The organism is Collinsella aerofaciens (assembly GCF_028209885.1).
Lineage (GTDB): Bacteria > Actinomycetota > Coriobacteriia > Coriobacteriales > Coriobacteriaceae > Collinsella > Collinsella aerofaciens_BA.
In genome coordinates, this window is sequence record NZ_JAQLEM010000008.1 from 1 (window position 1) to 57,671 (window position 57,671).

Consider the following 57,671-nt stretch of genomic DNA (forward strand, 5'->3'; position numbering starts at 1 on the left):
GGTTTATCGCGAGTTCCGCACGAGCCGAAGGCCACTTAATGTGGCCTTCGTGCGAGCAGGACTGCCCGAGCAGGAAACCTTATGCCCCGCCCCTCCGGAGCCACACGGGAGCCACTGCTAAGTTATCCCCCGGCATTCAGAAAATCTAAGTGCCAAAAAATAAGATTTTTTGACTCTGTGTTGTATAACCCGCCATTCGTGGGTACCATTCAACGCGTACGCAAACAAAAAGGGTTAATTCGCGTGGTATAACCGCGCGGCCCAAAAAGGAGGAGACAAGCATGTCGTCTTTGAAGCCGCTTGCAGATCGTGTTCTGGTCAAGCCCGACGAGGCCGAGCAGAAGACCGCTTCTGGTCTGTATATCGCCAGCAACGCTCAGGAGAAGCCGCAGCGCGGCACCATCGTTGCCGTTGGCGCCGGCAAGGTCAACGACAAGGGTGAGCGCATCCCCATGGACGTCAAGGTCGGTGACGTTGTCATCTACGGTAAGTTCGGTGGCAACGAGGTCAAGGTCGACGGCGAGAAGTATCTGCTGATGCGCGCCGACGACATCTACGCCGTCGTCGAGGCCTAGTTTCGTCAGAATCTCTGATTCGTCTTTGAACGCGCCCGCCGCACAGGACTCGGAAGCGGCGACGCGAGTCACATTTCTTTTGGAGGATTACCTACCATGGCAAAGAACATTACGTTCAACACCGATGCCCGCGCTAAGCTTGCCAAGGGCGTCAACACTCTGGCCGACGCCGTTACCGTCACCATGGGCCCCAAGGGTCGCTACGTTGCGCTGCAGCGCACGTTCGGTGCCCCGACCATCACCAACGACGGCGTTTCCGTCGCCAAGGAGATCGAGCTCGAGGACAACATCGAGAACATGGGCGCTCAGCTGGTGAAGGAGGTCGCCACCAAGACCAACGACACCGTGGGTGACGGCACCACCACCGCAACCCTGCTCGCCCAGGCCATCGTCAACGACGGTCTGCGCAACGTCGCCGCTGGCGCCAACCCGCTGGCCATCCGTCGCGGCATCGACAAGGCCGTTAACGCCGCCGTCGCCGAGATGAAGAAGCAGGCCAAGCCGGTCGAGACCAAGGAGCAGATCGCTTCCGTCGGTACCATCTCCGCTGGTGACCCCGAGGTCGGCGAGAAGATCGCCGAGGCCATGGAGGTCGTGGGCAAGGACGGCGTCATCACCGTCGAGGATTCCCAGACGTTCGACATCACCATCGACACCGTCGAGGGCATGCAGTTCGACAAGGGCTATGTCTCCGCTTACTTCGTCACGGACAACGACCGCATGGAGGCCGTGATGAAGGATCCGTACATCCTCATCACCGACCAGAAGATCTCCAGCGTTCAGGACATCATGCCCGTTCTCGAGGCTGTCCAGCGCGCTGGCCGTGGCCTGCTCATCATCGCTGAGGACATCGACGGCGAGGCTCTGCCTACCCTGGTCCTCAACAAGATCCGTGGCGCCCTCAACGTCTGCGCCGTCAAGGCCCCGGGCTACGGCGATCGCCGCAAGCGCATCCTCGAGGACATCGCCGTCCTCACCGGTGGCCAGGCTGCCCTGGACGAGCTGGGCGTGAAGGTCGCTGACATCACCGCCGATATGCTCGGTACCGCTAAGTCCGTCACCATCTCCAAGGACAACACCGTCGTCGTCGGCGGCGCTGGCTCCAAGGAGGCCATCGACGCCCGTATCGCTCAGATCAAGGGCGAGATGGAGAACACCACCTCTGACTTCGACCGCGAGAAGCTCCAGGAGCGCCTGGCCAAGCTCTCCGGTGGCGTTGCCGTCATCAAGGTCGGCGCTGCTACCGAGTCCGAGCTCAAGGAGATCAAGCACCGCGTCGAGGATGCCCTGCAGGCTACCCGCGCTGCTGTCGAGGAGGGCATTGTCGCCGGTGGCGGCGTCGCCTTCATGGACGCTGCTCCTGCGCTCGACGCTGTCGAGATCGACGACCCCGAGGAGAAGATCGGCGTCGACATCGTCAAGAAGGCTCTGACCGCTCCGGTCGCTACCATCGCCAAGAACGCTGGCTTTGAGGGCGCCGTCGTGGTCGACAAGGTTGCCGAGCTGCCTGCCGGCCAGGGTCTCAACTCTGCCAACGGCGAGTGGGGCGACATGATCGAGATGGGCGTCCTCGACCCCGTCAAGGTCAGCCGCGTCACCCTTCAGAACGCTGCTTCTGTCGCCAGCCTGATCCTCATCACCGAGGCCACCGTCTCCGATGTGCCCAAGAACACTCAGCTTGAGGACGCTATCGCTGCTGCTACCGCTGGTCAGCAGGGCGGCGGTATGTACTAAGGCCGACAAGGTCTAGAACTCCCACCGGGAATCCGGGGGCGTGACGGGGCTTCTCTCCGGAACGTCCTCGGACATGCAAAGAGGCTCCGCATCGCGCTTCGCGCTGCGGAGCCTCTTTGCGTCCTGCGGAATGTTCCGGAGAGAAGCCCCGTCACGCCCCCGGATCCCCTGCGTTTACGGCCTTGAGGTCGGCGTGGGCGGAGATCGTGGCTGATGGGGATACGTGTCCCGGTCGCTGTTTCGCGGCTTTGCCGCGAAAGGCGCGTTACTTTGGGACGGGTGGGGAACGTGGTTGTTGCGGTAACTGGTCCCCGCCATAAATTACCCATGGCATACTTGCGCGAAAGCCTACTGGTGCTACACTTGCAATTGCTGTTTCAGGGCGGGGTGAAATTCCCCACTGGCGGTAAATCGGGCGGTGCCAAAGGGGCGCCGTGGTGCAGGCGAGACGCCTGCGGCCGAGCCGATGAGTCCGCGACCCGTGTGTGCGTTGGTTCGCATGCCGGCTGAACTGGTGAGATTCCAGTACCAACGGTTAGAGTCCGGATGAAAGAGGCAGGTGATCTTATGTCTGAACAGTCGCAGCATATCCATTTTGAGAACACGAATAGGTGGAGCACCAAACAGCTCGTTACCATGGCGTTGATGTGCGCCTTGGGCGCCCTGTTTATGTACGTGCAGCTGCCTATCCTTCCTTCGGCGCCGTTTTTGACGTATGACCCGTCGCTGGTACCGGCGATGGTGTGCGGGTTTGCGTATGGTCCTGGCGCCGGCACTGCTGTTGCCGCTATGGCTATCGTTATCCATGCGCTCACCACGGGTGACTGGGTCGGCGCGCTTATGAACCTGGTTGCCACGCTGGGCTACATTCTGCCTGCGGCTATCGTCTATCAGAAGATGCATACCTATAAGGGTGCCGTGATTGGCCTGGTGCTCGGCGTTATTGCCGCTACGGCGTTGTCTATGGTCGCAAACCTTACCATTGGCGTATGGTTCTGGTATGGCTCGGTCGATGTGATCGCCCCGCTCATGATTCCTGCCGTGCTGCCGTTCAACCTTATCAAGACCGTGCTTAACTCGGTGTTGACACTGGCGGTGTATAAAGCGGTCTCCAACCTCATCACGCCTAAAAAGGACCAGGTCAAAGGCCGCGCATGATTGAGTGTCGGGGCGTTTCCTTTAGCTATGACGGTGCCGTACCGGCGCTCGACGGCGTCGATCTGAATATCGAGGACGGCGAGTTTTTCTGCATCCTCGGTGGCAATGGGTCGGGCAAGTCGACGTTTGCCAAGCATCTGAATGCACTGTTGCAGCCCGATGCGGGCACGGTACGCATCAACGGCATGGATGCGTCCGACCCCGAGCTGGTCTACGACATTCGTTCGACCGCGGGCATGGTATTCCAGAATCCCGACGACCAGCTGGTGGCAACGCTTGTCGAAGATGACATTGCGTTTGGTCCCGAAAACCTAGGCGTGCCATCGGCGCAAATTGCGCAGCGCGTACGCGAGGCGCTGAAGGGCGTGGGCCTGGTGGGCTTTGAGCACCACGAGACCCATGCGCTTTCGGGCGGCCAAAAGCAGCGCGTGGCGCTTGCCGGCGTGCTTGCCATGGAACCGCGCGTGCTTATATTGGACGAGGCTTCCTCGATGCTTGATCCGCGTGGGCGCAAGGGCCTCATGAAGGCTTGCCGCGCGTTGCACGATCGCGGCATGACCATCGTGATGATTACGCACTTTATGGAAGAGGCCGCCGAGGCCGATCGTGTCGCGGTGTTTCGGGCGGGGCATGTTGCCATGCTGGGTACGCCCGAGGAGATTCTGACGCGGGCGAATGAACTCGCTCAGCTTAACCTGGATATGCCGGCGTCGTGCTGCTTAGGTAGGACACTTCGTGCGAAGGGCGTGCCCGTTTGCGCGCAGGTACGTGAGGCGGATATGGTCGCCGAGATTGCGCAGACTTATGCCGAGCGAAGTGGGGCAGGCACCGCGGGGCAGCCTTCCGCATCCCAGTTGGAAATCGCTGACGGCACTGTTCCGGTAGACAACGAGGGCAACGCGTCGGAGCCCGTCATCGAGCTATCCCATGTTTCGTACAGTTATTCGCTCAGTCCGCGCGAGCGCCGCCGCTGGCATAAGCGCTCGGCCACTGCGGGCAAATCGAGCAAACGGGCTCTCTGGGGAAACGACCCAAGCAGCCCGTGGGCGCTGCGCGATGTATCGCTGACGGTGCGTCGCGGCGAGTTCCTGGGCTTGGCAGGTCATACCGGTTCGGGTAAGTCGACGCTGGTCCAGCATCTCAACGGTTTGATTCGCCCCCAGGAGGGATCCGTTCGCGCGCTGGGGCTCGATCTGTCAAACAAGAAAGACGCCGCCGCGGTTAAGGCCAAGGTCGGCGTGGTGTTTCAATATCCTGAGCGTCAGCTGTTTGCCGAAACCGTGGCGCAGGACGTGGCGTTTGGTCCGCATAACCTTGGCTTGCCGCAAGATGAAGTCGACCGTCGTGTCGAGTCATCGCTCTCACGCGTGGGCCTCGACCTTTCCACGGTCGGCGACAAGAGTCCCTTTGAGCTTTCGGGCGGTCAGCAACGGCGTGTGGCATTCGCCGGCGTGCTCGCCATGGAGCCCGAAGTCCTGGTGCTCGATGAGCCCATGGCGGGGCTCGATCCGGCTGCGCGCAGGGATTTCCTTGAGCTTATCGATCGACTTCACCGCGATGGCCTGACCGTTGTCATGGTTTCGCACAGCATGGATGACCTGGCCAATTGCTGCGACCGTATTGTCGTGATGAACGAGGGCGCGGTGTTTGCCGAGGGCACGCCCGCTCAGGTGTTTGCGCATGCGGATGAGCTTAAATCAATCGGCTTGGGTGTTCCCGCTGCCCAACGTATGGCGCTGGCGCTTGCGAAGGCAGGCGTGCCGCTGCGCTTTGACGGCCTCTATACGGTTGAGTCGCTGGCAGATGAGTTGGTGGACCTGCTAATCGGTCGCTCGGGCGGTTCCTCTAACGTCGCGGACATTGCTAAATCCAAGACGGTCGCGCGAGAGGAGGGCTGCTGATGGAGGCGTTTTCGTTTGGCAGCTACTATCCCGGCGATAGTGCGATCCACCGCCTGGACCCGCGAACTAAGTTGCTCTTGGGCTTTGTGTTTCTGATCACGACGCTCACGGTCAGCAGCTTCCGCGGACTGGCCCCGGTCGCAATCTTCGTTGTGCTGACCTATGCCGTGTCTCGGGTGCCGGTTCGTCGCGTTCTGTCGTCGATGGCGCCGCTGCTGGCAATCGTCGTCGTGGTCGCGGTGCTCAACTTGTTTACCGATCAGAGTGGGCGCATCCTGTGGCAGCTTGGCTTTTTGCAGGTGAGCGAGGGCTCGCTGCGTTCTGCGGCGTTTATGGCGTGCCGTCTGACGTTGATGATGGCCGGCATGAGCGCCATTACACTCACCACGCCCACGCTCGACCTCACCGCGGGCTTTGAGCGTCTGCTCGCACCGTTTGCGCGCGTGGGGCTCCCTGCGCATGAGCTTGGCATGATCATGGGTATCGCGTTGCGCTTTATGCCGCAGTTCGCCACCGAGATGAAGCAGACGGCGGACGCGCAGGCAAGCCGCGGCGCGCGCGTGACGGGCGGTCCGCTCGGCGGTGTGCGCATGCTCGGCAGTGTGGCGATTCCGCTGTTCACCGGCGTGTTCCGTCATGCCGAGACGCTTTCGGCCGCCATGGATGCGCGCTGCTATCACGGCGAACAGGGACGCACGCGTCTGCATGCACTTACGTTTGGCCGCGGGGATGCACTGGCCGCGGTGGTGACGGCGCTGCTGCTCGCGTGTGTCATCGTCATCAACCTTCAACTTGTTTAGGCGCGATTCGAGCGCAAGAAAGGGGTCCCTATGACCGACAACGACCGCACGGCTCAGCTTGAGCGCGCCTGTTCGTATCTCAGGCGCATTCCGGCGTGGTATCTTGCCACGACCGATGCGAGCGACGGGCATCAGCCCCGCGTGAGGCCGTTTTCGTTTGCCATGGTTGATGATGGCAAGCTGTGGTTTTGCACGTCGCGCGACAAGGACGTATGGGCGGAGTTGAGCGCGAATCCCAAGTTTGAGGTATCGGGCTGGAAGCCGGGGGAGTGCTGGATCGTGTTGACCGGTGAGGCCGCACTTGAGGACGACGCAGTTGCGAGCGACAAGGTGCGTCAAGCGGGTTTTAAGCACATGGTGGGCATCGGTGAGGAGCACGAGAGCGCCAACGACGGCCGCCTTGCGTTCTTCTCGGTCCGCAACATCGCCGCGCGATTCTGCGATATCGACGGCAGCGAAGAGCGCCTCGAGCTCTAATTTCCCAAATTGACTACCCATTCCAAAAAGACTGGTCGGGCGACAGGAGGAAACGTGGACGGATTGAATACGGTTTTGGAGTATCTGACGTCGGTGCCGGCGTGGTATCTGGCGACGAGCGTGGACGGGCAGCCACATGTGCGTCCGTTCTCGTTTGCACAGATTCAGGACGGCAAGCTGTGGTTTGTGACAGCGCGCACTAAAGATGTGTGGCAGGAGCTGCTGCAAAACCAACGCTTTGAGGCCACGAGTTGGTGGCCGGGCCATGGCTGGCTCATCTTGCGCGGGCGTGCCGGCTTGGATGACCGGGCTTTAGACGAAATGCGCGAAGCCGGGTGGAAGCATCTAGAGCGCCTGGGCGAGCACTATGAGGGTCCTAACGACCCCACGCTCGTCTTCTTTAGCGTCGAGGATCCTGAGGCTTTTATCTGCAATCACGACGAATGGGTGCCGGTCGAGCTCTAGCCAGCTGGCTCATCCCAACAACTTAGTTTTCGCATGGACGGGCCCCGTGTTGCCCGGCGCCGTAAGGAGTGCCGGTCGATACGGGGCCCGCTCAATTTGTCAATTCCTTCAAGCGAATGTGTCGGGAATGTTTCAATGCATGAACATACAAGCCATTTACGTGTTCATGCATCTTTCGGTGCTAAAGTTTCAACCCACTTCATAACGACGGCTGCGGGATGCGCATTGGTGCATAACTGCAGACAAGGAGTCCGATATGTCTTTAAAGGTTGGAATCGTAGGTGCGGCTGGATATGCTGGCGCCGAGCTCATTCGCCTCGTGCTCGGTCATCCCGAGTTTGAACTTACTGCCATTACGTCAAACGCCGATGCTGGCCAGCCGTTGTCTGCGGTGTACCCGAGCTTTGCCGGCGTGAGCGATCTTGTCTTCACGACGCACGATGCCCCCGAGCTCAAGAACTGTGACGCGGTCTTTTTGGCCGTGCCGCACACGGCCGCCATGGCACAGGTGCCCGCCCTGCTTGCCGCGGGAGTCTCCTGCATTGACCTCTCGGCCGACTATCGCCTGAGCGATCCGGCCATCTTTGAGGCCTGGTATGCCGCCGAGCACGCGAGCCCCGAGCTACTCAAGAGCCGCGCCTTTGGTCTGCCCGAGCTGTTCTGCCAGGATTTGGAGACCGCTGCATCCGACCACGCCGATGGCAAGCCCGTACTGGTTGCCTGCGCCGGTTGCTATCCCACCGCAACGAGCCTTGCCGCCGCGCCTGCCGTGCGCGCCGGCTGGGTTGCCCAGAGCGGCCCCGTGATCGTTGACGCCATCAGCGGTGTAACGGGTGCCGGTAAGTCCTGCAACGCCCGTACGCATTTTTGCAGCGCGGACGAAAACCTGGAGGCCTATGGCGTGGGCAAGCATCGTCACACGCCCGAAATCGAGCAGATCTTGGGCCTAACCGATCGCGTCGTCTTTACCCCGCACCTGGCACCGCTCAAGCGCGGCCTGCTCTCTACGGTGACGATGCCGCTTACGCCGCAGGCTATCGATACCTTGACCCTTGAGGACGTTGTCGACCATTACAAGCAGTTCTACGCCGGTCGCACCTTCGTGCGCGTACTCGATGCCGGCCAGCAGCCCAAGACGGCTTCGGTCGTCGGCACCAACGCCGCCCAGATCGGCCTCGCGCTCAACAAACGCGCGGGCGTTCTGGTGGCTACGGGCGCCATCGACAATCTGTGCAAGGGTGCAGCAGGCCAGGCGGTCCAGTGCGCCAACATCGTCTTTGGTTTTGACGAGCGACGAGGCTTGCCCACAGTGGCGTGCCCGGTGTAGCACATTCGATTGTTGACGATTTGGTAGTCGGGCATCGAGTGGGGCGCCACTCTTAAGCTGGTCTAGTAGTTGCGACCGGTATGGCGTGCCAGCCGATGCCCGCTTTTTTATTTGATATAAGGAGTCGTAGGGACGATGAATATAGGGCAGCTCGATATCAAGATCCGCGCCGTCGAGGGTGGCGTTACGGCAGCGGCCGGCTTTAAGGCCGCGGGTATTCATGCCGGATTCCGCAAGAATCCCGAGCGCTTGGATTACGCGCTTGTCGTGCCCGATAAGCCCTGTCCCGGCGCCGGCGTGTTTACGACCAACCGCTTTTGCGCAGCGCCTGTGCAGGTGAGCCGCGCCAATCTGGGCGGCGCCGACAAGGGCTATGGCATCATCGCCGGTGTTTCTATCAACTCCGGCAACGCCAACGCCGCCACGGGCGAGACCGGTCTTGCCTGCGCGCGCGAGACCTGCAACATCGCCTCGCAGGTCATCGGCTGCGAGCCCCAGCAGATTTTGGTCGCCTCCACGGGCGTAATTGGTCAGATTCTGCCGATCGACACGTTTGAGACCGCCGTTCCTGCTGCCTACGAGGCGCTCTCCGCCCACGGTGGCGCCGATGCCGCCCGCGCTATCATGACGACCGACACGCACTCCAAGGAGTATGCTGTGTGTTACCGCAGCGAGGCCGCGGGGCACGCAGGTAATGCCTATACGGTGGGCGGTATGTGCAAGGGCTCGGGCATGATCATGCCCAACATGGCCACCATGATCGCAGTCATCACTACCGATGCCCCCGTCGAGCCGGCGGCGCTTCACGCCCTGTTACTCTCCACCGTCAAGCAGACCTTCAACAAGGTAACGGTCGACTCCGACACCTCGACTAACGACACCTGCATCATGCTTGCTTCCGGCGCTGCCGCAGATGCCGAGCCTATTGTCGAGGGCTCTGACGCCTTCGACGAGCTGGCCTTTGCCGTGCATGAAGTGTGCGAGAGCCTGGCGCGCAACATCGCCGCAGATGGCGAGGGCGCATCCAAGCTCGTGACGGTTAACGTAACCGGCGCCGTAAACGACGAGGAGGCCGATATCGCCGCCCGTGCCGTCGCCAACTCGCCGCTCGTCAAGACCTGCATCGCCGGCCACGACTGCAACTGGGGCCGCGTTGCCATGGCGCTCGGCAAGTGCGGCGTGCAGTTTAACCAAGAAGATGTGTCCATCGACATGATGGGTATGCCCGTCTGTCGCGATGGCCTGACGGTCCCCTTCGATGAGGACGAAGCCCTGCGACGTTTTGAGGCGCCCGAGATTGTGATCTCGGCAGACCTGGGCGCCGGGGACGCGGCGACCACCGTGTGGACTTGCGACCTCACGCACGAGTACATCTCCATTAACGGCGACTACCGTTCCTAGACTCCCGATGTGCCGCGCGCCCCGCTGCAATAGCGGGCAACGAGGTACGGCGCGATAGCTACACGAAAGACGAGGCAGACTATGAAGTTCGCACGCGATTGTCGCTCGAGCGAATCCAACGAAGTTACCGCGCAGTTGCTGTTCGAGGCGCTGCCGTGGATTAAGAACCTGACCGGTAAGACGGTCGTTATCAAGTACGGCGGTGCCGCCATGGTCGACGAGCAACTGCGTCGTGACGTGATGAGCGACATCGTCCTGCTCAAGATTATCGGCATGCGCCCTGTTATCGTGCACGGTGGCGGCAAGGCCATCAACGAGGCTCTCAGCCACTACGACATCCCCGTCGAGTTTAAGAACGGCCAGCGCGTGACTACGCCTGCCACGATGGATATCGTGCGCGAGGTGCTGGGCGGCAAAGTCAACCAGGAGCTGGTCGCGGCGCTCAACCACCACGGCAACCTGGCCGTGGGCGTGTCCGGCAGCGACGCCGGTACCCTTATCGCCGAGCCACTCGATCCAGAGCTCGGACGCGTAGGCAAGGTCACGCACGTCAACACCGACTATATCGAGCGTTTGCTCGACAGTGAGTACATTCCCGTTATCGCCACGGTCGCGGCGGGGGAGGACGGTGGCTTCTTCAACATCAACGCCGATACCGCCGCCGGTGCCGTTGCGGCGGCGCTTCATGCGCATAAGGCGATTTTTTTGACCGATGTCGACGGTCTGTACAAGGACTTTAGCGACAAGGATTCGCTTATCTCCAACCTGACGCTCGACGAGGTCAATGAGATGCTCTACGGCGGCGAGGTCGACAAGGGCATGATCCCCAAGCTGCGCGCCGCCGTCGATGCGCTTACCGCCGGTGTGTTCCGCGCACACATCATCAACGGCACCACGCCGCATTCGCTGCTCTTGGAGCTGCTGACCGATGCCGGCGTCGGTACTGTGATCCACTCCACCGAGACGGCCTACGAGTTCGATACGCATCCGCACCCGCTTTCGACGTTTGCGGCGCGCCTGACCGAGAACCTCGACGAGGTCGAGAAGCTCCAGACGGTCTAGCTGACCCACGGTCGTCGCGTCCCTGCACCCATAGCCCTGCGCCGTACGGCGCCCAACGAAAGGCATCCCATGTCACTTGCAACTCAACAATCGCTCGAATCCCATTACGTTATGCATACCTTTGGTCGCTCTCCGGTAGAGTTTGTCGAAGGCCACGGCATGAAGCTCACCGGCGACGATGGCCGTGAGTACCTCGACTTTCTTGCCGGCATCGGCGTGTGCAGCCTAGGTCATGGCGACCCGGCTGTGCTCTCGGCGCTCGAGGCGCAGACAAAAAAGCTCATGCATGTCTCCAATTACTTCTACATCGAGCAGCGTGGACAGGTCGCGGCGCTGCTGTCCAAGCTTGCCAACGACGACGTGGACAGTGCACGCGTGATTGCCGATGCCATTGCCGCCGGCGATGAGACCACGGCCGCTGCGCTCGGTGCCCCGGCTGCGGACGAGCAGGTGTGGGAGACGTTCTTTGCTAATTCTGGTGCTGAAGCCAACGAGGGCTCGATGAAGCTCGCGCGTCTGTACGCCAAGCGTGCTGGTAACGGCGGCAACACCATCGTATGCATGCGCGGCGGCTTCCACGGCCGTACGCTCGAGACCATTGCCGCCACCATGCAGGATTGGCTGCAGGATAGCTTCCGCCCGCTGCCGGGCGGCTTTGTGGCCTGCACACCCAACGATGTCGATGAGCTGCGTGCAATCTTTAAGCAGCTGGGAAGCGAGATTTGCGCCGTCATGCTCGAGCCGATTCAGGGCGAGAGCGGTGTGCACCCCATGACCGAGGAGTTTATGGCGGCAGCGCGCGACTTGGCACACGAGGTGGGTGCCGTTCTTATCGCCGACGAGGTCCAGTGTGGCATCTTCCGCTCCGGCAAGCCGTTTGCATTCCAGACCTATGGCGTGGAGCCCGACATTATGAGCCTTGCCAAGGGGATTGCCGATGGCGTGCCCATGGGTGCCGTGGTGGCAAAGAAGGAGATCGCCGACGTGTTTAAGCCGGGTGACCACGGCTCGACCTTTGGCGGTAGTTGCTTGGCTGTCGCGGCGTGCGCCGCGACGCTCTCCGCGCTTGTGCGCGGCGACTACGCTGAGCATGCCGCCAAGGTGGGTGCTTATATGGAGCAGGCTCTGGCCAAGCTTCCGCACGTTACCGAGGTACGCGGTCGCGGCTTAATGCTCGGCTGCGATCTGGATGACGCTGCGGGCGATGCGCATGATATTGTTGCCCGCGCGCTGGCCGCCGGCGCCGTGATTAACGCTACTGGTGCCCACACGCTGCGTTTCCTGCCGCCGCTTGTCTGCGAGGAAGCCGACGTGGACAGCCTGATCGAGATTTTGTCGGACGTTTTGGCCTAACACAGCGCAATAACTCAATTTGGACTGGGTTCCGGACTGCGGACGTGCCATATGCGGCACGATTCAGCGGTCTGGAGCCCGTTTTGTTATCGATTTACCATGGCTGGGATAGGCCGTGTGCAAAAAGTGGCAAATATGAGTACGGGCACTAACTTCGTAACATATAAATTAGGCGTTTTTAGATGAGTTGGGCCACATATGTCCAGTTTTGTAGTAACTAAATTGGCTTAACTGGACTATCAGTCGTCGTCCCAATGTCGGATTTGCCTTTTATGACTTCGAAAACGCTGCTACCAAAAAGGTAGCAGTACTCATATTTGGCATTTTTTGCACACGGGTATTCGCCAAGGGTCCATTTCGCCGCTCGCTTTCGCTTCGGGCCTACGGCCCTCGCGTGCTGCGCTGGAAAACGCTTACGCGTTTCCTCAGCTCCGCACCCTTGCGGGTTCGAATCCCTCTGCGATGGGCCCGAAAAAGGAAAGGCCTCCATCGCTGGAGGCCTAACAATTCAGTGGTGGGCGATGAGGGATGTCCGCGTGCGGCTGGCGCCGCCCGCGCCCCGCTTCGTCGCTTCGCTCCTCGCGTGCTGCGCTGGAAAACGCTTCGCGTTTCCTCAGCTCCGCACCCTTGCGGGTTCGAATCCCTCTGCACGGGGCCCAAAAAGGAAAGGCCCCCATCGCTGGGAGCCTTTTCAATCAAGTGGTGGGCGATGAGGGATTCGAACCCCCAGCCTTGTGCGTGTAAAGCACCTGCGCTAACCGTTGCGCCAATCGCCCGCAGGGATTGAGTATAGCGGAAACCCCGTGCTGTTCACCGCTAATTCATAACGAAACTTACGCGGCGACTTCGGCGCCCTTGTCCTCGTCGATAAAGAAGCGCTTGTACCAGATGAGGAACGTCAACGTGGTATAGATCTTGCGCTGGTTGAGCGCGCGACCCTCAAAGTGATCGTCAAGCAGTTTCATGAGCGCATCGGTGTCAAAGAAATCGGCAGCCCACGGTGCGGTGAAGTATTCCTTTACGTAGTCGTAGTACTTTTGCTCGCGCAGCCAGAACTTGACCGGTACGGGGAAGCCCACCTTCTTGCGCGTTGCCCACTCGTCGGGCAGCGTGCGGTTGGCAGCGTGACGCAGAACGAGCTTGCAGCCTTCTTCGTTAACACGGTAGTTGGCGGGAATGTGCTCGGCAAACTCCATGACCTTCTTGTCCAGGAACGGGACGCGAAGCTCCAGAGAATGCGCCATGCACATCTTGTCTGCCTTGAGCAGGATATCGCCCGGTAGCCACATGTTCATATCCAGATACTGTTTCTTGGAAAGCTCGCAGCAGTTGGGAACCTGCTTGTAGTACTCGGCGCACATTTCGGCGGCGTTCTTGCCGGTGTCATAAGCGGGCTTGAGCACCTCGTCGACCTCGGAGGGATCGAACACCTTTGCCTGACCCACATACCAGCGCTCGGGAACCTCGGCGCATTTCGTCAGGAAGTTGTGGCCCTTAAAGTAGGGGAGATGCTGAACGAGCGAGCCCAGGGCGCGACGTACGCCGAGCGGCACGCGCTTCTTAAAGGAGCGCATCTCGGGGGTGTCCTCGTACCACTCGTAGCCGGCAAACAGCTCGTCGGCACCCTCGCCCGAAAGGACGACGGTGACCTCCTCGGAAGCCATCTGCGCCAGATAGTACAGCGGCACGCTGGACAGGTTCGATTGCGGCTCGTCCATGTGGTACTGGATATCGGGCAGTGCATCGAAGAACTCGTCGGCGGTAATCATCTTGCGCACGTTCTTGATGCCCAGCTTGTCGGAAAGCTCGGCAGCGTAGTTGGTCTCGTTGAAGTTCTTGTAATCAAAGCCGACAGAATACGTGGTGTCGGGCATGAGACAGGCGGCAATGTAGCTGGAGTCCACGCCGCCAGAAAGGAACGAGCCCACCTTAACATCGGCGATTCGGTGTGCAGCGACGCTTTCGTGCACGACCTTGTCGCACTCGTCCACGTACTCCTCGAAGGTCTTGGAGTTGTCGTCGGTGAAGTCACAGCTCCAGTAACGCTTGATGTCCATGGTGTTGGTCGTCAGGTCATACGTAAAGCAATGCGCCGGGGCAAGCTTGAACACGCCCTTAAAGAAGGTCTCCTCCGTGGCGGGGAATTGCAGCGTCAGGTAGGGGCGTAGCGCGTCGTGGTTGACAGCCTTCTCAAACTTGGGATGGTCCAGGAAGCTCTTGATCTCGGAGCCAAGCAGCAGCGAGCCATCGGATGCCTGGTAGTAATAAAACGGCTTGATACCAAAGATGTCACGAGCGCCAAAGAGCTTGTTCTTGTTCTGGTCGTGGATCACGAACGCGTACATGCCGCGTAGGCGGTTGACCAGGTCCTCGCCCCACTCCTCGTAACCGTGTACCAGGACCTCGGTATCGGCGTTGCAGTGGAAGGCGTAGCCGGCTGCCTCCAGCTCGGCGCGAAGCTCCTGGAAGTTGTAGATCTCTCCGTTGAAGACAATCGTGACCTTGCCGTCGTCGCTCGACATGGGCTGAGCTCCAGCTTCGGAAAGATCAAGAATCGAAAGACGACGGAAGCCAAGGGCAACGTTGTTGACGATATGCTGGCCGCCCATATCGGGACCACGGTGGATGATGCGATTCATCATAGCCGTGAGAACCAGCTCACTCTGTTCATCTGTACCGGTAAAACCGACAAAACCGCACATGCAAGATCCTTTCTGCTGACGGCTCAGGTGTACTGCCGCAAGGATTGTGGCAGCTGATGTCAAATAATCTTTACTATCATGCCAATCTTTTGTTTCGTGATAGGGCATAAGCGCCGAGCGAACCGAAAAAACCACGCCCGATCTTCAGATGAAGCGGCGGGTCGTGGTTGTGAACGCTATGTATGAGCGGTTAGCGCTTGCTGCGCTCGGCGAGACGGTGCTCCACCTTGGTGACGATGTGGATGAGCGGAATCGTCACGACCAGATAGTAAAGTGCGGCGCAAATGTAGGGCGTAATGTTGCCCGTGGTGGCCGTGAGGTTTTTGGAGAACAGCATGAGCTCCATGACGCCAACGCTCGAAAGCAGTGACGTGTCCTTGTACAGCATAACGAACTCGCTGGTCATAGTCGGTATAACGTAACGTACGGCTTGCGGGATCACGATGCGCGACATAACTTGGGACCAAGTCATGCCAAGCGAGTAGGCAGCTTCCGCTTGACCATGCGGTACGCTCTCGATGCCGGCGCGGAAAATCTCGGCAAGATAGGCCGAGCAGTTGATGGCTAGGACGCCAACGCCGAGCGGCAGATTGGGCACGTTGAGACCGATCATAGGGAACCCAAAGAACGCAATGTAGATCTGCAGGAAGAGCGGGGTTCCGCGCAGGACGTTGATGTATGTTACGGCGATGCCGCGCAGCATACGACTATGACTGATTTTCATAAAGGCAAACAGCAAGCCGATGGGGATGGCGAGCGGAAAACCGATGGCGGTCACGGCAAGTGCTATGCCCCAGCCCTTAAAGAGCGAGGCGATTGAGGTGACGATAATCTGCGGCTTGCAGAACATGCCCAAAAACGGGTTGGAGTTCCATGCGGCAACCCAAGGCTGGGCATCGAGCCAGGCGACGATTTCTTGCACCATGGTGCTCTCCGAGACGCTGATGGTGTTGCTCTCGGGAAGATCTCGCTTGTCGCCGTCGACGACATAGCTGCCGGTGACGGCATAGGCACCCGCGTTGCTCGGGAATACGACGTCGGGGACGACAACGCGAATCTGCGAGCCGGCAGCGACGGGATCGGCGAACTTGATGACGAGTTTTGAGCCGTTCAACGAGCACGATGCCTTGACACCCGTCTGGTTCAGTCCGTCGAGCAGCGTGACCTTAACATCGGTGTTTTCAAACGATCCGCCCTCGGGCAGCTCAAGCTCAATTTGCGAGACGTCGCCCTCGTCGCTACCCGTTGTCGCTTCCCAGGTCAGGCGGGTTGCGATGCCGCCGAGCACGCCGCTGCCGCCGTCTTCGTTTGACTTGGCGGTCGCCGAGGTGACGGCGAGTGAAGCGCCCGTCGCGTCCTCTGAGCTCGAGGCATCCTCGTTATCGGACCCGCTCGTGGGTGCCATGCCAAACCACTTCTCGTACAGTTTGTCATAGGCGCCGGAGCTCTTGATCTTGGCAAGGGCATCGTTGATGGCCTGTGTCAGCTCGGGGTTGTCTTTAGAGACGGCAATGCCAAACTGCTCGCCCGTCGGAACCTCTTTGATGATCTCCATGCCGGTAAAGGAATTCGAAACCATCCACTGCTCAACGGGCAGATCGCATACGACCGCCTGGCACTGACCACTCATGACGGCGGTGAAGGCTGCCGTCCAGTCGTCAAAGTTGACGGTGGTTGCCTGCGGCAGGTTTTCGATTGCCCACTCTTCGGACGTGGTACCCGACTGCACGGCAATTTTGACGCCCGGTGCGTTGAGGCTATCGACCGTGTCGTATCCAGTGTTCTTTGCAACTGCGACGCCCTGGTTGGAGTCGATATAGGGGTCGGTGAAGTCGACCTCTTTCTTGCGCTCATCGGTAATCGTGATGTTACATGCGCCGACATCAGTCTTTACACCCTGTTTGACCATGGGGATAATGCCGTCGAACTTTTGCGCCGGCAAGTAGTTGAGCTCCAGACCGAGCTCGTCCGCGATCATGCCCATGAGTTCATAGGTAAAGCCCTGGTCTTCGCCGGAATCGTTGACGTATTCAAACGGGGGTGTGGCCAAGTCACTTGCGACGGTGAACTTGCCATTCTCGACGAGTGTGTAGGTGCTCGAGGCGTTCTGGGAGGACGAACAGCCGCTCGCGCCGATGGTGGTGGCAAGGGCCACAACGATCGTCGCGAAGGCGCAGACGATGCGCCGGGTCAACTGGACATGTGCCGAGCGGTGGCGACGTTCGAAGTGTCGTTTCATCTGGAATCCTTTGCTTGGGCATGATGGGTCGGCATTGTGGGTCAATGAGGCGCATCAAGACATTTGGATAAAGAATAGCACCCAGATTTCCTTGTTTTTACACGGGGTGGACACTGTTGTCATTTATTGGCCCACAGCACAGTCCATGCAATTTTTTAGAAGGCTGCAGTGCGCGCAAGGCCAGGTGGCATATTAGGATGGTTGATAATACAGAATGTTTCATCGTTTCTGCCGCGGGACGTCTTTTGCCCTTTAAGGCTGAATTTAGCGAGAGAGGTCTTTGTATGTCGAGTCCGACACAAGAGAAGCTAACTCTGATGCGCTATATAGAGTTGCTCGAGGAAGATGACCTTGTTGTTTCCAGACCGAGCGCTTCGTGCGACCAGCGCATTGAGTTTGCGACTGATGACTCGCGCCAGGTGCGTCCGGGCACGTTGTTCGTCTGCAAGGGCCGTGCGTTTAAGCGCGAGTACCTGCTTTCGGCAATCGCCGATGGCGCCGTGGCCTACGTTTCCGAGGTCGATTACGATGTTGATCTTCCCGCGGTGATTGTGAGTGATATTCGTCGCACGCTCGCCGTGGTGGCAGATGCCTTTTATGGGCACCCGTCGGGTAAGGTGAAGGTCTGCGCCTTTACAGGCACCAAGGGCAAGTCGACCTGCAGCTTTTATCTGCGCGGCATTCTCGCCAACGAGGCCAAGCTTACGGGCTGTCATCGGCCCGCTCTTAATACGGGCATTGAGTTCGACGACGGCATCGAGGCAGGCCCTTCCAAACTGACAACCCCCGAATCCTTCCTGCTGCAGTCTCGCATTGCGCATGCTGCGGAGGCGGGTGCCCCGTGGCTGGTTATGGAGGCATCGAGCCAGGGCCTCAAATACGAGCGCACGGGCAAGATCGCCTTTGAAGTCGGCGCCTTTACCAATATCGGCGAGGATCACATTTCGCCGATTGAGCATCCGACGCTCGAGGATTACTTTGCCAGCAAGCTCAAAATCTTCTCGCAGAGCCGTTTTGCCGTGGTCAATCTCGATATGGATAAGGTCGATCGTGTGCTCGAGGCGGCATCTCGTTGCGAACGTACGGTGACGTTCTCCCTGACCGACGAGCGTGCCGACGTGCTTGCGCTGGCGATTCGCAATGGTGACTGCGGCGTGGTGGCAACGGTGCGCACGCCCCGCTTTACGCGCGACATTGTGATTCCCACGCCGGTTAAGTTCAATGTGTCCAACGCGCTTGCCGCTATTGCCTGCGCCGAGGCCCTGGGCATTTCCGAAGAGGGTATCGTCCATGGCTTTGAGGGCGTCTTCGTTCCCGGCCGTATGGAGCTCTATCCGTCCGTATCGGGCAAAATCTTGGGCGTCGTCGATTTTGCACATAACGGCATGAGCCTCGAGACACTCCTGCGTGACCTGCGCGAGAACTATCCCGAGCGCGAGCTGGCGGTTGTATTTGGCGCTACGGGCGGTAAGGGTGTCGACCGACGCACCACGATGGGCATCGCCGCTGGCAAGTATGCCGACCGAATCGTGATTACCGAGGACGACCCCGGCCCCGAGAACGTCGAGGATATTTGCGCCGAGATCGCGCGCAACGTTCAAGCGCAGGGAAATGATAACTGGCAAATCGTGACTGATCGCGTTGCCGCTATCGAGACTGCCGTGCGCGAAACCGTCCGTCCCGCCGTGGTCATCGTGACCGGTAAGGGCGAGGAAGAGCGCATGCTGCGCAAGAACGGACCCGAGCCTTGCGAGCGCGACGGTTCGATTCTCAAGCGCACCCTTGCGGCGTACGACGCCTAAGACCAGAAGCCCCTTCTACGTAAATGGAGTGACCATGTCCCACAATACCCTGCCGACCGTCGCTGAGCTTTCGGGCGAGATGCGCGAGCGTCTTGCCAAGGTTAAGTACGTCTTTACCGACCTGGACGCCACCATGCTCGCGCCCGGCTCGTGCGTGCTGCGCGACAACGACGGCAACCCCTCGACCAAGCTCGTCGAGGCTGTCGTGGCACTTGCCCGCGCCGGCATCCAGGTGGTTCCCACCTCGGGCCGCAACCGTACCATGATCCACGAGGATGCGCGCGTGCTCGGCCTCAACTCCTACATCGGCGAGATGGGTGGCCTGGTCATGTACGACCTCAAGGCCAACGATTGGGAGTATCTGACCGGCGATATGCCCTACGACCCCGCCTGCGGCCTCACGCCGCATCAGGTGATCGAGCAGACCGGCGTGTGCGAGAAGATTCTCGCCCGCTGGCCGCATAAGATCGAGTACCACAACGACATGTCGACTGGCTACAAGTACCGCGAGGTCACCGTCGGCATGCGCGGCGATGTGCCCGACGACGAGGTCCAGGCCATTCTTGACGAGGCCGGCTGCGGCCTGGTCTGGGCCTGCAACGGTCACCTGACGCATCTGTCCAAGCCGACGACGCTCGAGCTCGAACGCGTCGAGGACGGCCGCGCGTTTAACATCAATCCCGCCGGCCTCAACAAGGGCGTTGCCATCGCACGTTTCTGCGAGCACCTGGGTATCGAGCGCGAGGAGACGCTGGCGCTCGGCGATTCCGAGTCCGACTTCTACATGGCTGACCACGTGGGCACGTTCTGCCTGGTCGAGAACGGTTTGACCAGCGCCGGCGCGCCCGAGTTCCTGGATGTTTGCGATAACGCCTACGTCACGCGCGGAAAGATTGTCGATGGCTGGGCGGCAACGGCAGAGCTGCTCGTCGCGGCCCGCTCGTAGTGCGGTCCTATCGTTCTGAGCCATATCTTTTCGAGAGAGAATCTGGTGAGGTAATGTCCTATATCGAGAATCTGGCTGGCGACACACGCCCCATTGGCGTATTCGACTCGGGTCTAGGCGGTCTGACGGTTGCGCGCGCGATTGCGACGGCGTTGCCGCACGAGTCCGTCTACTACTTCGGCGACACCAAGCGCTGCCCCTACGGCACCCGCACCGAGGACGAGGTGCGCTCGTTTGCACTGCAGGCGGGCCGTTGGCTGTCGAAGCACGACGTCAAGATCATGGTCATCGCCTGCAATACGGCGACCGCTGCGGCCTTGCGTTTGGCCCAGCAGGTGCTCGACGTCCCCGTCATCGGTGTGATTGCACCGGGCGCACGCGCGGCAATCAACAGCACCCGCACGCGCCGGGTGGGCGTGCTCGCCACCAACCTCACCATTCGCTCAGGCGCTTACACGCGTGCCATTCAGGACCTGGATGCCGGCGTCGACGTATACGGCTGCCCTGCCTCGAGCTTTGTCGAGGTCGTTGAGCACGAGCTCGCCTCGGGCGCACATCTGCAAGAGCAGTGGCTCGAGAACGAGGACATCTTTGATACGCCTGCCGTACGCGCGCTGGTCGGCGCCACGGTTGAACCGCTGCGCGACCACGGCATCGATACCGTGGTACTCGGCTGCACGCATTTTCCGCTGCTCGTGGGGCCTATTCGCCATGCGCTGGGTCCCGGAGTGCGCGTGGTGAGCTCCGCCGAGGAGACCACGCGCGAGCTGACCGATATTCTCACGCGCCGCGAGCAGCTGGCGGGCGACGCGGCCGAGCCGCAGCATCGTTTTGCAACGACGGCCGATAACATTGCCGAGTTTGCGGTGGCGGGCAGTTTTATCTTTGGCCAGCCGCTCAAGAGCATTGAGCATATCGATATCGACGAACTGAAATAGATAAAAGGTCACCGACCAAAGGCTCACTTTCACCTTTTGCCGAAAGGATTTTTCCATGGAGTATATGCAGGTCAATCGCGCCAACGGCCGCGCCGCCGATGAGCTGCGCCCCATCAAGCTTACCCGCGGCGTCATGAAGCACGCCCACGGTTCGTGCCTGGCCGAGTTTGGCGATACGCACGTGCTGTGCGCCGCCACCATCGAGGAGGGCGTGCCGGGCTGGCGCAAGGGCGCCAAGGCCGGTTGGGTAACGGCGGAGTACGCCATGCTGCCGGCATCGACCGGCAAGCGCTGCAAGCGCGAGCATGCCAACCGCAAGGGCCGCTCCATGGAGATCGAGCGCCTGATCGGCCGCAGCCTGCGTACCGTCGTCAACATGAAGGCACTCGGCGAGTACACCGTTACCGTCGACTGCGACGTGATTCAGGCAGACGGCGGCACGCGAACGGCGAGCATTACCGGCGCCTGGGTGGCGCTGCACGACGCCCTTGCCATGTGGGTCGAGGCGGGTAAGCTCGAGCGCATCCCGCTCACGGGCCAGGTCGCCGCGATTTCCATGGGCGTTGTCGACGGCAACACCCTGCTCGACCTGGATTATTCCGAGGACAGTCACGCCGAGGTCGACATGAACCTTGTCGCCACCGATACCGGTGAGATGATCGAGCTTCAGGGCACTGGCGAGCAGGCGCCCTTCGACCGCAAGCGCCTCAATTCCCTGCTCGATTTGGGCGACAAGGGCATTGCCGAGCTCATCGAGCTCCAGCGCCAAGTCCTCGCCTAACCTGCCAAAAAGGGACAGGTTTATTTTGGCAGGTTTTATCTGCGGAAACGCCGATAGATAAGGTTGATGCCACATGAAAGGGGAGATGCCGACGGACCGGTCCCTTTTACGTGACTTTGCTATACGGACAAGGAGACCACTCATGGCACTTGAGAAGATCGACATCGACACCCTCGACCCGGCGGCGACCATCGTCGTGGCAACGGGCAACGCCCATAAGCTCACCGAGATCGAGGCCATTTTGGGCAAGGTTATGCCCGAGGTTCGCTTTGTGGCGCTCGGCCAGCTGGGCGATTTTGAGGACCCCGAGGAAAACGGCACGACGTTTTTGGAGAACGCCATCATCAAGGCCCAGGCTGCGGTGGAGGAGACGGGCCTTATGGCCATTGCCGACGATTCGGGCCTGGTCGTCGACGCGCTGGACGGTGAGCCCGGTGTGTATAGTGCGCGCTACGCGGGCGTTCACGGCGACGATGCCGCCAACAATGCCAAACTGCTCGTGAATCTGGAGGGCGTGGCCGACGAGGACCGCACTGCGCGCTTTATGAGTGTCGTCGCGCTCATCGACACGGACGGTTTGGTCACCTATGGTGAGGGCGCCTGCGAGGGCGTTATCGCACATGAGGGCCGCGGCGATCACGGCTTTGGCTACGACCCGCTGTTCCTGCCGGTCGACACGCCGGGCAAGACCATGGCCGAGCTGACGGCGGACGAGAAGAACGCCATCAGCCATCGATTCCATGCGCTCGAGCACCTATCCGCCAAACTGACGGGCGAGGAGTAGGCCGTGCGTGCGGTGGTGCAGCGCGTGCTCAACGCCGGCGTGACGGTCGACGGCGAGTGCGTGGGCAAAATTGGGCGCGGCTATCTGGTGCTGCTGGGCGTGGGCCACGGCGACACGCGCGCCGAGGCCGATAAGCTGTGGGGAAAGCTCCGGGGCTTGCGCATTAACGAGGACGAGAACGGCAAGACCAACCTGGCACTTGCCGATGTCGACGGCGAGGTTCTCGTGGTGTCGCAGTTCACGCTGTTTGCCGATTGCCGTCACGGCCGCCGCCCATCGTTTACGGATGCCGGCGCCCCCGATGTCGCCAACGAGCTCTACGAGTACTTCCTGACGCTCGTTCGCCAAGATGTCGAACACGTGGCGCACGGCATCTTTGGCGCCGATATGAAAGTCGATCTCGTCAACGACGGCCCATTCACCATCGTCTTGGATACCGATAGTCTGTAAGTAGTCAATTTGGGACCGGGCTTGTTTAACTACTTGCGTATGGTGGCAGCAGGGTGCTATAGTATTAGAGTTTTGTCTATCTTAGGGGTATTATCCCCTTTTTGAATTGCACCTTCTGGAGGCCCTGTTCATGGAAGAGATGGAAGTCAATCACGTCGACGACATCCACGAGAAGCTGACCGATATGGTGGGCGATCGCGTTAAGGTGAAGGCCAACATGGGCCGCACCCGCGTCGTCGAGCGCATGGGCACCATCAAGAGCGTCCATCCGGCAGTCTTTATCGTCGAGGTCGACGAGCGCCGTGGCCGCAAGTCGCGTCAGTCCTACCAGTATATTGATGTTCTCACCGGCCAGGTCGAGCTGTTCGACCCCGAGAGCGGCGAGCACATTTTTACCCCGCTCGGCAATCAGCTCGAGGAGCACTAGCGGTGACCGATTGGTCCCTGACCCTTTCCGCGCCGGCAAAGATCAACCTCTATCTGGGGGTTCATACCGAGCGTGACGACCGCGGCTACCATAAGGTCGATTCCCTGATGGCAGCCGTCGGTCTTGTCGATACCGTGACGGTTACGCCGGCACAGGCGCTGACCGTTCAGACGATTCCGACATCCGACTTTCCCATGCAAAAGAATACGGCGTATCGTGCGGCCGCTGCTATGGCCGAGCATTACGGTCGCGAAGCCAATGTCTGCATCACGATTAAGAAGCGCATCCCGCTGTGTGCCGGCCTGGGCGGTCCTTCGACGGATGCCGCGGCGGTCATTGTCGCCTTGGCAGAGAGTTGGGGTATCGACCGTGCCGACCCCGCGCTGGACAACATTGCGCGCGGCATTGGCGCCGACGTTCCCTTCTTTTTGCATGCCAGCCCTGCATTTTACGTGGGTGGGGGAGACGTGCTGGCAACCGAGTACCCCGCACTTCCCGCGACACCCGTCGTGCTGGTCAAGCCGCGCGAGGCAAGCGTTTCAACAATTGAAGCCTATCGACGTTTTGACGAGACCCCAGCGCCTGTGGACAAGCCCGGAGCGATCGCATCTGCCCTTCGCTCGGGAGATGCAGAGGCGGCCTACGCGCTCGTCCACAACAACCTGGGTGTCATTTCCGCGCAGATGGAGCCGCGGATTCAAACGGTGCTCGACTGGCTTCGTTCACGGGACGGTACCATTGCCGCAAACGTGTGCGGTTCGGGTGCCTGCTCGTTTGCTCTCTGCGATAGCGCCGCCACGGCAGCCAATCTTTCGGCAGCCGCTCAACAAAACGGCTGGTGGGCTTATGCAACGGAGCTCGTTTCCGACACGGTTCGCATTGAAGCGCCAAAGAAGTAAAAATTTCTCTGGCACACGACGGAAATCTTTGTTACTATAGTCGAGCTAACGGGTTGTGGCTCAGTTTGGTAGAGCACTGCGTTCGGGACGCAGGGGTCGCTGGTTCAAATCCAGTCAACCCGACCAGAGCATGAGGAGGGACCGCTTCTTGCGGTCCCTTTTTTTAGCTATTGTTGTGATACCGCGATACCCGCGGTATACTCATTCGAGCTTGTCTCGCTGTATTGTGGAGGTCTACATGTTTGGACTGAGGGCTCCTGAGCTCATCATTATTCTCATCGTTGTCCTGATTATCTTTGGGCCCAAGAACCTGCCGAAGCTCGGTAAGTCCCTCGGCTCTACCGTCAAGAATATCCGCGAGGGTATGGAGGGCGACGATAAGGGCGAAACCAAGCAGGCCGAGGAGGTTGTGGTCGAGGAGTCCGAGGAGGACAAGGAGATCGCAGAGCTCGAGGCCAAGCTCGCTGCTGCCAAGCAAAAGAAGGCAGAGGACAGCGACGCGGACGCAGAGTAGTCCCATCCCTTTGGGGTGAGCACCTGACCGGCTTGCCCGCAGGCTAGCCGGTCTTTTTTCGTTTTGTTGACAGTTGATCGTTACATCATAGTTGGGGAGATATCCGTATGGACGCAAGCCAGATCGTACTGACCGCTGAAGGCCGCCAGAAGCTCGTCGAGGAGCTCGCTTGGCGTGAGGGCGATTACGCCAAGGAGATCGTCGAGGACATCAAGGAAGCCCGCGCGTTCGGCGACCTTTCGGAGAACTCCGAGTACGATGCCGCCAAGGACAAGCAGGCCCAGAACGCCGCTCGTATCGCCGAGATCCAGGCCATCCTCGCCAACGCTCAGATCGCTGCCAGCACGGGCGACCTGACCGTCTCCATTGGCTCGACTGTTACCCTGGTCGACCCCAACGGTGAGCTTATCGAGGTCACGCTTGTCGGTACCACCGAGACCAACTCGCTCGAGCACAAGATCTCCAACGAGTCTCCGGTCGGTCACGCCATCATCGGTCACGGCGAGGGCGATTCCGTCGAGGTCGTTACGCCTTCCGGCAAGACTCGCGTCTACACCATCGCCAAGATCGCACGCTAGACCACGGTCCCGCGTAAAGGTATGTTTTCGCTCCCTGGGACCGAATCCTGGGGAGCGTTTTAGTTTGAGGAGCTAACTTATGGCAGAGAACCAGAACGCCGCCGATCAGGCATCGACGCTCAACGACGAGCGCGCCACCCGCCTGGCCAAGCGCGCCGCCCTGTTCGAGGCGGGCCAAAACCCGTATCCCGAGCACTCTGAGCTTGAGGACTACGTCGCCGATATCGAGGCTAAGTACGCCGAGCTTGCCGATGGCGAGGACACCGAGGATGTCGTGAAGATCGCCGGCCGCGTGGTCGCCAAGCGCGGTCAGGGCAAGATCATGTTCATCGTCGTGCGCGATGCGACTGCCGAGATTCAGCTGTTCTGCCGCATCAACGACATGGACGAGGCTGCCTGGAATACGCTCAAGGCCCTCGACCTGGGCGATATCCTGGGCGTGACCGGCGTAGTCGTGCGCACCAAGCGTGGCCAGCTTTCCGTTGCCCCCAAGAGCGCGACGCTGCTCTCCAAGGCCGTTCGCCCGCTGCCCGAGAAGTTCCACGGTCTCTCCGACAAGGAGACCCGCTATCGCCAGCGCTATGTCGACCTGATCGCCAACGACGACGTTCGCGAGACCTTCCGCAAGCGTTCGCAGATTCTCTCCACGTTCCGCCGCTTTATGGAGTCCGATGGCTACATGGAGGTCGAGACCCCCATCTTGCAGACCATCCAGGGCGGCGCTACGGCTAAGCCGTTCATCACGCACTTCAATGCGCTCGATCAGGAGTGCTACCTGCGTATCGCCACCGAGCTGCACCTCAAGCGCTGCATCGTCGGTGGTTTTGAGCGTGTGTTCGAGATTGGCCGCATCTTCCGTAACGAGGGCATGGACCTTACCCACAACCCCGAGTTCACCACGATGGAGGCCTACCGTGCCTTCTCCGACCTCGAGGGCATGAAGGCGCTTGCCCAGGGCGTCATTAAGGCGGCTAACAAGGCCATCGGCAACCCCGAGGTCATCGAGTACCAGGGCCAGACCATCGACCTTTCTGGTGAGTGGGCCAGCCGTCCCATGACCGACATCGTCTCCGACGTGCTCGGCAAGCAGGTTACCATCGACACGCCGGTCGAGGAGCTTGCTGCCGCCGCGCGCGAGAAGGGCCTGGAGATTAAGCCCGAGTGGACCGCCGGCAAGATTATCGCCGAGATCTACGATGAGCTGGGCGAGGACACCATCGTCAACCCGACCTTCGTGTGCGATTACCCCATCGAGGTCAGCCCGCTTGCCAAGCGCTTTGAGGACGACCCGCGCCTGACGCACCGCTTTGAGCTGGTTATTTCCGGTCACGAGTACGCCAACGCATTCTCCGAGCTCAACGACCCGGTCGACCAGGCTGAGCGCTTTGCTGCCCAAATGGCCGAGAAGGCCGGCGGCGACGACGAGGCCATGGAGTATGACGAGGACTACGTGCGCGCCCTCGAGTACGGTATGCCTCCCGCGGGCGGCATTGGCATCGGCATCGACCGCGTGGTCATGCTGCTCACCAACCAGGCTTCCATCCGCGACGTGCTGCTGTTCCCGCACATGAAGCCCGAGAAGGGTTTCCAGTCCGGTGCCGCTGCCGCCAAGGCTGCAGAGGCCGGCAACGCCGCGAGCCCGTTCGTTAAGTCGCTTAAGCCCACGCTCGATTACTCCAAGATCGCCGTTGAGCCGCTGTTCGAGGAGTTCGTCGACTTTGATACCTTCTCCAAGAGCGATTTCCGCGCTGTGAAGGTCAAGGCATGCGAGGCCGTCAAGAAGTCCAAGAAGCTGCTGAACTTTACGCTCGATGACGGTACCGGTACCGACCGCACCATCCTCTCCGGTATTCACGCTTATTACGAGCCCGAGGACCTGGTCGGCAAGACCTTGCTCGCCATCACCAACCTGCCTCCGCGCAAGATGATGGGTATTCCCAGCTGCGGCATGCTGATCAGCGCTGTCCACGAGGAGGAGGGCGAGGAGCGCCTCAACCTTATCCAGCTCGACGCCTCCATCCCCGCCGGCGCAAAGATGTACTAGGGGGGTTACGGCGTTTTACCAAACGCCGTAACCGCTCGACGCTGCGCGCCGCCCAGAGCGACAATTTGTCATTCAAAAGGCAAGGCATGACCAGAAGGTCTATGCCTTGCCTTTTTCATGCCAACTTGTTCGCTCTGGACGTCGCTCGCTGTCCGTCCTCTATCTGCGGCGTTGACTTGGTTGACACTTAGAACATCGATGTAGTCATTGGGGACGTTCTTAAACGACTACCCAACGGATATTGCCCACATGGCTCGCATGACAGTCGTCTCTTTTATGTTTCCTTTAGCCGTTGCTGCCTAGGATGGGGGTTAGTCGGCAGGAAGGGAGCGTCTATATGGACGACGCGAGCGAGCGTGCAATCGAAGAGGACATGCTCGATCAGTTCAATTACTTTGATGATGAGGATGAGGAGCTAATCGATCGTCGCGAGCCGGCATCGCTTGACTCATTTGATCTGGTCGATGAAGAGCCCGACGAGGACGAGGGCGAATTAACGGAGCCCCCACAGCCTTCGCGCCTTGACTCGCTGCTTTCGAGAGCCCCCATGCACCACGGCGTTCGTGCCGGCGCGCTCCATATGAAAACTGACTGGCATCAGATCGTGATGGCAGGCGATGAACTTGCCGTCGATGCGCCGCTCACCGATAAGTCATCCATCATCTGCCGCACCGGCATGCTTATGCTCGCGAGCGGAACGGGTGCCTGGCGTGTACGCGATACCATGAATCGTGTTGCTGACGTGCTCGGCGTCACAATTCACGTCGACCTGAGTCTTCTGTCGTTTGAGTGCACTTGCATCGAAGATGGCCACTGCTTTAACGAGGTTGTCAGCCTGCCCACAACGGGAGTCAATACCCATCGCATTTGGATGATGGAGAGTTTCCTCAAGGAAATCGAGACCTATGGTCGTCGCTTCACGGTACACGAGTATCACGAGATGCTCAGGACCGTTGAGAGCTCAAAGCCCGATTACTCTCCCTGGCAACAGGGCCTTGCGGCAGCCTGTGCTTGCGGCGCCTTCGTCTTTTTGCTCGGCGGCGGCCCTATCGAGATGGCCTGTGCATTCGTAGGCGCTGGTGTCGGTAACTTTGCTCGCTCCCATATTCTCAAGCAAGGCCTTGGTCAGTTCAGCGCGCTGACGACCGGTGTTGCGCTCGCTTGCGTTTCGTATCTGCTGGCATTGCTCGGCCTTGGCCAGGTCATACCGGGGGCAATGTCGCACCAAGAAGGCTATATCGGCGCCATGCTCTTTGTGATTCCCGGCTTTCCGCTCATTACGGCAGGCCTCGACATCGCTAAGCTCGACATGCGAAGCGGTATCGAGCGCCTTTCATATGCCGTATCGATTATTGTGATGGCGACCCTCGTAGGTTGGATGGTTGCCGAGTGTGTTGGCCTGGCGCCGGACGACTTTGCCCCACTGGGCCTTTCGCCGCTTGCCCTTACGCTCCTGCGCGTGGTGATGAGCTTCGTTGGCGTATTCGGCTTCTCGGTGATGTTCAACAGCCCGGTAAAGATGGCCGCGGCAGCTGGGTTGATCGGCGCCGTTTCCAATACCCTGCGCCTTACGCTCGTCGATGCGCCGACGATGATTCCCTTCCTGGGCCTCAGCACGGGAATGCCTCCCGAGGCAGCAGCGTTTATCGGCGCGCTGGTATCGGGTCTGCTGGCAAGCTTGGCCGAAGTCAAGCTCACCTACCCGCGTATCGCTCTCACGGTGCCTTCGATTGTCATTATGGTGCCGGGTTTGTATCTGTATCGCTCGATGTATTACATGTGCACCTTCGACACAGTCAATATGCTCGGTTGGTTTGTGCGTGCAGTGCTCATCGTGGCGTTTTTGCCCGTTGGTCTGGGTGTGGCACGTACACTCACCGACCCTCGCTGGCGCCACACCAGCTAATTGGTGCAAAGGGGACAGGTTACTTTGCACCCCCAATGAGTTGCGGTGAAATAGGGACTGAATTGCTGCTTAAAGGGTCAAAACAGTCCGTATTCCACCGCAACTTATGGGGTCGGGGGGGGGGGGATTATTGGTGCCCTGCATCTCCATAAACTCAACGCTTACGAAGCGCGCGCCGTTCGTGTTAGGGTAGTTCCACCACATAAGTAGTCGCAGACGCACGTACCACGGGCGGGCGAGATGAAGTCCCAACAGCTCCATCTTGCCCGCCCGTTTTTGTTGCGTGGTGCCGCGGCGTAACACAGAAAGGACAATGCCCTTTATGCCTATCAACAAACGAGAGAGCCTGCTGTTCACCTTTATCATGTGCTTTTGCATGGTGCTCTGGATGAGCATCTACAACGTTGCCCTGCAGCATGGGGCCATCAACGGCGAGGTTGTTGCCGCCGCGTGGCTCGGCTTCCCCGTTGCCTACATTTTTGCCATGTGCTGCGACTGGTTTGTTGCCAGCCCCCTTGCCAAGGGTTTCGCCTTTAAATTCCTGGTCACGCCGGGCAAGAGTTCGCCGCTTGCCATGACGCTTGCCGTCAGCTCCTGCATGGTCGTTCCCATGGTCATCATCATGTCGCTGTACGGTGCCTGTGAGGGTCTGACGCACATGCCCGGCGGCATCCTTGCGAACCTGTATTCCGTGCCCGCGATCTGGATGATCAACATCCCGCATAATTTTGTGATGGCGCTGCCGTGGAACCTTTTGGTAGCCGGTCCGATTTCCCGCTTCGTCTTCCGTCGCGCCTTCCCTGTGGGGACGGTTTTCGAGGAGGAGCATGCCGAGCTCTTGGAGCAGGCTATGGCTCCTGAGTGCGAGTAGCTCGCTTAGGGATCTGCTGAGCGCGGGCGACTTGCTTGGTTGGAGCCCAAAGCGTGGATAGCTCTCTCGGCGACATCGCGGGCGTGAGCGGTGCGCATGACCGGAGGGCCCGTGCTGCTCCGTTGCCCGACGTGCTAGCGCGCAGAACAATCTGTTGGTGCATTCGGCGGCTGCTGAAGCGTTTCGGCAGCCGCTTTTTATACGGAGTTTAAATACAACAGTCTGTTGTATTACGTAGAGTGGTATATCTCTAGCGGGAAAAATGCGAGAGACGGAGCATTATGGCGTTGCTAGTAGGACTGGACGTAGGGTCGACGACGACCAAAGTTTACGCGATGCACGAGGATATGACCGAGGCGTGGTGGGGATATCGCCGCCACGGGGCGTGTCAGACAGCGAGCGTGCGCGCCATGCTCGGCGAGCTCGCCGAGCGCTTTCCCCATGAGTCACTGCGCGTTGCGGTGACCGGCTCGGGTGCGCGCGATATCGCGACCGCGCTGGGCGCCTCGTACGTTCAGGAGGTGGTCGCCAACGCGCTCGCGATCAGCAGGTTCTATCCGCAGACGCGCTGCGCCATCGAGCTGGGCGGCCAAGACGCCAAGATGATCTTCTTCCGCACCAACGATAAGGGAGACATCGAGGTTGCCGACATGCGCATGAACGGCTCGTGCGCAGGCGGTACCGGTGCATTTATCGACGAGATGGCAAAGCTCATGGGGGTCGGCACCGAATCGGGCGAGTTCGAGCAGCTCGCAAGCCGGGGAACGACCGTCCACGAGGTCTCGGGCCGCTGCGGCGTGTACGCAAAGACCGATATCCAGCCGCTGCTCAACGAGGGCATTCCTACCACCGACCTGGCGCTTTCGGCGCTTCACGCGGTCGCCCGCCAAACGATCGGCGGTCTGGCCCAGGGTATCGACATCGAGCCGCCGGTAATCTTCGAGGGCGGTACGCTCGCCTACAACCCCACACTGGTCCGCGTGTTCCGGGAGCAACTGAATCTATCGGACGATCAGGTTATCGTCCCGCGCGATCCGCAGATCATGGTCGCGCGCGGTGCCGCCCTGTCGCTGACCGACATGTTCGCATCGTCCCAACCGATCGACCTTCCCGACGCTTTTGTCCGGCTGGATAAGCTCGAGACGGTCGCGCCCGCAAGCGGGGAGGGACGTCTTGCCCAGCCCTTTTTTGCCACACCTGCCGAGCAGGCGGATTTTACGGCACGCCATGGCAAAGAGACGCCGGCAAAGGGTCCGGATGCGTATGCGCCCGGAGAGACGGTGCGTGTGGCGCTCGGTATCGATTCGGGGAGCACGACGACCAAGTTCGCCCTGGTCGATGAGGCGGGTGAGCTTGTCGATTCGTTCTACGCGTCTAATAACGGCAGACCGCTCGACGTCGCCCAACAGGGTCTTGTCAGCTTGAAGAACCGCTGGGAGACAGCGGGAGTCACGCTTGCGATCGATGCCGTGGGCACCACGGGATACGGCGAGGAGCTTTTCGCGCGCGCGTTCCACGCCGACTACCATACGGTCGAGACGGTCGCGCACGCCCGCGCCGCGTGCGCATGCGTTCCCGATGCGACCTTCGTGCTCGACATCGGCGGACAGGATATGAAGGCCATCTGGCTCAACCACGGCGTGCTGACCGATATCGTCGTCAACGAGGCGTGCTCTGCGGGCTGCGGCTCGTTCCTCGAGGGTTTTGCCAAAAACCTCGGAATAGCCGTTGAGGATATCGCGACCGAGGCATTTTCGTCCAAAGCCCCCGCCGTTCTCGGCAGCCGCTGCACGGTGTTCATGAACAGCAGCGTCGTTTCCGAGCAGCGGCGCGGTAAGGGTCCGGGCGACATGATGGCCGGTCTCTGCCGTTCGATTATCGAGAACGTGTTCACCAAGGTCATTCGCGTTTCAAATCTCAACCGTCTGGGCGACAAAGTCGTCGTCCAGGGCGGCACGTTCCGAAACGACGCGGTGCTGCGCGCATTCGAGCAGTATCTGGGCAAACCCGTCACGCGTGCGCCCCACCCGGGGCTGATGGGCGCTATCGGTATCGCCCTGCTCGCGCGCGAGGAATGCCGCAAGGGCGACGCCGGCACGTCGTTTATCGGGCTCGATGCCGTGGAGCGCTTCGAGCATCGCGAGTTCGGCGGCGTTACCTGCCGTCGGTGCAACAACCGCTGCCAGCGCGCGGTCGTGGCATTTGGCGATGGCTCGCTTTACGTCACGGGCAATCGCTGCCCGCGCGGCGGCGCCATCTCATGGGATGAGCTCGTGCGCGAGGTTCCCGCGGCGGAGGAGCTGCGTCCGCAGGGTGCTTGCGAGGCACAGGCACCCGGCACGGGGCGCGACCGGACCGCGGCTGCCCCCAATCTCTTTGTCGACCGCGAGAAGCTGCTGTTCGAGTCGTACCCCACGGTTCCCGTCTGCGGGGGGCGCGATGTCACGATCGGCATTCCCCGTGTGCTCGAGTTCTGGGACACCATGCCGTTCTGGTCGACGTTCTTCAGCACGCTCGGCTTTAAGGTGCGCGTCTCGGGACGCAGCACCAAGGCGATGTACGAGCGCGGTCTGGCGCACGTCACATCCGACACCGTGTGCTTCCCGGCCAAGCTCGTCCACGGGCACATCCGCAATCTCGTCGACGCCGGCGTCGACCGCATCTTCATGCCCATCATCACGACGGTGCCCACCGAAAACACCGCCTCTACCAGCGAGTGGATGTGCGCCGTCGTAAAGGGATACCCCTACGTGATGCGCAATTCCGATAACCCGGAGGAGCGTTTCGGCGTTCCGTTCGATACGCCGCTGTTCCACTGGTACGACGAGGGCGACCGAAACCGCCAGCTCAAGGCGTGGTGCAAGGAGACCTTCGATATCGATGCCGACCTGGTTGCCAAGGCGACCGAGCAGGCGGACCGCGCGCAGGAGACGTTTGAGAACCAGCTGCAGCTGCGCGGCAGGCAGGTGCTCGAGAACGTGCGCGAGGACGGCGGCTACGCGGTGGTGATCGCTTCGCGCCCGTACCACAACGACCCGCTGGTCAACCACGGGCTGCCCAAGCTCTTCTCTGAGCGCGGCATCCCCGTGCTGACGCCCGATGCGGTGCCGGGGGTCTGCAACGTCGATCTTTCCAACAGCCGCATCGACATCGTGAACAACTACCATGCGCGCATGCTGTCGTGCGCGGTCATCGTCGCATCGACGCCCGAGCTCGAGCTCGTGCAGATGGGCAGCTTCGGCTGCGGCCACGATGCGTATCTCACCGACGAGATCGCGCGCATGATGGGCGAGATGGGCTCCAAGGTTCCGATGATGATCAAGCTCGATGAGAGCGACGTCGCCGGTCCCATGGGCATTCGCGTGCGTTCGTTTATCGAGTCGGTCAACCGTCGTCGCGCGGAGGAGCGTGCCGAGGGCGCCCGGGTGCACGCGGTCCATCCGCTCGACGACCCGTATAAGGTCAAGTACACCAAGCGCGACCGGCACGACAAGATCGCGCTGGTCCCCAACACCTCCCATGCGTTCTGCAGGCTCATGACCGCGGCGATGCGCAATCAGGGCGTGCGCGCCGAGGCCCTTGATATCGGGCGCGAGGATGCCATCCGCCTGGGCAAACGCTATGTGCACAACGACATCTGCTTCCCCGCGCAAATCGTGATCGGCGAGGCGCTCGCGGCACTCGAGAGCGGTAAGTACGACCCGCACGACGTCGCCGTGGTGACTGGCAAGTATATCGGCGACTGCCGCCTGACGCACTACATGCCCCTGCTGCGCCGCGCGCTCGACGACGCGGGATACGACTATGTCCCGGTGCTCACCAACGACGACGTCGATGCCCACAATGCGCATCCGGGCTTCAAGCTCGGCCTTGGCCCGAGCATCCAGATCGCCTACGGTCTTCCCATGATCGATGCCCTCGAGGCCATGCTTAGGCGCATCCGTCCCTACGAGCTCGAGAAGGGCGCGGCGGACGCTGCGTTCGACCGCGCGCTCGATGAGGTTATCGAGGGCATGGAGCGCTCCGGGCTGAGAGGCCAGGCGACGGGCTTCAAACGCGCGCTTGCGATCATGGACGCCGTTCCGTACGACCGCTCGAACCCGCATCCGACCGTTCTCATCGTGGGCGAGTACCTGCTCAATTTCCATCTCGGCGCCAACCACGAGATTGAGCGCTACCTCGAGGACAACGGGCTCGAGGTCATCGAGGCGCGCATGACCGACGTGATCCGCAAGACCTATTTCTACAAGCATGCGCAGTCGCGCGAGTTCCACGTCGACCTGTCGCTGCCCGAAAAGGCCTGGTACGCCACGGCGGACAACCTGTTCGAGCTCGCGCACGACCGTTGCGACCGCCTGGGCGCGGCGAGCCCGCTCTACGAGCCGCCGACGCGCATGCCCGAGCTCGTGCGCGCGAGCGATAAGATCCTGCACCATACGTTCGATGCGGGCGAGGGCGTGCTGATTCCGGCGGAGATCCTCGAGCACGCCAAGCGCGGCTGCCGCAACTTCGTGATCCTGCAGCCGTTCGGGTGTCTGCCCAACCATGTCGTGGGGCGCGGGCTCATCCATGCGCTCAAGGAGCAGTATCCCACGGCGCAGTTCCTGCCGCTCGACTACGATCCCGACGTGAGCTTCGCCAACGTGGAGAACCGTCTTCAGATGCTCATCATGAACGCCAAGGCGCAGGGGTGCGGTGAGGCGCATGGCGAGACCGCGTAAGGACGCCGATGCGCCCGATGCACGCACCCGTATCATCGAGGCGTTTTGGGAGCTCATCGAGAACAACAGCATCTTCGAGCTGTCGGTTGGCGAGGTGACCCGCGCCGCCCAGTGCAATCGCGGAACGTTTTACTACTATTTTCACGATTTCGATGAACTCGTCGCCATCGCCATAGCCCAGCTGCTGCAGGATAACGAGCTCATCACCGATGCCCTCTGGCATTTTTCGAGCGAGGGCGACCTTTCGGCGTTCGACCGGCGCGACGTCCGCTGCCTGCTGCGGCGCATCGTCATCACCATGAGGGCGGGTGCCGCCGAGCAGGTCGTGCAGGGCATCCATACGATCATCATCGACCGCGTGAGAGAGATCGTCCACCCCGACGGAGAAGAGCTCAAGGCAGATTCGAGCTTTGCGGTGGGCTTTCTGGTCTCGGGCATCATGGGCTTTGTGATGGCGGTCGGCTTTGCCCGGGAGGGCGGCGAGGAGATAGACCTCGAGCAGCCGGGGGACAGCGCGTGCGCGTACCTGAGGGCGGTCGCCATGCAGACGGTGGAAACGGTCGCGCAAGTCGAGGGCGTCGATACATCCGAGCTGCTCGAACGCGTCTCCAAGGAGGCCGATGCCTATCGCGCATCGCGTGCGACGAGTCCCGACGTGGTGAAAGACGCCTAGGGTTTCTCTTGCGGGGCGCCTGTCGCGCATCGCGCGGTGAGTCCCGCGATGCGGTCATAACCTGCATTCATGTGAGCCGGGTTTATAGATATTCCTCCAGCTGTTAACATAGACAACCTGTGGGTAAAGAGACAAAAGCGCCGCCGACGGGCGGGCGTTTTGATTTCGATGAACTCATGTAAGGAAACGAGCATGTTAGATAGATTTACCGATCGAGCGCGCAAGGTCATGTCGATGGCCAAACAGGAGGCGCTCGATCTGCACTCAAATAAGGTGGGCACCGAGCACCTGCTGCTCGCACTCGCCAAGGAGGACGAGGGCATCGCTGCCGAGGCGCTGCGCTCGCTTGATATCTCCTACGACGACATCATGGACACCCTCAAGGAGGTCCAGACCACGGTTCCCGAGCCCAGCGAGGAGACCGAGGCTGCCAAGCTTGCCTTTACGCCGCTCGTCATCAGCGTGATGGAGCGCTCCTTCCGCGTGGCACGTGAGAACAACCAGACCTACGTGTCGACCGAGCACTTGCTGATTGGCATCGTCGAAGAGGGTAACGGCATGGCCATGGACATCCTCATGCGCCTGGGTGTGTCGTCCGCCTCCATCAAAAAGGCTATCGAGAAACTTACCGCCAAGGACCAGGACAAGAAGCGTCCGCTCGCCGGCGCCGGTGCCGGGCGTCCCGGTGCGGGCCTGCCGTTCTTTAGCGGCTCGGACGCGTCGCAGCAAAAGGGGAGCGGCACCGATACGCTCAAGCAGTTCGCCACCAACCTCACGCAAAAGGCGCGCGATGGCGAGCTCGACCCTGTAATTGGTCGCGAAAAGGAAGTCCAGCGTATGATGGAAATTCTTTCGCGCCGCACCAAGAACAACCCGCTCATTCTGGGCGACCCCGGCGTGGGCAAGACGGCCATCGTCGAGGGCCTGGCTCAGCAGATTGCAGCCGGCAACGTGCCCGAGAACCTCATGAACCAGAATATCTGGACGCTCGACCTGCCGGGTCTTGTCGCGGGCGCCAAGTATCGCGGTGAGTTTGAGGAGCGCCTCAAGAACGTGATCCAGGAGGCCACCGAGGCTGACGACGTCATCCTGTTTATTGACGAGATGCACACCATCATCGGTGCCGGCTCTGCCGAGGGCTCCATCGACGCGAGCTCCATGCTCAAGCCCGTTCTCGCACGCGGTGCTTTCCAGATCATCGGTGCCACCACGGCCGAGGAGTTCCGCAAGTACCTCACCAAGGACCCGGCCTTCGAGCGTCGCTTCCAGACCATCGATGTCGAGGAGCCGAGCGTCGAGGACACGGTCAAGATCCTGACCGCGCTCAAGCCGCGCTACGAGGAGCACCACCATGTGCGCTATACGCAGGGTGCTATCGAGGCCGCCGCGAACCTTTCCAACCGCTACATCCAGGATCGCTTCCTGCCCGATAAGGCCATCGACCTCATCGACGAGGCCGGCGCCCGCGCTCGCATCGCCGCGAATCGCGCGCCCGAGCCGGTGCGTGAGGCCGAGCATCGCGTGGAGGAGCTTAAGGCCGCCGCGCAGGAGGCCACCGAGAGCGACGACATGAACAAGGCCGCCGAGATCACCGAGCAGCAGAAGGCCGCCGAGATTGAGCTCACCGAGGCCAAGGCCGCCTGGACCGCCGAGCTCGACGCCAGCCCGCTCACCATCGATGTCTCCCAGATCGCCGACATCGTGTCCGTGACTTCGGGCGTGCCGGTGTCTTCGCTTACCGAGAGCGAGAGCCGTCGCCTGCTGCAGGCCGAAAGCGTGCTCAAGACGCGCATCATCGGTCAGGATGAGGCTGTCGAGGCAGTTGCCAAGGCCGTGCGCCGCAGCCGCTCGCCGCTCAAGGACCCGCGTCGCCCCGGCGGCAGCTTTATCTTCCTGGGTCCCACCGGCACAGGCAAGACCGAGCTCGCCAAGACGCTCGCCGAGTACCTCTTTGGCAGCAAGGATGCGCTCATCAGCTTCGACATGTCCGAGTTCGGTAGCGAGTTCGAGGTCTCCAAGCTCATCGGTAGCCCTCCGGGTTACGTCGGTCACGACGAGGGCGGCCAGCTCACCAAGGCCGTTCGTCGTCACCCGTACTCGGTCGTGCTGTTCGACGAGATCGAGAAGGCGCACCCCGATATCTTCAACATCTTGCTGCAGGTGCTGGAGGAGGGCCGCCTGACCGATAGCCAGGGCAAGACGGTCGACTTCCGCAACACCGTGATCATCATGACGTCCAACGTGGGCGCTCGCGAGATTGCGCAGGATGCGAGCGTGGGCTTTGGCACCACCGGCGAGCAGGGCCTCACGTCGAGTGAGATCCGCGGCCGCGCGATGGGCGAGCTCAAGCGCCTGTTCCGCCCCGAGCTGCTCAACCGTATCGACGACATTGTGGTGTTCCAGAAGCTCTCGGGTGAGAATCTCACCAAGATCGCGCACCTGCTGGTGGACGACCTGCGTCAGCGTTTGATTGCCAACTGCATGAACATCAAGCTCACCGATGCGGCCTATGACAAGATCGTGGCCGAGGGCACCGACCTCACCAACGGTGCGCGTCCGCTGCGCCGTGCTATTCAAAAGCTCATCGAGGACCCGCTGTCCGAGGAGCTTCTGGCCGGCGAGTGGGGCGAGGGCGATACCGTCCTGTGCGACGTGGCCGATGGCAAGTTTGTCTTTAGCCGCGGCACGGGCGAGATCCCGGCACCGCGTCCGGCGGGCACGCTTGGTGGCGATACCGCCCCGGCGGTACCGCACACCGGCAACGCCGCGCCCGTGAGCGGCGGCGTGACCTCGGGCCCCGGCGGCATGATGCAAGCCGGTTCCGGCGCGCTGTAGGGCGTGGCGACAATTTGATACGCGCAATCGAGGCGCTCCGGAAAGGGCGCCTCGATTTGTAGAGCTGCGGTAACTGTGACCGTTACGCTATGCGGTCCACCGTTAGCCGATGATGCGAGAGCGCTCGGCGTTTTCGACTGGTTTATGCAAACGAAGTCTGGGAATATACAAGGCGCATGTCTTACTGTCTAACCAGTTGCGCCAAGGAGGCACCATGGACTACAAGATTACCGGCTACGAGCCCGCCCAGCTGTTCCATTTCTTTGAGGAGGTCAGCGCGATCCCCCGTGGGTCTGGCAACGAGAAGGGCATCAGCGATTTCCTGGTTGCGTTTGCCAAGGAGCGCGGTCTCGATGTGTATCAGGACGAGGTCTACAACGTCATCATTCGCAAGCCCGCATCTGCCGGCGCCGAGAATGCCCCGACCGTAATGCTGCAGGGTCACATCGACATGGTGTGTGACAAGCTGGGTTCCGTCGAGCACGACTTTACGACCGACGGTATCGACTTGGTCGTCAAGGACGGTGTCCTCACCGCTAACGGCACCACTCTGGGCGCCGACAATGGTATCGCCGTCGCGCTTATGCTTACCGTGCTCAACGACGATTCGATTGCCCATCCGGCCCTCGAGTGCGTGTTCACCACCGACGAGGAGACTGGCCTGGTCGGCGCCGAGACGCTCGACAAGTCCCAGATTAGCGCCCGCACCATGATTAACCTTGACTCCGAGGAAGAGGGCGTTGCCACCGTCAGCTGTGCCGGCGGTGTCGTCGTTACCTACACCTGCCCGATCGCGCGCGAGCACAAGACCGGTAGCACCCTCACGCTCGACATCTCCGGCCTGCTGGGCGGCCACTCCGGCAGCGATATCAATCTGGAGCGCGGCAACGGCAACCTCATCATGGCCCGCATCATCGACCGCCTGATGGTCGCCGGCGAGCCCGCCATCGTCAGCTTTAACGGCGGCACCAAGGACAACGCCATCAACCGTGAGTGCAAGGCTGTTCTGGTCTACGCCGACCATGCTGCCGCCGAGGCGGCGGCCCAGATCGCAAGGGGCATCATCGCCGACGTCACTGCCGAGCTCGAGGTCTTCGACCCCGGCTTTACCTGCACCGTCGAGATTGCCGACGACGCCGAGGTCGAGGCCATGGACCAGAAGTCCGCGCTTGCCCTCATCCGCGCCCTGCGTCTTGCCCCTAACGGCGTGATTCGCCGCAACGTCGCCACCGACGGCTCCGTCGAGGTTTCCTCCAACATCGGTGTGGTTGCCACTTCTGACGACGAGGTCAAGATCATGCTGTCCCCGCGCTCCTCGATCACCTCGCTGCAGAACGAGTTCAAGGACCGTCTGCAGACGCTGGCCGATGTCCTGGGCTTCGACGCCAAGTTTGAGTTTGAGTATCCCGGCTGGAGCTATGCCGAGCATTCGCCGGTCCGCGAAGTCTTTGTCGAGAGCTATCGAGAGCTCTTTGGCTCCGAGCTGCGCATCGAGTCCATTCACGCCGGCCTTGAGTGCGGCCTGTTTGCCGAGGCCCTGCACGGCCTGGATGCCATCGCCGTGGGCCCGACGCTCTCCGATGTCCACACCCCGGACGAGAGCATGGAGCTCGCTTCTGCCGAGCGCTTCTACGAGCTGCTCATCGACGTCCTCAAGCGCCTTGCCGCGTAAAGGTTGCGCTAGCAGCAGTCCGAGTCACGTGCTAGCGGATTGCAAATGACATTACGAGAGGGGGCATTCGAGCGTTTGCGACGGGTGCCCCCCTCTTTTGTTTGATAATTGCGAAATTACGGTCACCTAGTCCATTTCTGCCCTGATGAGGTCGAGGGTGCGCTGGCAGTTTTCGCGGACGGGGCCGAGCATATGCTCGCGCAGGTCCGCCATGCCGGGCAGGTCGGCGTATTCGTCCATGACCTCTTCCATGCAAATGGGTACCTCGTAGGCGAGGTCCATCATGGTCGCAAAGCAAAACTTCTCGGATAGCCCGGCATCGGTGAGCGTCGCCTCCAGCGCGGGGTCTCCCATACCGTGGTATCGGCGGATAGCGCCTGGACCGATGCGCCCCACACGATTTTCGCCGCCAACGCTCATGGCAAGGCGCGCTTTTCGCCGCATACGTTCGTATGCCAGCCCCGATGCAACGTCATACATACGGGCCATCATAGCTGTGCCGCCGTTTCCAAGGAGCAGGGAATAGTTTTTCGCGTGCGCATCCGGTGCGCCGATAATGGCGTTGAAGAACAGTATCTGCGTAAACAGATACAGGTTAAGTTGATGGTGGCTCGTATTTACGAGGAGCTCTTGAATGTCGCGTGTGGTCGGGCCGCCGTCTGCCGTGTACTTTTGGGCGGGCATCACCCCAAGTGCCTGACAGAGGTCTTCTTGATGTAGGCGCCTGATCGTTCCGTCTTTGACTTTCACGCGGTCATAGCGCTCAACAATGAGGGCAGGTTCGTCCTCAAACATACGATATTCGACGTTTGCCGTTGCGATACCGGCGCGCTGGGCGCTTTTCATGCAGACAAACTCATTGAGAGCCTCGAGTTTAAATCCGATAACGCCATTTTTGAAAATATGCGTTGTGGGCGAGGAGCCCATGCATTCGCACCAGCGGCCGTTTATGAACGCGAGCGCGAACTTGCCCTGGTTGCCTCCAAGTGACCAACTTTCATCTAGACCCATCCACGATGCATCGCGGTCATCTCTGATCGACTTGAGACGGAGAGCAATTTCGTGGTCGTCTATAGGGCGGTAGTCGCCAGTGCGATGCAGGACGGCGTCGGCATCTTCTTCGGCACAAAACTGCACTCCGCCCGGACAGTCGAGTCCGATATGGCTGAGCAACGCAATGGGATTGTTGGGCCTAACGTTGAATTCGGCGGCAATCGCTTTTCGTTGGTCCTCGCTGTCGGGTAGAAGGCCAAACAAGTACGGATTCATGACCTGTTGGCCGTATGTGCGATTTGATACGGGTATGTTGGTCGATAGGGTTGGCCCGTCATAGTCATGATCGTAGGTAAAGCTGATAAGACCGTTCTCATCTTGCGTGAGCGTTCCCGCAGGTACGCCGCAAATAATGGTCCGAAGTGATGTTCTGGCCATTGGCTATTTCCCTTCGGGCTTGGTTTGGTTAGATGCGTTTGCGGCAATCGAGACTCCGAGATTGGACATGGCGAAATCGGCGAAGGCCCTGTCGTAGAGCTCGGACGTAAAGGGGACATCTGCGAGAGCCGGAACGGCTGCGCTGCGACGGTTGCGATGGTGAAAACGTTGAGCGTGATGGCGCCTGGGGGTACTATGAGGTTGCAAATCAGCATGCGGGGCGTCGACTGGTTGCTCGTTTTTCGATTCGTCGATATCCCCTTGAGAGGCGAGCGCCAGTCCAAGAGCACCGAAAACTGCCAGCAGCTTGTCGAGCCGAATGCCCGTGGCATCTCCCAGCTCGAGCGATGCGAGCAGGCGCTCCGAAACACCGGCTTTTTTAGCGAGGACGGCACGGGTGATCCCTTGCGCCTCGCGTGCCTGACGCACGTAGATGCCAGCTTGGCGCGGTGTGGTGATGGGAAGGATATCCACGGCGATCTCCTAACGTGCAGACTTTTGCATATCAGTATGACATGCAAAAGTCTGCATGAAAAGGCCTCATGCAAAACTCTGCATGAGGCCTCATACGGACGTTTAGTTTTGAAGGGTGTTTTACAGCACCAAAATCCCCAGGTGCTCCAGCAAAATCTTGAGGCCGATGAGGATGAGCACGACGCCGCCCACGATGGTGGCGGGTTTTTCGTAGCGCTCGCCAAAGGTGTGGCCGATCGCTACGCCGGCGACGGAGAAGATAAACGTTGTGACTCCGATAAGCGATACAGCGGGAACGATGTCAACCGAGAGCGCAGCAAATGAGATGCCCACGGCCAGGGCGTCGATTGAGGTGGCGATAGCCAGAATCAGGTACTCACCCAGGTCAATCTTTTCGGCATCCTTGCCGTCGCTCTCGTCCTCATCCTCGTCTTCGGTAAAGGCCTCCCACAGCATTTTGCCGCCGATAAAGGCCAAAAGGATAAAGGCGATCCAATGGTCGATGGGTCCGATGATGCTCATGAATTGACTGCCGAGCGCCCATCCGATTACGGGCATGCCGGCCTGGAAGCCGCCAAAGAACAGGCCGAGCACTACGGCGACCTTAAGGTTGATCTTCTTCATGCCAAGGCCCTTGCAGATGGATACGGCAAAGGCGTCCATCGAAAGGCCGATAGCGAGCAATACGAGCTCTGCGAGTCCCATAGTCTGGCTCCCTCTCTGCGGGCGGGCCCGCGTGTACCTCTTGGGGGAGCAACAAAAAAGACCCGTGGCGTACGCGTTGCGCGCACAGCCACGAGTCTCGTTCATTAAGGCAAGCCAGGCCGCATCGGCCAGTATGTTGACTTGCCGCGCCACCGGAGGCGAAACCGGCCACGCGACTACTCCCTCATTTATGCGAATCCCGATGCTACCACATAAGCAGCTCATTTGGATTGGGGCTCTCAGCTGTGTTCGCTCATTCTGTAAGCATCGGATTTTGCGGGCGTCACAGGGGCAAACCGTGAGAAACTTATTGACGTTTATGGAGCGTATACGATGGGAGCGATGCCTTGGATAAGAACGAGCTGCAAAAGCGTATGGAACAGGCCATTCGCCTGACGGCACCTGGCCAGCCGATCCGCACCGCCCTCGACATGATCATTGCCGGTCACCTGGGTGCCCTTATCTGCGTCGGCGACACCGAAAACGTGCTTGCTGCCGGTAACGACGGCTTCCCGCTCAACATTTCGTTTACCTCGAACCGCCTGTTCGAGCTTTCCAAGATGGACGGCGCCATCGTTATCGATGGCGACCTCACCCAGATCCTGCGCGCCAACTTCCACCTCAATCCCGATCCCTCGCTTGCCACGAGTGAGACGGGCATGCGTCACCGTACTGCCGCTCGCATGTCGGTGCTCACCGATGCCATCGTGATCTCGGTCTCGGCCCGTCGCGCCGTCGTTAACGTGTACGTTCACGGCAAGAGCTACGAGATCCAGCCCGTCACCACCATCATGAGCTCGGTCAACCAGCTCGTCGCCACGCTCCAGACCACCCGTCAGTCGCTCGACCGCTCCTTGCTGCGCCTGACGGCCCTTGAGCTCGACGACTACGTTACGCTCGCCGACATCACCGGCATCTTCTCGAGTTTCGAGATCATGCAACAGGCAAAGACCGAGCTTAAGGATTGCATCGTCAAGCTGGGTAACCAGGGCAAGCTCGTGCAGATGCAGCTCGAGCAGCTCGCGGGCTCCAGCATGGATACCGAATACGACTTGATGATCCGCGACTACGCAAGCGATTCCTCTGAGGCCAACGCCGAGAAGATCCGCGCTGAGCTTGCCCGTATGACGCCTAAGGACCTATCCGACCCGCAGCACGTGGCGGCAGTTCTGGGCTATGACGACCTGGACGAGGACTCCGTCATGACGCCGCTGGGCCTGCGCACGCTTTCGCGCGTGTCCGTCGTGCGTGACGGCGTGGCCGAGAAGATCGTCGACGAGTACGGCTCGCTGCAGGAGCTCATGGACGACATCAGCGAGGATCCGGAGCGCCTGGGCGACTTTGGCGTTAACAACCCTGCCATTCTTGCGGACTCCCTGTACCGCATGAAGGGCACCAAACAGGGGAACGCATAATGGCGCCCGTATGCGCCGTGGTCGTTGCCGGTGGCAGCGGCCAGCGCTTTGGAAATCCCGGCGGCAAGCAGCTCGTTAACGTGGCGGGCCGTCCGCTCATGAGCTGGTCCATCCGTGCGTTCGATCGTAGCGACAAGGTCGGCCACATCGTCGTGGTTTGCCCTGCCGAGCGCCGTGCCGAGATGCGCCGCCTTGCCATCGACCCGTTTGACTATGACACGCCCATCAGCTTTGCCGATGCCGGCGATACCCGCCAGGATTCCACCCGTGCCGGCGTGCATGCGGTTCCGGCGGGCTTTGAATACGTTGCCATTCACGATGGTGCTCGTCCGCTCATTACGACCGAGGCCATCGACCACGCGATCGACGTGCTTGTGGGCGACCGCGCCCTCGACGGTGTCGTGTGCGGTCAGCCCGCGATCGACACGCTCAAGATCGTCGATGGCGACAACATCGTCGAGACGCCGCCGCGCGAGCTGTACTGGGCCGCGCAGACGCCGCAGATCTTTAGCGTCGATGCTATGAAGCGCGCCCATGCCGCGGCGATTGCCGAGGGCTTTATCGGTACTGACGATTCATCGCTGGTCGAGCGCATGGGCGGGCGCGTCCGCTGTGTCCAGAGCCCGCGCGATAACCTTAAGGTGACGGTGCCCGAGGACCTGCGTCCCGTAACCGCGATTCTGCTTGGCCGCATGGCCGAGGGAGAGGACCTTCCCCATGTTCAGTAACCTGCGCATTGGCCATGGCTACGACGTCCACCGTCTGGTGGAGGGGCGTCGATGTATCATCGGCGGTGTCGACATTCCCTACGAACGCGGCCTGCTGGGCCACTCGGATGCCGATGTGCTCGCGCACGCCTTGGCCGACGCTATTCTGGGCGCCTGCCGCGGGGGAGACATCGGCAAGCTATTCCCCGATACCGACCCCGCCTATGAGGGTGCCGATTCGATGGTGCTGCTCGCTCGCGTGATGGACTATGCGCGCGAGCTGGGCTTCGAGTTTGTCGATGCCGATTGCACCATTGCCTGCCAGCAACCCAAGATCACCCCGCACCGCGATGCCATGCGCGCCAACCTTGCCCATGCCCTGGGCGTTGACGTCGAAAACGTGGGCGTCGCCGCCACTACGACCGAAAAGCTCGGTTGGGAAGGCCAGGGCGAGGGAATCGGCGCCTGGGCCGTCTGCCTGCTACAGAAAACCGTTAAGGAGTAACGAATGCGTATCTACAACAGCGCTACCCATAAAAAGGAAGAGTTCCAGCCCATCGAGTCCGGCAAGGTCCGCATGTACGTGTGCGGCCCCACGGTCTACGACAACATCCACATCGGCAACGCCCGCACGTTCATCAGCTTTGACGTGATTCGCCGCTGGCTCATCGCGAGCGGCTACGAGGTCACGTTCGCCCAGAACCTCACCGATGTCGACGACAAGATCATCAAGCGCGCCAACGAGCAGGGCCGTACGGCCGCCGAGGTCGCGACGGAGTTCTCCGACAAGTTCATCGGCGTCATGCGCGCCGCCAACGTGCTCGATCCCGATGTGCGCCCCCGCGCCACCAAGGAGATCGGCCCCATGATCGCCATGATCAAGACGCTTATCGAGCAGGGCCACGCTTACGCAGCCGATAACGGCGATGTGTACTTTGCCGTGCGCAGCGATCCCAACTATGGTCAGGTCTCGGGCCGCAACATCGACGACCTTATGGTTGGCGCACGCATTGAGGAGAACGAGGACAAGAACGACCCGCTCGACTTTGCCCTGTGGAAGGCCGCCAAGCCCGGCGAGCCCAGCTGGCCGAGCCCCTGGGGCGAGGGCCGTCCCGGTTGGCACACCGAGTGCGCCGCCATGGTGCATCGCTACCTGGGCACTCCGATCGACATCCACGGCGGCGGCTCCGACCTTGCCTTCCCGCATCACGAGAACGAGTGCGCTCAGGCCACCTGCGCCTGGCACCAGGGCTTCTCCAACACCTGGATGCACACGGGCATGCTGCTGGTAGACGGCGAGAAGATGTCCAAGTCGCTCGGCAACTTCTTTACGCTGGCCGAGGTCCTCGAGCAGCACTCCGCTGCCGCCCTGCGCCTGCTGATGCTGCAGACGAGCTATCGCTCGCCGCTCGACTTTTCTTGGGAGCGCCTGGAGGGTGCCGAGAACTCGCTCACGCGTATCGCCGGTACGGTCGAGAACCTGCGCTGGGCCGCGAACCATGCGACGGCCGATGCCGATGAGGCAGCATCCGAGGCGTTTGCCGCCAAGGCCGCCGAGACCCGTGCCACCTTTAAGGAGTGCATGGACGACGACTTTAACACCGCCGGTGCCATGGGTGCTGTCTTTGGCTTTGTGACCGAGTGCAACCAGTACCTGGAGCAGGCGGGCGATGCTGCCGACAAGGCCGCAGTCCTGGCTGCCGCCGATACGCTGGCCGAGCTGCTCGATACGTTTGGCGTTGAGCTTCCCGAGCCCAAGGTCGAGTTGCCGCTGGGCCTGCTGGGCGTTGCCGCCGGTTTGGTTGCCTACACGGGCGACGACGTGGACGAGGCCGCTGCCAAGATTCTCGAGGCCCGTGCCGAGGCCCGTGCCGCCAAGAACTGGGATCTGGCCGACGCCATCCGTGATCAGCTCAAGGACCTGGGCCTGACGATCGAGGATACCGCCGCCGGCACTCGTATTAAGAGTCTCTAGTATTTGTCGACCGTTCGAGGTGCGGCAGATTGCCTTGAAAGAGGAGGGCATAGACCTGGTGGTCATGCCCGACGATTGAAAGGCAAGGTGCCGTGGCTCGGACGGTCGATTCTTGTTCGTTATCTTTTTAAGGAGGCCGTTTTATGGCCGACAATCGCAAGCGTGCGCCTCGTGGCGGCAAGCAGGCTGCTTCTGGCTCGCGTCCGATTCGCCGCAATGATCGCGCTGCCGCTCCCAAGGGCCAGCGCGATCGCACCCAGGCCGCACGCCCGCAGCGCGATCGCAACCGAGACGCTGTCCAGGCTCCCAAGGGCGAGTTTATCGAAGGTCGTCGTGCTGCCGCCGAGGCGCTGCGCACTGGTTTTCCCATCAAGTGCGCGCTCATTGCCGAGGGCGGGGAGCGCGATGCCGCCTTGTCGCGCCTAGTCGACGACCTCAATGCCGCGGGTGTCCGCATTAAGTATGTGCCGCGCGCGCAGCTCGACGCACTGTCGAGCCATGGCGCTCACCAGGGCATTGCGCTCGAGGTTGGCAACTTCCCCTATGCCGATGTCGCCGATATCCTCGACCGCGCGGGCGACGGTCCGGCGCTCGTCATCGTACTCGACCATGTGACCGACGACGGCAACTTTGGCGCCATTGTGCGCTCCGCCGAGGTTGTGGGCGCGGCCGGCGTCATCATCGCCAACAAGCGCGCCGCCGGCGTGACCGTGGGTAGTTACAAGACCTCTGCCGGTGCCGTCATGCACCTGCCCATCGCGCAGGTGCCCAATATCGCCCGTGCGCTTGATGATCTTAAGGCCGCTGGCTTTTGGGTGGGCGGTGCCTCCGAGCACGCCGAGGGCAGTTGCTGGGATGCTCCCTTCGAAGGTCGCGTGGCGCTCGTCATGGGCTCCGAGGGCGACGGCATCTCGCGCCTGGTGCTCGAGAAATGCGACTTTTTGACCAAGCTTCCCCAGCGCGGCATGACCGAGAGCCTCAACGTTGCCCAGGCGACCACGGCGCTGTGCTTTGAGTGGCTGCGCCGCAACGCCGGCGAGCTCATGGGGGAGGAGTAGCGCATGTCCAAAAAGAACCGTGCCAAGTCCAAGGCCAAGCGCTTTGGTGAGGGCTCGGCCAGGCCGATTGTTTCGGCCGCGACCTACGGCGTGGGCGGCAATGCGTTTGCGCAGGCCATCGCCGACCCGGTCTCGACGGTGCACTCCAATAAGCCCGAGCTTTTGGTGGTCGACGGCTACAACGTGATCCACTGCACGCCGCGCTACGAAAAGCTTGTGTACGACCATTCCGACGATCCGTATTCCAGCGACGTCCACGATATGGCGCGCACCGCACTCATCAACGACGTCGCCGCCTTTGCCCAAGGCCGCTACGAGGCCGTGATCGTGTTCGACGGCGCGGGCAATATCTCCAGCGAGCGCCCCAACCTGCCGGCTCGTGGCGTGCGCATCGAGTTTTCGCCGACGGGCGTCTCTGCCGATACCGTGGTACAGAAGCTCTGCATCGAGGCACGCGAGGAAGGCCGTGCGTGCTCTGTGGTGTCGAGCGACGGCACGATCCAGGCCGTCGTCATGGGCAAGGGCGTTACGCGCATCTCGAGCCGTATGCTGGTGGACGAGATCAAACAGATCGATAACGACGTTCACGAGGCAGAGGAAGCTCCGCAGATCAAGATGACCTTGGGCAGCCGCCTGAGCCCCGAGGCGCTGGCCAAGCTCATGGCCCTGCGCGGGAGGTAGGGGAGTTGGCGGGGCAATGCTGCCTCGCTAACTCCATTCAGCGATGTCGATCATTCTTTCGAGGCGCCACGTTAGCGCCTCTTTTAGATAAGGCAGTCTCGCTGCTAGGGCATCGTTTTTAGACAGAATCTCGATTGCCTCGTCGACAAAACCTTCGAGTTTCTCCCCGTCAAACCAGTTCATATCCTCAACAAGCAACATTTGTTTCGCGGGACTTGAATGGAACTGCGCGCTGGCAAAACTGTGCTCTCCTGCCCTAAGCTCATCTAGAGATATGTTGCACCAGAGCGATGAGCCCGAATCGAAGATGGGGGCTGGTCTGCAGACTAGTGAGTTGACGTTTCGCACGAGGCCGAAGTTGCGCCAATGACGATCGTAGTTGGCGATGATGTCGTCACACACGATCATGTGGTCAAGGGCATCCTTGACGCCTGTCACCCCGAGTTCCTCGCAGTTTGCTACGTATCGCTCGTAGTCAGTTAGCCGTTCATCTGCGTTTGCGTGCTGGTTTACATAGAACGCAGGGACATACTCTTCTTCATCAGTTAAGAAGACATCGCATATGCTCAGGGCGGAAGTGCCCGTGCCCTCGAGCGAGTAAGGTACATAATCGCAGGCGTTTAGGATGCGACGGTGGAGCGCGGTCGCCACCAGCTCGTTATAAGGTTCCTGGTTCAGGTGCGCTCCTGCCTTATGCAGAATTCGACGCCCGCCCTCGCACGTCCAGTACTTTTGAAGATTGCCGTCCGAGGTGTTATCGGGCTTTGCGGCAGCCGCTTTTCCCTCTGGGGCAAAGGGCGCAATGGACAGCGAGACGTCATCAAAGGCGTTATTGAAGAAGTTAATATCCTCCCAGACGAGACCGGAATCTTGGGGTCTAATCCAATACTGGTCGGATAAGGAGAGGCCAAGATTTCGCTGTACGAGTTCATCGGGAACATCGACTGCGGCTTCTGCAAGCAGGGAGGCTAGCCCAATGCGTGCGAGCGGGATACCGCGACCGCGCCACCAGATGCGGAAGGAGTCGAGCGATACGGAGCTATTGGGGCCAAATACCCCAATAGGGGCGTGGGCGTAATCGATGTCGGCGCCGATGTGGGTAAAGTCTTTTCGCGATGTGTTGTAGACCAGCTGAGCGACTTCGTGCGTGCGGTTCATGAGGGTGAACGCGATCTCGCTCTTACCGTGGCCGCGGCGGGGACGTCCTCCCGTTTTGGTCACGGAGCGGAGTCGCGTGTCGACGCTGTCTTTGTCGATGAGCCATACACCAGAAGCCTTGCGGGCATCAAGTGCTCCGTTTTTTATGAGCTCCTGCACCCTGCGCGGAGTGATGCCGAGCAGCTCGGCGGCTTCCTTGGTAGTAAGCATCACGAAACCCTTCGTCAAAACGAATAGTTTTATATATAGCAATTGTAATTAAAACTATTCGTTCTGACGAATAGTTTTGAGATTGAGGGCGAACCGACAGAAATGAACGGGCCTGGTACCTGTTGTTGCTGGTTTTTGCATATTTATATAACGCCGTGTGGCCTGTTGCGCCCCGTCCGTAATTCCTTTATTCTTAACAGGCTTCGCGCGAAAGCGCCAAGTGTGCCAGTGTGGCGCAACGGTAGCGCAACTGATTTGTAATCAGTGGGTTGCAGGTTCGATTCCTGTCACTGGCTCCATGAGAGTTTCGGGCTCTGTTCCTTGTGGGACAGGGCCCGTTTCTATTTATGTCGACATGTAAGTGGGTTTGACTCCCACCAAGCTTCAGGTTTGTCTCGATCTGTAACACGGGTGGGCTGAAAACCCTCCTTATAGTTACAGATCGAGACAATGCCAAAGGACGGCCGATAACGTCTCGATCTGTAACACGAAGAGGCTGAAAACCGTTCTAGCTGTTACAGAGTGAGACGTAAGCCGGGGTCGCCGCGTAGTATCTCGATCTGTAACAGATAGGAGAGGAATGACCCTCTTACTGTTACAGATTGAGATGAAAACGGTGAGGCCCCTGGTCTACTTGATTGCACCGGGGAAGCTCCGATCTCGACCTATATATAGGTGCAAATAGGCTGTTATCGAAGCTCGATCCTGAAGGTGTACTCTACTACACCAAAGTGTTACCTTGGGAAACGTCACCTCAGTATCCAAAACCACCGTCCCTCATATCCCAACTCAACAAAACAGCAGGTCAAAGGTATATAGATACGCCCGGGGCCGTGTATCTAGAGGTTTTCGTTGACAGCCCCCAAGGTTGCATCGTATTATCTTCTTCGTTCGCGGGGGCGGCGGTCCAAAAGACCAAAGAACCTGCGGATACTTGAACGATTGGGAGTTTGCCCGAGTGGTTAATGGGGACGGGCTGTAAACCCGTTGGCTCTGCCTACATAGGTTCGAATCCTATAGCTCCCACCCGTCAAGTGCCTGTATAGCTCAGTCGGTAGAGCACTTCGTTGGTAACGAAGAGGTCACCAGTTCAAGTCTGGTTGCAGGCTCCATCCGGCGGTGTAGCTCAGTTGGTTAGAGCACACGGTTCATACCCGTGGCGTCACTGGTTCGAATCCAGTCACCGCTACCATAGGTAACACGGTGGCTTCTCAATAGTATGTTGAGAGGCCACTATGGTATAAAGGCAAAGTCCCGTCCGGGGACGACCTGTTAAGAGGAGGGCTTTATGGCCAAAGAGAAGTTTGAGCGCACTAAGCCGCATGTTAACATCGGCACCATTGGTCACGTCGACCACGGCAAGACCACGCTGACCGCTGCCATCACCAAGGTTCTCTCCGAGACCGAGGGCTGCAAGGCTGACTTCACTGCGTTCGAGAACATCGACAAGGCTCCCGAGGAGCGCGAGCGCGGCATTACGATTTCCGTCTCCCACGTTGAGTACGAGACCGCTGCCCGTCACTACGCTCACGTTGACTGCCCGGGCCACGCTGACTACGTCAAGAACATGATCTCCGGCGCTGCTCAGATGGACGGCGCTATCCTGGTCATCGCTGCTACCGACGGCCCCATGGCTCAGACCCGCGAGCACATCCTGCTCGCCCGTCAGGTCGGCGTTCCCTACATCGTCGTCTTCCTGAACAAGTGCGACATGGTCGACGATGACGAGCTCATCGACCTCGTCGAGATGGAGACCCGTGAGCTCCTCTCCGAGTACGATTTCCCCGGCGACGACATCCCCGTCATCCGTGGCTCCGCTCTGGGCGCTCTCGAGGGCGACGCCAAGTGGATGGACGCCATTCGCGAGCTCATGAAGGCCGTCGACGAGTACATCCCGACGCCTGCTCGTAACAACGACCTCCCGTTCCTGATGGCCGTTGAGGACGTTATGACCATCTCCGGCCGTGGTACCGTTGCTACTGGCCGTGTCGAGCGCGGTGAGCTCAAGCTCAACGAGCCCGTCGAGATCGTCGGCATCAAGGATACCCAGAACACCGTCGTTACCGGTATCGAGATGTTCCGTAAGTCCATGGACTTCTGCGAGGCTGGCGACAACGTCGGTCTGCTGCTCCGCGGCATCAAGCGTGAGGACATCGAGCGCGGCCAGGTTCTCTGCAAGCCCGGTTCGGTTACCCCGCACACCAAGTTCACCGGCGAGATCTACGTTCTGACCAAGGAGGAGGGCGGCCGTCACACCCCGTTCTTCGATGGTTATCGTCCTCAGTTCTACTTCCGTACCACCGACGTTACCGGTACGGTCAAGCTCCCCGAGGGCACCGAGATGGCTATGCCTGGTGACCACATCACCATCGAGGGCGACCTCATCCACCCGATCGCCATGGAGGAGGGCCTGCGCTTCGCTATCCGCGAGGGTGGCCACACCGTCGGTTCGGGCATCGTCTCCACGATCATTGAGTAAATTAGCTCTTTGATATAGCTGACTTAGAGAACCCGGCACTTATATGGGTGCCGGGTTCTTTTCTGCAATGGATATTGAGCCGTTGCTGGTGTCGAGAGGATCGATAATGGTCCTGGATGCACCGTCGATTAGCTCTCGATGGCTTCATTGATGTGTTCCAAATATGAATGGATCCACCGAGAACCAATTGACTCGAGGTTTTCATTGACAGCACTTACGTGGAGCTGATAAAGTAACAACTCGTGCCCGTACGGGGCGGAAATGAAAGGTTCAGGATACATGCGTACTCTAGTTACTCTTGCGTGCACTGAGTGCAAGCGCCGCAACTATACGACCACCAAGAACAAGTCGACCATGCCTGATCGTATGGAGATCAAGAAGTATTGCCCCTGGTGCCGTCACCACACGCTGCACAAAGAGACTCGCTAGTCTCTAGTCACATACGCCAGTAGTTCAATTGGTAGAGCATCGGTCTCCAAAACCGAGTGTTGAGGGTTCGAGTCCTTCCTGGCGTGCCAGTCATTATTCCGTAAGCTCCCACTTGGGGGCTTACGGTTTACTCATGTATAAGCGCATTGCGCGGAGGTAACCCAAATGGCCAACAAGAAGAACAAGAAGAAGGCTCAGCAGCCGGCACCTGCCAACAAAGCTGCCGCCAACTCCAAGGTTGAGGCCAAGAAGGCCGTTGCCAAGAAGAACGAGAAGGCTGCGAAGTCCAAGAAGAACGAGAAGCCTGGTTTCTTCGCCCGCACCAAGAAGTATTTCGCTTCGGTCAAGTCCGAGATGAAGCGTGTCACGTGGCCCGATAAGAAGGAGCTCGTGAACTACTCGGTTGTCGTTTGCGCTTCTCTGATCGTCGTCGGCGTCGTCATCGCTCTGCTCGATGCTGGCTTTGGCGAGGCTCTTGCTCTGTTCTCTGGATTGAGGGGCTAAACCATGTCTAAGCGTTGGTACGTCGTTCACACTTACTCTGGATACGAGAACCGCGTTAAGTCCGATCTCGAGCATCGTATCGAGACCATGGGCATGCAGGACCGTATCTTTGATATCGAGATTCCTATGGAGCGCGTCACCGAGATTAAAGAGGGTGGCAAGCGTGAGACCAAGGATTCCAAGATTTTCCCGGGTTATGTCCTGGTCCGCATGGAGATGGATGACGATGCTTGGACGTGCGTTCGTAACACGCCTGGCGTCACCGGTTTCCTAGGCGGCAACGGCAAGCCCGCTCCGCTTTCCCGCGACGAGTACAACAAGATGACTCGTCGTCCCGGTAAGGGCGATTCGCCCAAGCGCACCTCGGTTGATATTCAGGTCGGCACGTCCGTCCGCGTCACCGATGGCCCGCTTACCGACTTTGATGGCAAGGTCTCCGAGGTTAACACCGAGGCTGGCAAGCTCAAGGTCACGCTGATGATCTTTGGCCGCGAGACGCCGGTCGAGCTCGACTTTAACCAGGTCGCTGTCATCGCTTAAGTTTTCGTCCGTTCGCGCGAGCGTGCTTCTTCTGTGACTGCTCATCTCAGGAGTGCTTCTAACACGTGCGTGCTTACGATATAGCAAGTACTTCACACTCGTGATTCGAAAGGAATGACCATGGCTGAGAAGAAGGTTGCCAACGTCATTAAGCTCCAGATTCCTGCTGGTGCAGCTAACCCCGCTCCTCCCGTCGGCCCCGCCCTGGGCGCTGCTGGCGTGAACATCATGCAGTTCTGCCAGGCCTTTAACGCCGAGACGCAGGACAAGAAGGGCGACATCATCCCCGTTGAGATCTCTGTCTACGAGGATAAGTCCTTCTCCTTCATCACCAAGACCCCGCCGGCGGCTCACCTCATCAAGAAGGAGCTCAACCTCAAGTCTGGTTCCGCTAAGCCCCAGGCCGACAAGGTTGGTCAGCTCTCCCAGGAGCAGCTTACCAAGATCGCCGAGATCAAGATGCCGGACCTCAATGCCAACGACATTGACGCCGCCAAGAAGATCATCGCCGGTACCGCCCGTTCCATGGGCGTCACCATCGCTGAGTAGCGATTTCTTATGGTAACGACGGGTGCTCCGACCGGGGCGCCCGTTAAATGTGTGCAATAGGGCACACGAAACGATGTGGGAGGGCTCACGCCCGTTTAACCACAGGAGGTAATGCACATGGCTAAGCATGGTAAGAGCTATAACGCCGCTGCCGAGAAGATCGACCGCGCCACGCTCTACACCCCCCTTCAGGCTGCCAAGCTCATCAAGGAGCTCGACACCGCCAAGTTCGACGAGACCGTCGAGGCCCACTTCCGTCTGGGCATCGATACTCGTAAGGCTGACCAGAACATCCGTGGTTCCATCTCCCTGCCCCACGGCACCGGCAAGACCGTTCGTGTTGCTGTCTTCGCCGAGGGCGAGAAGGCCCGCGAGGCCGAGGCTGCCGGCGCCGACATCATCGGTTCCGACGAGCTCGTCGCCCAGATCCAGAAGGGCGAGATCAACTTCGACGCCGCTATCGCTACGCCGAACATGATGGCCAAGGTTGGCCGCATCGGTAAGATCCTTGGTCCCCGTGGCCTTATGCCGAACCCCAAGCTCGGCACCGTGACCATGGACGTCGCCAAGATGGTCTCCGAGCTCAAGGCTGGCCGCGTTGAGTACCGCGCCGACCGCTACGGCATCTGCCACGTGCCCCTGGGCAAGAAGTCCTTCTCTGAGCAGCAGCTCGTCGAGAACTACGCTGCCCTGTACACCGAGATCCTGCGCGTCAAGCCCTCTTCTGCTAAGGGCAAGTACGTCAAGTCCATCTCCGTGTCTTCCACCATGGGCCCTGGCGTCAAGGTCGATCCCGCTGTCCAGCGTGACTTCCTGGCTGAGTAACTGCTAGTTACTGCCTGAGCAAAGCAAGCATTGCTAAAGAAACCCGGTTCTGCCTTGTGCAGGACCGGGTTTCTTGCTATCTCGGGTTAAAACCAACACGAAGTAGACAGTCGCCTTTGTGGTGGTTACCAGGGGGTTCTGGCGGTTGAGGACTCGATGGCATCGTGGCGTTTGAGCTCGCGGCGCATGGTTTGCGAATTGAGCCAGGCTGCCTGCCAGCCACGGATGGGGTAGCGCGTCTGGTCGAGCTCAAACTGCGTATAGCCGCAGGCGTTGATGATCGTCGTTCCACACATATGCTGCCGCTCGCGCTGAAAATCGTAACCGTAGCTTTGGTGTACATGCCCATGCACCATGTAGTCGGCCCCCCAGGACTCAAGTGCCGTGTTAAAGCACTCAAACCCTCGATGCGGTAGATCGTCCAGATCACCCATACCGGCGGCGGGCGCATGGGTAAGCAGAATGTCGCACCCGCCGACCATCCTAACCTTACGCGACAGCTTACGCATGCGCTTGGACATCTCGCGTTCGGTGTACATGTTGGCGCCGTCGCGATAACGCATGGACCCGCCAAGGCCCGCAATGCGAATCCCTCGGTACGTGTACACGCTGTCTTCCACGCAGATACATCCGCCCGGTGCATGACGTGCGTAGCGATCATCGTGATTGCCGCGCACGTAGATGAGCGGCTTGTTGATGACTGTGACCAAAAACTCAAGATAGTCCGGGTCCAGATCGCCGGCGGACAAAATCAGGTCGACACCCTCAAAGCGTTCCTTGCGAAAGCACTCCCAAAGGCATCGTTCTTCGGTATCGGCTATGGCAAGGATTTTCATAGGGCAGGGACTTTCGGCTCATCGTCGAGCTGCGGAATGGTGCCTACCACGTTATCCGCCAGCCAATTCATCTCGACAATCTGCGTGCTCGGCAGCGGAGGGAAGCCTTCGATCTGTACCACGCCGTTCTGGCTGTGGAGCTCGCCGCCAAAGGGGTTGATGGAGCCCTCGACAATGCCGTTGCGGAGCAACTGCACGAGTTTGCGCGTCTGGTAGGGTAGGCCCGGAGCGTAACGGATATCGATAACGCCCGAGCTCATGCCGTACCAGTAGTTGACGGCGCGAACCTGGTTGTCGTCACTGGTCTCGTCCCACGTGCCGTGCAGAAGGCTGCGAACGATGAGCTCGTAGTAACGGCCCCAGTTCCATACCGGCATGGCGATGCCGGTAACCTTGCCATCGACCAGGCGGTGGAGTCCGTAGGCCGTAGGGTCTTCGAGCGACTTTGACATGTCAGCGCCGGTCATGACGCTCACGCCTTCGCGGCACATGGCCTCGGCGAGACCGCCGGCGGGCACATCGCCCCAGGTGAGGATAATTTGCGCGCGGGGGTCGAGCAGCGAGGCACCGATGGCAAAGGCATTGATCTCGCTGAGTGCGCCCGAGGCGAAGACCGACGCGTGGTAGCCGATGCGATGGTTGTCCGCCATGCTGGCGGCAAGGGCGCCCAGGAGGAACTTGGCCTCGTACATCTTGCCAAAGTACGAACGGACGCTTTGGTGGGGAAGGCCGATAGAGCAGTTAAGGAACCGAACCTGGGGATACTCAACGGCAGCTCTGAGCGTGTATTCCATCAGGCGGTGCGAGGTCGAGAAGATGACGTTGTCTCCATGTTTGACAGCCGTTTCCACGGCGGCGTAGAACACGTCCGGATCGTGACAGTCTTCGAACGCCTCGGTGCGCACGATACCGTCAAAGTGCTCATCGAGATACTGACGTCCTTGGTCGTGCAGACTGTCCCAGCTCGACGCCGCACAGGGGAACTCATGGATAAAGGCGATACGCAGGGGGTTGGCCGCCGAATAGACAGTCTTGCCCATAAAGAAGTTGAGCACGCCGGAGGTGGACTTGGCGGGCGACTCCTCCTCATCGACGCTCGGCGCTTCGACAAGATCGACCTTGTCCTCGTCGTTTTTGCCGGCAATGACCAGCTCGCGCCAAATCTTGCACAGGCGGTTTACGACGATATCCGTCGGCGTATCCAGCAGGCGGTCCTGGTTGTACACATTGAGGTAGACGAGCATGGCGTCGGCGGGCGTAATGTCCAGGTGGTCGCCGCCTGCGCGAAGGTAGGCGCGCTTAAAGAGCAGGAAGGTGTGGCGCAGGTAGTCGACCTTTTTCTGCGGCCATTTTTCGATAAGGTTCCGACCGAGCATCTTGGCGAGCGTCTCGTAGCTTCCCTCACGCGAGAACTCGATTTCGTATAGGGGGCAGACGCGCCAAAACGCGCAGAATTCACCGTACAGGCGGCTTTCGACGGAATCCCATGTGCCGGGGTAGAGACGGGTGACCCTGGCCGAAACCGTTGGAGCGTCCAGGAATTTGAGGACACTGACGCGTTTGTTGCCTTCCTGGACATAGAACCGATGCATGAACTCGGTGACGATGATGGGATCACGATAGCCCTCGGTTACCTGGATGTCGTAGAGGTTGGACCACT

The 57,671-nt window shown here is 60.2% G+C and carries 48 protein-coding genes, 7 tRNA genes and 1 riboswitch (1 of these 56 running past the window's edge); of the genes, 46 read left to right on the plus strand and 9 right to left on the minus strand.

Annotated features, from left to right (window positions below):
• The first annotated feature begins 281 nt into the window (after positions 1 to 281).
• From groES to PMX21_RS03150, 11 genes are all read left to right on the plus strand, one after another.
• Positions 282 to 575 (plus strand): co-chaperone GroES, encoded by a 294-nt coding sequence (gene groES, locus PMX21_RS03100; RefSeq protein WP_022094351.1) that lies wholly within the window; start codon positions 282 to 284, stop codon positions 573 to 575.
• Between the two features lie 96 nt (positions 576 to 671).
• A complete protein-coding gene (gene groL, locus PMX21_RS03105; protein WP_006234938.1) occupies positions 672 to 2,309 on the plus strand; it encodes a chaperonin GroEL in 1,638 nt (545 codons plus the stop codon).
• Positions 2,310 to 2,678: 369 nt separating this feature from the next.
• Positions 2,679 to 2,871: riboswitch (FMN riboswitch) on the plus strand.
• Between the two features lie 5 nt (positions 2,872 to 2,876).
• Positions 2,877 to 3,467, plus strand: coding sequence for an ECF transporter S component (locus tag PMX21_RS03110; protein WP_055252299.1), 591 nt, complete (start codon positions 2,877 to 2,879; stop codon positions 3,465 to 3,467).
• Complete coding sequence (locus PMX21_RS03115) at positions 3,464 to 5,368, plus strand: energy-coupling factor transporter ATPase (protein WP_271757994.1); 1,905 nt, start codon at positions 3,464 to 3,466, stop codon at positions 5,366 to 5,368. The genes PMX21_RS03110 and PMX21_RS03115 overlap by 4 nt, the downstream gene beginning before the upstream one ends.
• Positions 5,368 to 6,168, plus strand: coding sequence for an energy-coupling factor transporter transmembrane component T family protein (locus PMX21_RS03120; RefSeq protein WP_271757996.1), 801 nt, complete (start codon positions 5,368 to 5,370; stop codon positions 6,166 to 6,168). Before PMX21_RS03115 ends, PMX21_RS03120 begins: the two co-directional genes overlap by 1 nt.
• Before the next feature lie 30 nt (positions 6,169 to 6,198).
• Entirely contained in the window at positions 6,199 to 6,645 is a 447-nt protein-coding gene (locus PMX21_RS03125) for a pyridoxamine 5'-phosphate oxidase family protein (protein ID WP_055309439.1), read from the plus strand.
• 54 nt (positions 6,646 to 6,699) lie between these two features.
• On the plus strand, positions 6,700 to 7,110 hold the full coding sequence (locus PMX21_RS03130) for a pyridoxamine 5'-phosphate oxidase family protein (RefSeq protein WP_099432117.1): 411 nt from the start codon (positions 6,700 to 6,702) through the stop codon (positions 7,108 to 7,110).
• 256 nt (positions 7,111 to 7,366) lie between these two features.
• The gene (gene argC, locus PMX21_RS03135; RefSeq protein ID WP_271757997.1) at positions 7,367 to 8,437 is read left to right on the plus strand and encodes an N-acetyl-gamma-glutamyl-phosphate reductase; all 1,071 of its coding nucleotides are present in this window, start codon (positions 7,367 to 7,369) and stop codon (positions 8,435 to 8,437) included.
• A gap of 135 nt (positions 8,438 to 8,572) precedes the next feature.
• Positions 8,573 to 9,838, plus strand: a complete 1,266-nt coding sequence (argJ, locus tag PMX21_RS03140; RefSeq protein ID WP_271757998.1) for a bifunctional glutamate N-acetyltransferase/amino-acid acetyltransferase ArgJ — start codon at positions 8,573 to 8,575, stop codon at positions 9,836 to 9,838.
• An 81-nt stretch (positions 9,839 to 9,919) separates the two neighbouring features.
• Complete coding sequence (argB, locus tag PMX21_RS03145) at positions 9,920 to 10,900, plus strand: acetylglutamate kinase (RefSeq protein WP_117765156.1); 981 nt, start codon at positions 9,920 to 9,922, stop codon at positions 10,898 to 10,900.
• Positions 10,901 to 10,969: 69 nt separating this feature from the next.
• Positions 10,970 to 12,253: an aspartate aminotransferase family protein gene (locus PMX21_RS03150; protein ID WP_271757999.1), complete on the plus strand. Its 1,284-nt coding sequence runs from the start codon at positions 10,970 to 10,972 to the stop codon at positions 12,251 to 12,253.
• Between the two features lie 700 nt (positions 12,254 to 12,953).
• Here the strand turns inward: PMX21_RS03150 and PMX21_RS03155 are convergent.
• The 3 genes from PMX21_RS03155 to PMX21_RS03165 form a co-directional block, all read right to left on the minus strand.
• Positions 12,954 to 13,029 (minus strand) — tRNA-Val (locus PMX21_RS03155).
• 57 nt (positions 13,030 to 13,086) lie between these two features.
• Positions 13,087 to 14,955 carry an asparagine synthase (glutamine-hydrolyzing) gene (gene asnB, locus PMX21_RS03160; RefSeq protein ID WP_271758001.1) on the minus strand — a complete coding sequence of 623 codons (1,869 nt, stop codon included), beginning with the start codon at positions 14,953 to 14,955 and terminating at the stop codon, positions 13,087 to 13,089.
• Between the two features lie 190 nt (positions 14,956 to 15,145).
• The gene (locus PMX21_RS03165) at positions 15,146 to 17,194 is read right to left on the minus strand and encodes an ABC transporter permease subunit (protein ID WP_271758003.1); all 2,049 of its coding nucleotides are present in this window, start codon (positions 17,192 to 17,194) and stop codon (positions 15,146 to 15,148) included.
• Between the two features lie 317 nt (positions 17,195 to 17,511).
• Here PMX21_RS03165 and PMX21_RS03170 point away from each other — a divergent pair, with 317 nt between their 5' ends.
• From PMX21_RS03170 to PMX21_RS03255, 18 genes are all read left to right on the plus strand, one after another.
• Positions 17,512 to 18,996 (plus strand): Mur ligase family protein, encoded by a 1,485-nt coding sequence (locus PMX21_RS03170; RefSeq protein ID WP_271758005.1) that lies wholly within the window; start codon positions 17,512 to 17,514, stop codon positions 18,994 to 18,996.
• Positions 18,997 to 19,030: 34 nt separating this feature from the next.
• Positions 19,031 to 19,942: an HAD family hydrolase gene (locus PMX21_RS03175; protein WP_271758007.1), complete on the plus strand. Its 912-nt coding sequence runs from the start codon at positions 19,031 to 19,033 to the stop codon at positions 19,940 to 19,942.
• Between the two features lie 53 nt (positions 19,943 to 19,995).
• Complete coding sequence (gene murI / locus PMX21_RS03180; RefSeq protein WP_271758009.1) at positions 19,996 to 20,880, plus strand: glutamate racemase; 885 nt, start codon at positions 19,996 to 19,998, stop codon at positions 20,878 to 20,880.
• A 55-nt stretch (positions 20,881 to 20,935) separates the two neighbouring features.
• On the plus strand, positions 20,936 to 21,661 hold the full coding sequence (gene rph, locus PMX21_RS03185) for a ribonuclease PH (RefSeq protein ID WP_238022557.1): 726 nt from the start codon (positions 20,936 to 20,938) through the stop codon (positions 21,659 to 21,661).
• A 142-nt stretch (positions 21,662 to 21,803) separates the two neighbouring features.
• The gene (gene rdgB, locus PMX21_RS03190) at positions 21,804 to 22,445 is read left to right on the plus strand and encodes an RdgB/HAM1 family non-canonical purine NTP pyrophosphatase (protein ID WP_022094898.1); all 642 of its coding nucleotides are present in this window, start codon (positions 21,804 to 21,806) and stop codon (positions 22,443 to 22,445) included.
• A gap of 3 nt (positions 22,446 to 22,448) precedes the next feature.
• Positions 22,449 to 22,895 carry a D-aminoacyl-tRNA deacylase gene (dtd, locus tag PMX21_RS03195; protein WP_040358996.1) on the plus strand — a complete coding sequence of 149 codons (447 nt, stop codon included), beginning with the start codon at positions 22,449 to 22,451 and terminating at the stop codon, positions 22,893 to 22,895.
• A 130-nt stretch (positions 22,896 to 23,025) separates the two neighbouring features.
• Positions 23,026 to 23,322 (plus strand): Veg family protein, encoded by a 297-nt coding sequence (locus PMX21_RS03200; RefSeq protein ID WP_006234957.1) that lies wholly within the window; start codon positions 23,026 to 23,028, stop codon positions 23,320 to 23,322.
• 2 nt (positions 23,323 to 23,324) lie between these two features.
• The gene (gene ispE / locus PMX21_RS03205; RefSeq protein WP_271758011.1) at positions 23,325 to 24,221 is read left to right on the plus strand and encodes a 4-(cytidine 5'-diphospho)-2-C-methyl-D-erythritol kinase; all 897 of its coding nucleotides are present in this window, start codon (positions 23,325 to 23,327) and stop codon (positions 24,219 to 24,221) included.
• A 49-nt stretch (positions 24,222 to 24,270) separates the two neighbouring features.
• Positions 24,271 to 24,347, plus strand: a tRNA-Pro gene (locus tag PMX21_RS03210).
• A 112-nt stretch (positions 24,348 to 24,459) separates the two neighbouring features.
• A complete protein-coding gene (tatA, locus tag PMX21_RS03215; RefSeq protein WP_271758013.1) occupies positions 24,460 to 24,735 on the plus strand; it encodes a twin-arginine translocase TatA/TatE family subunit in 276 nt (91 codons plus the stop codon).
• 107 nt (positions 24,736 to 24,842) lie between these two features.
• Entirely contained in the window at positions 24,843 to 25,313 is a 471-nt protein-coding gene (greA, locus tag PMX21_RS03220; protein ID WP_117820769.1) for a transcription elongation factor GreA, read from the plus strand.
• A gap of 79 nt (positions 25,314 to 25,392) precedes the next feature.
• Positions 25,393 to 27,357 (plus strand): lysine--tRNA ligase, encoded by a 1,965-nt coding sequence (lysS, locus tag PMX21_RS03225; protein WP_271758015.1) that lies wholly within the window; start codon positions 25,393 to 25,395, stop codon positions 27,355 to 27,357.
• Positions 27,358 to 27,694: 337 nt separating this feature from the next.
• A complete protein-coding gene (locus PMX21_RS03230; protein ID WP_271758017.1) occupies positions 27,695 to 29,263 on the plus strand; it encodes a threonine/serine exporter family protein in 1,569 nt (522 codons plus the stop codon).
• Positions 29,264 to 29,585: 322 nt separating this feature from the next.
• The gene (locus PMX21_RS03235) at positions 29,586 to 30,134 is read left to right on the plus strand and encodes a DUF2798 domain-containing protein (RefSeq protein WP_117848029.1); all 549 of its coding nucleotides are present in this window, start codon (positions 29,586 to 29,588) and stop codon (positions 30,132 to 30,134) included.
• A gap of 281 nt (positions 30,135 to 30,415) precedes the next feature.
• Positions 30,416 to 34,855, plus strand: coding sequence for an acyl-CoA dehydratase activase (locus PMX21_RS03240; protein ID WP_271758019.1), 4,440 nt, complete (start codon positions 30,416 to 30,418; stop codon positions 34,853 to 34,855).
• Positions 34,839 to 35,528: a TetR/AcrR family transcriptional regulator gene (locus PMX21_RS03245; protein WP_055309426.1), complete on the plus strand. Its 690-nt coding sequence runs from the start codon at positions 34,839 to 34,841 to the stop codon at positions 35,526 to 35,528. The genes PMX21_RS03240 and PMX21_RS03245 overlap by 17 nt, the downstream gene beginning before the upstream one ends.
• A 192-nt stretch (positions 35,529 to 35,720) precedes the next feature.
• The gene (locus tag PMX21_RS03250) at positions 35,721 to 38,363 is read left to right on the plus strand and encodes an ATP-dependent Clp protease ATP-binding subunit (protein ID WP_271758021.1); all 2,643 of its coding nucleotides are present in this window, start codon (positions 35,721 to 35,723) and stop codon (positions 38,361 to 38,363) included.
• 214 nt (positions 38,364 to 38,577) lie between these two features.
• Entirely contained in the window at positions 38,578 to 40,035 is a 1,458-nt protein-coding gene (locus tag PMX21_RS03255; protein ID WP_271758023.1) for an aminoacyl-histidine dipeptidase, read from the plus strand.
• A gap of 126 nt (positions 40,036 to 40,161) precedes the next feature.
• On the opposite strand, the gene PMX21_RS03260 is transcribed toward PMX21_RS03255, so the two are convergent.
• The 3 genes from PMX21_RS03260 to PMX21_RS03270 all read right to left on the minus strand — a co-directional run bounded on the left by PMX21_RS03260 (position 40,162) and on the right by PMX21_RS03270 (position 42,645).
• Positions 40,162 to 41,466, minus strand: a complete 1,305-nt coding sequence (locus PMX21_RS03260; RefSeq protein WP_271758025.1) for a type II toxin-antitoxin system HipA family toxin — start codon at positions 41,464 to 41,466, stop codon at positions 40,162 to 40,164.
• Between the two features lie 3 nt (positions 41,467 to 41,469).
• The gene (locus PMX21_RS03265) at positions 41,470 to 41,940 is read right to left on the minus strand and encodes a helix-turn-helix domain-containing protein (RefSeq protein ID WP_271758027.1); all 471 of its coding nucleotides are present in this window, start codon (positions 41,938 to 41,940) and stop codon (positions 41,470 to 41,472) included.
• A gap of 120 nt (positions 41,941 to 42,060) precedes the next feature.
• On the minus strand, positions 42,061 to 42,645 hold the full coding sequence (locus tag PMX21_RS03270; protein WP_055250325.1) for a manganese efflux pump MntP: 585 nt from the start codon (positions 42,643 to 42,645) through the stop codon (positions 42,061 to 42,063).
• Between the two features lie 374 nt (positions 42,646 to 43,019).
• Here PMX21_RS03270 and disA point away from each other — a divergent pair, with 374 nt between their 5' ends.
• The 6 genes from disA (at position 43,020) to PMX21_RS03300 (ending at position 48,481) form a co-directional block, all read left to right on the plus strand.
• On the plus strand, positions 43,020 to 44,060 hold the full coding sequence (disA, locus tag PMX21_RS03275) for a DNA integrity scanning diadenylate cyclase DisA (RefSeq protein ID WP_006234973.1): 1,041 nt from the start codon (positions 43,020 to 43,022) through the stop codon (positions 44,058 to 44,060).
• Positions 44,060 to 44,788, plus strand: a complete 729-nt coding sequence (gene ispD, locus PMX21_RS03280; RefSeq protein WP_117646055.1) for a 2-C-methyl-D-erythritol 4-phosphate cytidylyltransferase — start codon at positions 44,060 to 44,062, stop codon at positions 44,786 to 44,788. Before disA ends, ispD begins: the two co-directional genes overlap by 1 nt.
• A complete protein-coding gene (gene ispF, locus PMX21_RS03285) occupies positions 44,778 to 45,272 on the plus strand; it encodes a 2-C-methyl-D-erythritol 2,4-cyclodiphosphate synthase (RefSeq protein WP_006234975.1) in 495 nt (164 codons plus the stop codon). The genes ispD and ispF overlap by 11 nt, the downstream gene beginning before the upstream one ends.
• A gap of 3 nt (positions 45,273 to 45,275) precedes the next feature.
• On the plus strand, positions 45,276 to 46,742 hold the full coding sequence (gene cysS / locus PMX21_RS03290; protein ID WP_117647641.1) for a cysteine--tRNA ligase: 1,467 nt from the start codon (positions 45,276 to 45,278) through the stop codon (positions 46,740 to 46,742).
• A gap of 143 nt (positions 46,743 to 46,885) precedes the next feature.
• Positions 46,886 to 47,800 (plus strand): 23S rRNA (guanosine(2251)-2'-O)-methyltransferase RlmB, encoded by a 915-nt coding sequence (rlmB, locus tag PMX21_RS03295; protein ID WP_271758031.1) that lies wholly within the window; start codon positions 46,886 to 46,888, stop codon positions 47,798 to 47,800.
• 3 nt (positions 47,801 to 47,803) lie between these two features.
• Complete coding sequence (locus PMX21_RS03300; RefSeq protein ID WP_271758032.1) at positions 47,804 to 48,481, plus strand: NYN domain-containing protein; 678 nt, start codon at positions 47,804 to 47,806, stop codon at positions 48,479 to 48,481.
• A 27-nt stretch (positions 48,482 to 48,508) separates the two neighbouring features.
• Here the strand turns inward: PMX21_RS03300 and PMX21_RS03305 are convergent, their stop codons facing one another.
• On the minus strand, positions 48,509 to 49,849 hold the full coding sequence (locus PMX21_RS03305) for a DNA-binding protein (RefSeq protein ID WP_271758034.1): 1,341 nt from the start codon (positions 49,847 to 49,849) through the stop codon (positions 48,509 to 48,511).
• Between the two features lie 224 nt (positions 49,850 to 50,073).
• On the opposite strand from PMX21_RS03305, the gene PMX21_RS03310 reads away from it, so the two are divergent.
• From PMX21_RS03310 to rplA, 11 genes are all read left to right on the plus strand, one after another.
• Positions 50,074 to 50,148, plus strand: a tRNA-Thr gene (locus PMX21_RS03310).
• Between the two features lie 645 nt (positions 50,149 to 50,793).
• A tRNA-Tyr gene (locus PMX21_RS03315) sits at positions 50,794 to 50,875 on the plus strand.
• 10 nt (positions 50,876 to 50,885) lie between these two features.
• Positions 50,886 to 50,961, plus strand: a tRNA-Thr gene (locus PMX21_RS03320).
• A gap of 3 nt (positions 50,962 to 50,964) precedes the next feature.
• Positions 50,965 to 51,041: transfer RNA gene (locus PMX21_RS03325), tRNA-Met, on the plus strand.
• A 96-nt stretch (positions 51,042 to 51,137) separates the two neighbouring features.
• The gene (gene tuf / locus PMX21_RS03330; protein ID WP_035137538.1) at positions 51,138 to 52,328 is read left to right on the plus strand and encodes an elongation factor Tu; all 1,191 of its coding nucleotides are present in this window, start codon (positions 51,138 to 51,140) and stop codon (positions 52,326 to 52,328) included.
• 279 nt (positions 52,329 to 52,607) lie between these two features.
• A complete protein-coding gene (gene rpmG, locus PMX21_RS03335; protein ID WP_022093895.1) occupies positions 52,608 to 52,757 on the plus strand; it encodes a 50S ribosomal protein L33 in 150 nt (49 codons plus the stop codon).
• A 13-nt stretch (positions 52,758 to 52,770) separates the two neighbouring features.
• Positions 52,771 to 52,846, plus strand: a tRNA-Trp gene (locus PMX21_RS03340).
• Positions 52,847 to 52,922: 76 nt separating this feature from the next.
• A complete protein-coding gene (gene secE, locus PMX21_RS03345) occupies positions 52,923 to 53,261 on the plus strand; it encodes a preprotein translocase subunit SecE (protein ID WP_035137537.1) in 339 nt (112 codons plus the stop codon).
• 3 nt (positions 53,262 to 53,264) lie between these two features.
• Positions 53,265 to 53,801, plus strand: a complete 537-nt coding sequence (gene nusG / locus PMX21_RS03350) for a transcription termination/antitermination protein NusG (protein ID WP_006234984.1) — start codon at positions 53,265 to 53,267, stop codon at positions 53,799 to 53,801.
• Between the two features lie 120 nt (positions 53,802 to 53,921).
• Positions 53,922 to 54,350 carry a 50S ribosomal protein L11 gene (gene rplK, locus PMX21_RS03355; protein WP_022093893.1) on the plus strand — a complete coding sequence of 143 codons (429 nt, stop codon included), beginning with the start codon at positions 53,922 to 53,924 and terminating at the stop codon, positions 54,348 to 54,350.
• Between the two features lie 117 nt (positions 54,351 to 54,467).
• A complete protein-coding gene (rplA, locus tag PMX21_RS03360; protein ID WP_022093892.1) occupies positions 54,468 to 55,175 on the plus strand; it encodes a 50S ribosomal protein L1 in 708 nt (235 codons plus the stop codon).
• Positions 55,176 to 55,300: 125 nt separating this feature from the next.
• Here the strand turns inward: rplA and PMX21_RS03365 are convergent, their stop codons facing one another.
• Positions 55,301 to 56,011, minus strand: a complete 711-nt coding sequence (locus PMX21_RS03365; protein WP_271758036.1) for a metallophosphoesterase family protein — start codon at positions 56,009 to 56,011, stop codon at positions 55,301 to 55,303.
• Positions 56,008 to 57,671 carry the 3' portion of a BMP family ABC transporter substrate-binding protein gene (locus PMX21_RS03370; protein ID WP_161145283.1) on the minus strand. 253 nt of this gene lie beyond the right edge of the window, so 1,664 of the gene's 1,917 nt are visible here — the last part of the coding sequence; its start codon lies beyond the right edge, outside the window; the stop codon is at positions 56,008 to 56,010. The genes PMX21_RS03365 and PMX21_RS03370 overlap by 4 nt, the downstream gene beginning before the upstream one ends.

What these genes read in the sequence shown, in the direction of transcription:
- groES (WP_022094351.1), top strand. Translation starts at nt 282, where the DNA reads ATGTCGTCTTTGAAGCCGCTTGCAGATCGTGTTCTGGTCAAGCCCGAC.
- groL (WP_006234938.1), top strand. Translation starts at nt 672, where the DNA reads ATGGCAAAGAACATTACGTTCAACACCGATGCCCGCGCTAAGCTTGCC.
- PMX21_RS03110 (WP_055252299.1), top strand. Translation starts at nt 2,877, where the DNA reads ATGTCTGAACAGTCGCAGCATATCCATTTTGAGAACACGAATAGGTGG.
- PMX21_RS03115 (WP_271757994.1), top strand. Translation starts at nt 3,464, where the DNA reads ATGATTGAGTGTCGGGGCGTTTCCTTTAGCTATGACGGTGCCGTACCG.
- PMX21_RS03120 (WP_271757996.1), top strand. Translation starts at nt 5,368, where the DNA reads ATGGAGGCGTTTTCGTTTGGCAGCTACTATCCCGGCGATAGTGCGATC.
- PMX21_RS03125 (WP_055309439.1), top strand. Translation starts at nt 6,199, where the DNA reads ATGACCGACAACGACCGCACGGCTCAGCTTGAGCGCGCCTGTTCGTAT.
- argC (WP_271757997.1), top strand. Translation starts at nt 7,367, where the DNA reads ATGTCTTTAAAGGTTGGAATCGTAGGTGCGGCTGGATATGCTGGCGCC.
- argJ (WP_271757998.1), top strand. Translation starts at nt 8,573, where the DNA reads ATGAATATAGGGCAGCTCGATATCAAGATCCGCGCCGTCGAGGGTGGC.
- argB (WP_117765156.1), top strand. Translation starts at nt 9,920, where the DNA reads ATGAAGTTCGCACGCGATTGTCGCTCGAGCGAATCCAACGAAGTTACC.
- PMX21_RS03150 (WP_271757999.1), top strand. Translation starts at nt 10,970, where the DNA reads ATGTCACTTGCAACTCAACAATCGCTCGAATCCCATTACGTTATGCAT.
- asnB (WP_271758001.1), bottom strand. Translation starts at nt 14,955, where the DNA reads ATGTGCGGTTTTGTCGGTTTTACCGGTACAGATGAACAGAGTGAGCTG.
- PMX21_RS03165 (WP_271758003.1), bottom strand. Translation starts at nt 17,194, where the DNA reads ATGAAACGACACTTCGAACGTCGCCACCGCTCGGCACATGTCCAGTTG.
- PMX21_RS03170 (WP_271758005.1), top strand. Translation starts at nt 17,512, where the DNA reads ATGCGCTATATAGAGTTGCTCGAGGAAGATGACCTTGTTGTTTCCAGA.
- PMX21_RS03175 (WP_271758007.1), top strand. Translation starts at nt 19,031, where the DNA reads ATGTCCCACAATACCCTGCCGACCGTCGCTGAGCTTTCGGGCGAGATG.
- murI (WP_271758009.1), top strand. Translation starts at nt 19,996, where the DNA reads ATGTCCTATATCGAGAATCTGGCTGGCGACACACGCCCCATTGGCGTA.
- rph (WP_238022557.1), top strand. Translation starts at nt 20,936, where the DNA reads ATGGAGTATATGCAGGTCAATCGCGCCAACGGCCGCGCCGCCGATGAG.
- rdgB (WP_022094898.1), top strand. Translation starts at nt 21,804, where the DNA reads ATGGCACTTGAGAAGATCGACATCGACACCCTCGACCCGGCGGCGACC.
- PMX21_RS03200 (WP_006234957.1), top strand. Translation starts at nt 23,026, where the DNA reads ATGGAAGAGATGGAAGTCAATCACGTCGACGACATCCACGAGAAGCTG.
- tatA (WP_271758013.1), top strand. Translation starts at nt 24,460, where the DNA reads ATGTTTGGACTGAGGGCTCCTGAGCTCATCATTATTCTCATCGTTGTC.
- greA (WP_117820769.1), top strand. Translation starts at nt 24,843, where the DNA reads ATGGACGCAAGCCAGATCGTACTGACCGCTGAAGGCCGCCAGAAGCTC.
- lysS (WP_271758015.1), top strand. Translation starts at nt 25,393, where the DNA reads ATGGCAGAGAACCAGAACGCCGCCGATCAGGCATCGACGCTCAACGAC.
- PMX21_RS03230 (WP_271758017.1), top strand. Translation starts at nt 27,695, where the DNA reads ATGGACGACGCGAGCGAGCGTGCAATCGAAGAGGACATGCTCGATCAG.
- PMX21_RS03235 (WP_117848029.1), top strand. Translation starts at nt 29,586, where the DNA reads ATGCCTATCAACAAACGAGAGAGCCTGCTGTTCACCTTTATCATGTGC.
- PMX21_RS03240 (WP_271758019.1), top strand. Translation starts at nt 30,416, where the DNA reads ATGGCGTTGCTAGTAGGACTGGACGTAGGGTCGACGACGACCAAAGTT.
- PMX21_RS03245 (WP_055309426.1), top strand. Translation starts at nt 34,839, where the DNA reads ATGGCGAGACCGCGTAAGGACGCCGATGCGCCCGATGCACGCACCCGT.
- PMX21_RS03250 (WP_271758021.1), top strand. Translation starts at nt 35,721, where the DNA reads ATGTTAGATAGATTTACCGATCGAGCGCGCAAGGTCATGTCGATGGCC.
- PMX21_RS03255 (WP_271758023.1), top strand. Translation starts at nt 38,578, where the DNA reads ATGGACTACAAGATTACCGGCTACGAGCCCGCCCAGCTGTTCCATTTC.
- PMX21_RS03260 (WP_271758025.1), bottom strand. Translation starts at nt 41,466, where the DNA reads ATGGCCAGAACATCACTTCGGACCATTATTTGCGGCGTACCTGCGGGA.
- PMX21_RS03270 (WP_055250325.1), bottom strand. Translation starts at nt 42,645, where the DNA reads ATGGGACTCGCAGAGCTCGTATTGCTCGCTATCGGCCTTTCGATGGAC.
- disA (WP_006234973.1), top strand. Translation starts at nt 43,020, where the DNA reads ATGGAACAGGCCATTCGCCTGACGGCACCTGGCCAGCCGATCCGCACC.
- ispD (WP_117646055.1), top strand. Translation starts at nt 44,060, where the DNA reads ATGGCGCCCGTATGCGCCGTGGTCGTTGCCGGTGGCAGCGGCCAGCGC.
- ispF (WP_006234975.1), top strand. Translation starts at nt 44,778, where the DNA reads ATGTTCAGTAACCTGCGCATTGGCCATGGCTACGACGTCCACCGTCTG.
- cysS (WP_117647641.1), top strand. Translation starts at nt 45,276, where the DNA reads ATGCGTATCTACAACAGCGCTACCCATAAAAAGGAAGAGTTCCAGCCC.
- rlmB (WP_271758031.1), top strand. Translation starts at nt 46,886, where the DNA reads ATGGCCGACAATCGCAAGCGTGCGCCTCGTGGCGGCAAGCAGGCTGCT.
- PMX21_RS03300 (WP_271758032.1), top strand. Translation starts at nt 47,804, where the DNA reads ATGTCCAAAAAGAACCGTGCCAAGTCCAAGGCCAAGCGCTTTGGTGAG.
- PMX21_RS03305 (WP_271758034.1), bottom strand. Translation starts at nt 49,849, where the DNA reads ATGCTTACTACCAAGGAAGCCGCCGAGCTGCTCGGCATCACTCCGCGC.
- tuf (WP_035137538.1), top strand. Translation starts at nt 51,138, where the DNA reads ATGGCCAAAGAGAAGTTTGAGCGCACTAAGCCGCATGTTAACATCGGC.
- rpmG (WP_022093895.1), top strand. Translation starts at nt 52,608, where the DNA reads ATGCGTACTCTAGTTACTCTTGCGTGCACTGAGTGCAAGCGCCGCAAC.
- secE (WP_035137537.1), top strand. Translation starts at nt 52,923, where the DNA reads ATGGCCAACAAGAAGAACAAGAAGAAGGCTCAGCAGCCGGCACCTGCC.
- nusG (WP_006234984.1), top strand. Translation starts at nt 53,265, where the DNA reads ATGTCTAAGCGTTGGTACGTCGTTCACACTTACTCTGGATACGAGAAC.
- rplK (WP_022093893.1), top strand. Translation starts at nt 53,922, where the DNA reads ATGGCTGAGAAGAAGGTTGCCAACGTCATTAAGCTCCAGATTCCTGCT.
- rplA (WP_022093892.1), top strand. Translation starts at nt 54,468, where the DNA reads ATGGCTAAGCATGGTAAGAGCTATAACGCCGCTGCCGAGAAGATCGAC.
- PMX21_RS03365 (WP_271758036.1), bottom strand. Translation starts at nt 56,011, where the DNA reads ATGAAAATCCTTGCCATAGCCGATACCGAAGAACGATGCCTTTGGGAG.